Source organism: Arthrobacter sp. ov407, assembly GCF_900102895.1.
Classification (GTDB): Bacteria; Actinomycetota; Actinomycetes; order Actinomycetales; family Micrococcaceae; genus Arthrobacter.
Map to the genome: position 1 here is coordinate 1 of NZ_FNGD01000010.1, position 57,164 is coordinate 57,164.

The window sequence follows — 57,164 nt, forward strand, 5'->3', positions numbered from 1 at the left end:
GCCCGCCGCCAGTACACTGGAATCATTGTCACAAGGGAGGACACCATGGCAGTTCGCCGGCCAAATCTTGCAGAACAGGTTCGAGATGAACTCACCGAGCTCATCAGCAACGGCACGTATGTCGTCGGCGACCGGCTCCCCAACGAAGACGAAATGTCCGTCAAGTTCGCCGTCAGCCGGGCCACCGTCCGCGAAGGCTACCGGGCCCTGATCGACGCCGGGTACCTCTCCCGCCTCCACGGCAAGGGGACCTACGTCACCCGGGTCCCGCAGCGCCACGCCCTGGACCTGAACGTCAGCTACACCGCGATGATCCAGGCCGCCGGGTTCACCCCGAGCATCCGGATCATCTCCCAGAGTGTGCAGCCCGCCGACGACGCCGACCGGGACCGGCTCCGCCTGGACCGCGGCGCCGCGGTCGTCGTCGTCGAACGGGTCCGGTTCGCCGATGACCGGCCCGTCGTCTACAGCGTGGACCGGATGCCGCTGGCCCTCGTGCCCGAAGCGACCCGCGGCAACCTGGGCCCGTCGCTCTTCGACCTGCTCGAAAACCACAACCACGGCGTCCGAAACGGCCGGGCCAAACTCCTCCCCGTCCTCGCCGGACCCCCCGAAGCCGCGCAGCTGCAGGTCAAAGACGGCGTCCCGCTGCTCTACTTCGACGAGGTCGACTACGACGAGAACGGCACCCCGGTGCTCGCCTCCTTCGAATGGCACACCAGCGACGTCTTCGAAATGTGGCTCAACCGGCGCGCACAACCACCGACCCACCGCACCGAGACCACCCCGGCCCTCGCCGAGTCGCAGTCCTAAAACACCGGACGAAACGGCCGGGCACGCTCCCCAGCGTGCCCGGCCGTCCCCATTTCCGGAGGTAGTCCGGCCGGCTAGCCGATCAGCGCCAGCACCGCCCCGGCCACAACCACTCCGCCCGCTTCGGTGCGCACGTCAGTGACGGTGCCGTCCCGGTGCGCGGAGACCTGGGTCTCCATCTTCATGGCTTCAAGAACAACAACCGGATCCCCTGCCGATACCTCGGCGCCGGGCTCGACGAGCCACTTCACCACGGTCCCGGCCATGTCGGCGCGCAGCTCCTCCGGGTCGGCAGCGGAAGCACGGCCGTCGGACGCTGCTTCCGGGGACATGCCGGCGGGCAGCGGAGCGCCGGAGCGCGCCCAGCCGTCCAGCAAGTCGGCCGGTAGGCCGACGGCGAGCCGCCGTCCGTCCACGTCGACGGTGATGGTGCGGCGTTCGCCGTCGGGCGCGGTGGTGCTGTAATCAGGATCGGCAGAGATGGAGACACTGTCCGCGAAGTCGGTTTCGATCCAGCGGGTGTGGATGCCCAGCCCGTCCTCGGACGTGAAGTCCGGGGACTCCAGCACGGCCCGGTGGAACGGCAGCACGGTGGCCACCCCGGTGATGCGCATTTCGGCGAGGGCCCGGCGGGCGCGGCGTAGGGCCTGCTGGCGGTCCGCGCCGGTGACGATCAGCTTGGCGAGTAGGGAATCGAACTGCGGCGCGACGAAGGAGCCTGAGCGGACTCCCGTGTCGAGGCGGATGCCCGGTCCGGTGGGGCCTGCAAACTCGCCGATCGTCCCGGGCGAGGGCAGGAAGCCTCGGCCCACGTCCTCGGCGTTGAGCCGGAATTCGAAGGCGTGTCCGCGCGGCGCCGGGTCCTCGGTCAGGCGCAGCGGCTCCCCCGCTGCGATCCGGAACTGCTCCTGGACGAGGTCGATCCCCGTGGTTTCCTCGGTGATGGGGTGCTCCACCTGGAGCCGGGTGTTGACCTCGAGGAATGCCACGGTGCCGTCCGCCGCGACCAGGAATTCCACCGTGCCGGCGCCGGAGTAGCCGGCTTCCCGGCAGACGGCCTTGGCGGCGTCGTAAATCAGCGTGGTCTGCTCTTCGCTCAGGAACGGCGCAGGAGCCTCCTCCAGGAGCTTCTGGTGCCGGCGCTGCAGTGAGCAGTCGCGGGTTCCGACGACGACGACGTTGCCGTGCGCGTCCGCCAGGACCTGCGCCTCGACGTGGCGCGGACGGTCCAGGTAGCGCTCCACGAAGCACTCGCCCCGGCCGAAGGCGGCCACTGCTTCACGGACGGCGGAGTCGAAGGCCTCCTCGACCTCGTCGATGACCCGGACCACCTTCATGCCGCGGCCGCCGCCGCCGAAAGCGGCCTTGATGGCGATCGGCAGGCCGTGCTGTTCGGCGAAGGCCCGGGCCTCGGCAGCCGTGTCGACGGGACCGTCGCTGCCGGCCACCAAGGGTGCGCCGGCCCGGACGGCCGCGTCGCGGGCCGTGATCTTGTTGCCGAGCAGCCGGATGGCGTCCGGCGTCGGACCGATCCAGGTCAGTCCGGCGTCCAGGACGGCCTGGGCAAAGTCGGCGTTCTCGGAGAGGAAGCCGTAGCCGGGGTGGACGGCGTCCGCTCCGGACTCGGCCGCCACGGCGAGGAGCTTGGGGATGTTCAGGTACGTGTCCGCGGGTGAGTTGCCGTCCAGGCTGAAGGCTTCATCCGCCGCGGAGACGTGCAGGGCGTCGGCGTCGATGTCGGCGTAGACGGCGACCGACGCCAGCTGCGCGTCGTCGCAGGCCCGGGCTATGCGGACCGCGATTTCTCCACGGTTGGCGATCAGGATCTTGCGCATCAGTTACTCGCTTCTTCGTCGGTGGCGGCGTGTTCAGTGGTGCCGTGTTCGGTGGTGGCGGCTTCGGCCCAGCGGAAGCGGATCTTGCCCCCGATGGGTACCTGCGCCGCGAGGTCCAGCTGGGAGTCGACCACCACGGCGATCACCGGGTAGCCGCCGGTGATGGGATGGTCGGCCAGGAAGAGCACGGGCAGGCCCTCCGGCGGGACCTGCAGGGCGCCCGCCACGGTGCCTTCGCTGGGCAGTTCGCCCTGGCGGCTGCGCTGCAGCGGGGTCCCGTCCAACCGCATGCCGACCCGGTTGGACTGCGGCAGCACGGACCAGTCCTGGGCAGTGAACGAGTCCAGCGCCGCCTGATCGAACCAGTCGGCGCGGGGGCCGGGGACGACGTCGAGGACAGTCACCCCGGCTCCCGGGTAGTCCGGCTGCAGTTCGGGAGCCCCGACGACGCCGGATTCGGCCTCGCCGCCGGCGGCCAGCACCTGCCCGGCGGCCAGGGGCGCGGGACCGATCCCGGACATCGTGTCCGTGGAACGGCTGCCCAGCACCAGGGCTGCGTCCACCCCGCCGCGGACCGCGAGATAGCTGCGGAAGCCGCTCTGCGGCGCGCCCAGGCTGAGCGTTTCGCCATCGAGCAGTGCGAAGGCACTGGCCACCGGCACGGTGCGCTGCCATGTATCGCCGGCGTCATCCGGCGCCGACACGATGCTCAGTTCCGACGGCGCGCCGGCGACGGCGAGGACCTGGTCCCCCACGGCCTGGACCTTAAGGCCGCCGGCGACGGTCTCAATGGCAGCCGCGCCGGGGGCGTTCCCGACGAGGCGGTTGGCCCGGCGCAGCGAGGCGCGGTCCAGTGCGCCGGCGGCGGAGACGCCCAGGCCGGAGTGGCCATGCCGGCCCAGATCCTGGATCAGGCTCTGCAGACCGGGCGAAACGATCCGGAGACCGCGGGTGACGTCGTCCCCGGCGGCCGGTTCCGGCCCAGTGCGAGCATTCTCGGCCGCAGGCTCTGCGGCTGACTCCGCGACGAGCACGGCATCCCGGACGGGGCGGAACTGAACCCGGTGGCCGGGGGCGGCCAGGGCGGGCTGGTCCCGGTCCAGGTCCCACATCCTGGCGTTGGTGCGCCCGATCAGCTGCCAGCCGCCCGGGGAACGGCGCGGGTATACGGCCGAATAGTTGCCGGCCAGCGCCACGGAACCTGCGGGCACGGCGGTGCGCGGCGAGCTGCGGCGGGGCACTTCCAGCTGCTGGTTCTCCCCCACCATGTACCCGAATCCGGGGGCGAAGCCGGCGAAGGCCACGGTCCAGACCTGGCCGGAGTGAGCGGCGATCACGCCCTCGGTTCCCAGACCGGTGAGCCGCCCGACCTCGGCGAGGTCTTCGCCGTCGTACACGGTGTCGATGATCACTAGCCCGCCGTCGAGCTGCACGGGTGTGGTGAGGTCGAGCTGCAGCAGCCGGGCGGCGATGCGCCGGGCCGAGGTCGGGGAATCGGCCTTGACCAGGACGGTCTCGGCCGCGGCCAGGACGTCCTGCTGGCCCGGCAGTGGCTTCTCCAGCAGCAGCGCCTGCAGGGCAAGCACATCCTGGGTGCCGGAGAGCTCGGCTAGGACCGCGCGCGTTCCCACGGCCCGCACGGAGCGGACCTTGTGAACTGTTGCGTTCTCTACCTTCGGGGGTTCCCCTGCTGTCTCAATCACGAGGTGCCTCACTCATTGTGCCGGTGCCGGTGGACAGGATCCGCGCCCCTCAGGCGCGGGCATCCTGCAGGAGCCGCTCTTCTTCGTCGGTATGCGGATTGCGTCCGATAGCCAGTCCGATCACCGTCACGATCGAGGCGACCGCGAGGTAGCCGGCGATCAGGAACCAGTCGCCGCTGGCGGCGAAGAGGGCGGTGAAGACCAACGGTGCGATGGCGCCGCCGACCACGCCGGCCAGAGTGTAAGCCAGCGAGCTGCCGGCGTAGCGCAGCCGGGCCGGGAACTGCTCGGTGATGTAAGCGGCCTGCGGGCCGTACATGAAGGCGTGGAAGGCCAGCCCGATCACGATGCCAACGGTCAGCGTGAGGACCGACTTGTCCTGGATCATGACGAAGAACAGCGGGATGTAAATAGCGGTTCCGACGGCGGCGATGCCGTATACGAGGCGGCGGTTGACGCGGTCCGTGAGGGCGCCCGCCGCGGGGATCAGGACCAGCTGGAAGGCGGAACCGATCAGGATGGCGGTCAGGACGTTGCTGGTGCTCATGCCCAGTTCCTTGGTGGCGTAAACGGCCATGAAGACGGTGAGCAGGGAGTACAGCACGTCCGGGCTGATGCGGGACAGGGCGGCGGACACGAGGGCGCGCGGCTCCTTGGTGAAGACCTCCTTGATGGGGGCCTTGGGCTGTTCGCCGTGGGCCTGGATGGCCTTGAAGACGGGGGTTTCCTCGAGCTTCAGCCGGATCAGCAGGCCGAAGCCCACCAGGAAGGCCGAGGCAAGGAAGGCCACACGCCAGCCCCAGGAGAGGAAGTCTTCGTTGCTGAGCGTCGCGGCGAGCACGGCCAGGACGCCGTTGGCCATCAGGTTGCCGGCGGGCGGGCCGATCTGCGCGGCGGAAGACCAGAAGCCGCGCCGCTTGGCGTCGCCGAATTCGCTCGAGAGCAGGACGGCACCGCCCCATTCGCCGCCGACGCCGATGCCCTGCGCCAGGCGCAGCAACACGAGGATGATGGGAGCGGCTATACCGATGGTGGCGTAGCCCGGGAGCAGGCCGATCACCACCGTTGCGATGCCGATCAGCAGCAGGGTGGTCACGAGGACGTGCTTGCGGCCGATCTTGTCACCGAGCCGGCCGAAGATCACGCCGCCGATGGGACGGGCGAGGTAGCCCACCGCAAAGGTCGAGAAAGACAGCAGCAGCCCGACGTATTCGTCGGTGCCCGGGAAGAAGACCTTGGGGAACACCAAGGCCGAGGCCACGGAGTAGATCGCGAAGTCGTAGTACTCCAGCGAAGTGCCGGTGAGGCTCGCGACGTAGGCCTTGAGGGCACCGGGCGGGATCCTCCTCTTGCCGGCGGCCGGGGTGGCCTGATGCGGTGCTGCAGTCATGGTTTTCCTCCAGGTGTGCGGGGTGCTGCCTGTTGCTCGGGTTAAAGTGCGGGTGATCCCGGCGGAACCGGGCGATCCGGGCGGAACCGGGGATGAAGCAGGTGTTGCTTCGGCTTAGACGAACGCGGCTGTTTCGATCCCGGCGGCGTTGAGCGCGTCGCGGACGGCGGCGGCCATGGTGACGGCTCCCGGGGAGTCGCCGTGCACACAGATGCTTTCTGCGTGGATCTTCAGGATGGAGCCGTCGATGGTGCGGACGGCGGAATCGGTGGCCATCCGGAGGACATGCTCAGTGACGAGAGCGGGATCCTCCAACACGGCTCCGGGGAGCGTACGGGATACCAGGGTGCCGTCCGGGTTGTAGGCCCGGTCCGCGAAGGCTTCGGTAACGGCCCGGAGCCCGGCTGCCTCGGCGAGGCGCAGCACTTCCGAGCCCGGCAGGCCCAGGATCGGCAGGTTCGGGTCAACGGACTTCACGGCGTCGACGACGGCCTTCGCCTGGGCGGTGTGCGAGACGATGGCGTTGTAGAGGCCGCCGTGCGGCTTCACGTACCTGACCGTGCCGCCCTCGACGGCGGCCAGTGCCTGCAGCGCGCCGATCTGGTAGACGACCTCGTCCGCCAGTTCGAGCGGGTCGATGTCCAGGAAGCGGCGGCCGAATCCGGCGAGATCGCGGTAACCGACGTGGGCGCCGATCACGACGCCGGCGGCGACCGCCTCACGGCAGGTCCGGCGGATGACGCTGGGGTCGCCCGCGTGGAATCCGCAAGCCACGTTGGCGCTGGAAACCGAGCGGAACATCGCCGTGTCGTCGCCTAGGGTCCAGCGTCCGAAAGACTCGCCAACGTCGCTGTTCAGGTCGATGGTTGCCATTTGTGATCCTCGTCTCATGATAGCCCCCTATAAGGATGCATCACTTTGCCCGATTGTTCAACAATCCGACGATTCAACATTTAGACAATCGTGTAGATTCGGCACCATGACGACTTCTGATGCAGCTGCCGGCTCTGCCCTGGGCGCGGCTGCGGCGCGGCTGCGCGTGGCCGTTCCCTCGGTGGCGGACCGGGTGGCGGCCGAACTACGCCTGCAGCTGGCGGAGGGTGTGCTTCTGCCGGGAGCCCGGCTCACGGAATCGACCATTGCCGAAGACCTGGGCGTTTCCCGCAACACGGTCCGCGAGGCCTTCGCCGAACTTGCGGCCGAGCGCCTGGTGGTGCGGCATCCGAACCGGGGCGTCTTCGTGGCCAGCCTGGAGGCGGGCGACATCCACGACGTTTACACGGTGCGCCGCGCCATTGAAGTCAGTGCGATCCGCGGCGGCGGCAGCCCGGAGCGGGTGGCGGCGGTCCGCGCGGCCGTGGAAGAGGGCAAAGCCGCGGCCGCCGCCAACGACGAAGAGGGTCTGGGCAACGCCAACCAGCACTTCCATGGCGCGATCGTTGCCCTGGCTGGCAGCCGGCGGCTGGACACGATCATGTCCCAGGTCCTGGCCGAGATGCGGCTGTTCTTCCACAAGGCCACCGTGGATGCGCACTTCTACCGGGGCTATCTGCCGGACAACGAGGAAATCTGCAACGCCCTGGAAGCCGGGGACCTGGACCACGCCGGCGAATTGCTGCTGGCCTATTTGAACCGGTCTGAGGAGCGCCAGTCCGCCGTCCACGGGGAGTGAGCCCGTTACCCGGTGATCCGCCAGCGAGCCTGGAATTCGGGGTGGTCGGCGTACGGCAGGGCCAGCGTGTGCAGGGACAGCGTGGTCCATTCAATGACGTCCGGCACCCATCCGGCGTCGGCGGGTTCCTGGCTGACCAAGGCGGTCAGCACGGACTGGCGGGCGGATTCAATGATGCCGATGAGCTGGCGCTTGGCCTCGCACTCGCGAAGCAGGCGGCGTTCATACCACTCGCCGGAGACGGCAAGCGTGGGGTCGCCGAGCAGCTTCAGGGCGGCGGCTTCGTCTTCTTTAATGCGTGCGGTCAGGAACTCGACGATGTCCACGAACCGAGCCTATGCGCGGCGCCGCCCAGACGGCTACGGCCTAGCGTTTACCCTTTTTCCGGGATCCCTTGCCGCGGCCCTTGTCCGGGTTGGGCGCGTAACGCTGCGCCACCTTGGGCTTCTTGGCGGCTCCGGTGCCGCGCCGGTCCGACTTGGGCTCCCGTTTGGGTTTCTCCTGCTGCGCCGAGGGCTGGCGGGAGCTCGCCGCGGTGCGTCCGCGGACAATCCCGATGAATTCCTCGATGACCTCGTCCGTGGTGTCGCTGGGCCAGGCCAACGCGATCTCCGTGCCGGGCGCACCGGTGAGTTTTCGCGCCACGGTGTCCTTGACGTTGAAATGCCGGGCCACGGACATCGGCAGGATCACCAGCCCGGCCCCGGACGCCACCACCTGCAGGGCCATCGCGGGTCCGCCGAGTTCCTTCACATCAAGGAAGGTCTCGGCAGACAGGTCCGCCAGGTCCACTTCCTCGAACAAGGAGACCTCGTGCCCCTTGGGCGCCACCACCACAGGCTGTTCCTCGTAGAGCGGGATGACGCTGAGTCCCTCGCGCTCCACCGGAAGCCTGACAAAGCTCAGGTCCGCGGATCCGTCGCGGAGCACGGATAGCTGCGCGCCGTCGTCGGACATAAAGGAGTGCAGCGGCACGTCAGGCATCCGCTCCTCCCAGCGCCGGATCCACTTTCCGGGTGTCACGCCGGCGACGTACGCGAAGCGCAGCTCGCGCCCAACTGCAACGGCTGGGACGACGGCGGTTTCGTCGGGGGTCTGGGGTGCTTCTTCTGCTGCGGACACATGTTCACAGTACCGCCCGGGGTGGCGCCGGGGTCCGCCCCGATGGCAGCACCATGCCGGTTTGGTCCTGGATTGGTGCTGGTTTGGTACTGATTTGGTACTGGTTTGGCGCCCTGCGGGCATCCCGCCGGATACCCTTGAACTATGACCTCCGCAAACTCCCAGTCCATGAAGCCGGCCACCGTTGCCAAGAAGCTTGGCATCTACCTGCCGGCGACACCCCAGGAGTTCCAGGATTCGGCCATCACCCGCGCTGATTTCGCCGAGCTCCAGGCCAACCCGCCGGAGTGGCTCGCGGAACTGCGCCGTAACGGTCCGCACCCGCGGCCCGTGGTGGCGCAGAAGCTCAACGTCTCCATCAGCGGCCTGTCCCGCGGTGGTGTTGAGGAAGCGCTGACGACGGCGGAAATCACCGCACTGCTCCAGGCTCCCCCGGCATGGCTGGTCGCCGAGCGCGCCACCCATGCCGCCGTCCGCGCCGAGGCCCAGCGGGTCAAGGACGAGGGCGCTAAAAAAGACGCCAAGAAAGCCCGCGCCAAGGCCGAATAGCGGCACGCGACGCACCCGGACAAGGACCAAGTGAGCCGCTAGGCCCTGTGCCTGACCCACGCGGGCGTGGCTGGTCCGGTAACTAGTCCTGGTGCAGCTGCACGAAGTTCCCGCAGCCGTCATCCATCACCACGCTGGTCCCGCCGGGCCCCTCTGACGGCTCCCCCTGGAACATCACGCCCTTGGCCGCCAGCCGGTCGTATTCGGCGCGCACGTCCGGCACGCCAAAGACGATCGCTGGAATTCCGGCATCGTGCAGGCCGTTCATGTAGGCCGCCCCGATCGGGTTGTCACTGGGCTCGAGCAGCAGTCCGGCGCCCCCGGCACCGCCCGGATCCTTGACGATGAACAGGTTGTGCTCCGGCATGGCCATCAGGGTTTCGAAGCCCAGCGTGCCGGTGTAGAACTCATGGGCCGAGGCTGGATCCTTAACGTGGACGCTGCACATTTTCAGTCGCATGGGCCCTAGGCTACGCCGGGAGGAACCGTGACGGAACCGCGACGCGGCCTTCGCGCCCGGCCTGGGCGCCCGGTGTTGGTGGCCGGCATCGCCCCGGCCGGGCAGGGCATTGACGGCCCCGCCGCCAGGGATTCCAATGGAACTAGCGGAACTGCCCCCGCCCGGGACCGTTCCGGGGAGGTGTGCAATGACGCTTTCACTATCCGGTGCCCTCGCGGCCTGGCAGTTCCTCGCCCTCGCCATCCTGGTTGCCGGGGCGGCGTTTGCCTCGGTCTATTTTGCCCGCAAGCATCTGGCAGCCAAGGACGGACCCTCAGAAGGCGCGGACGGCGCGTTTTGGGATGTTTTCGCCGGACTCGCCGTCGTTGTGCCCGCCATCGTCGTGTCCTCCTCAACGTGGCCGTGGGCGGGCCTGGCGCTCGGGATACTGGCCGCGGTGGCGGCCCTGGCGGCGCTGGCAGCGGCACCCCGGCTGCTGGCCAGACAGGATGCCCGCCGGGCCAGCCGGGAGACACGGCGCATGAACGAGGCGGCGGCCACACGGCACCGGAGCGCCCTCGCCCGGTGGCAGCAGTACGAACTTGATCCGGGGTTCTCCATTGACTATCCCGGGATGAGCGATCCCCGGCAGCCGGAAACGGCGGCCCTGATCCGGGCGATCAAGGCCGCCGAGCGCCTCGGCGGCCGCGCGGATCGTGCCTGCACTGATGCCGCCTACGCCCCGGCCGTGGAACGCCTGGAAGATGCGCTGGCTGCCGCCGAGCGCGCGGCGGGCGTCACCCCCGCCGGGCCGCCTGGCCCGGACCGCGCGCACCGCTGATTCGCGCAATTGCTGATCTAAGCAGTTCCCGGCAACCTCGGAAAGGTTCCATCATGACTGACATCACAATCATCGGCAGCGGCAACATGGCACGGGCGATCGGCACCCGGGCTGTCGCCGCCGGCCGTTCCGTCCAGGTTCTGGACCGGACGCCGGAGAATGCCGCCAAGCTCGCTGCCGACCTTGGCGGCGAAAGCACCTCCGGCGGCCTGAGCGAGGTTCCCGAGGGCGACATCGTCGTCCTGGCGCTCTACTTCGGCCCCGCCAAGGAAGTCGCCACGCACTTCGGCGATACGCTCAGCGGCAAAACGGTGGTGGACATCAGCAACCCAATCGACACCGAGACCTTCGATTCGCTGGTTGTCGCCCCGGGGACATCGGCGGCCGAGGAAATCGCCGCGCTGCTACCGGGCGCCCAGGTGGTGAAAGCCTTCAACACCACCTTCGCCGGACCGCTCGGCTCCGGAAGGGTCGGCGGCAAGCCGATGGATGTCTTCATCGCCTCGGATTCCGAACAGGCCCGCAACAATGTCGCGGCCTTCGCCGAAGCCGCCGGGCTGCGTCCGCTCCAAGTGGGCGGACTGCGCCACGCCCGCGAACTGGAGGGCTTCATGCTGCTCTTCATGGCGCTGCAGGTCAACCCAGCGTATCCAGCCTTCAACTGGGGCGCCGGCCTGAAAATCATCGACTAGGGGCGCCTAAAGCTCGACCGTTGCGCTTTCGCCGACGCTCATCCGGCTGCCGGCCGCGGACTCAGTGCCCGCGGGACAGGACCTTGCCCCTGAAGAACTCGGGGCGGAGCTTGGCCATCACCAGCATGAGCACCACGCCCAGCAGGATGACGCCCATGCCCAGGATGAAGACCAGGCCCACACCACCGATTGACGAGCCGGAACCGTACGCGGGATCCATGGAGTCATAGGCCGTCTTGACGAACATGACCAGCAGGATGACGCCGCCCAGGAGGGGAGAAAGGAACTTGAAGAAGAACGCCTTCGCCCCGCTGAACGCCTCGGCGCGGAAGAACCAGACACAGGCCAACGCGGTGATGCCGTAGTAGAAGCAGATCATCATGCCCAGTGCCGTGATGGTGTCCCACAGCGCGTTCTCCGACGTGGTGCGGGTAATGACATAGAACGCTGCGGCGGCCACTGCCGAGGCGATCGTGGCATAGCTCGGGGACTTGTACGTGGGGCTGATCTTGCCGAACTTCTGCGGCAGGGCCTTGTAATGGCCCATGGACAGCAGGGTGCGCGCGGGCGAGACGAACGTGGACTGCAGCGACGCGGCGGAGCTGCTCAGGATGGCCAGCGACATCAGGATGGCGAACGGGCCCATCACCGGCCCCGCGAGGACCGCGAAGATGCTGCCCTGGTTTTCCGGGTTGCCGGCACCGAGGCCGGTTTCGCCGACGCCGGCGAAGGTCAGCGTGGCCAGGGCGACGGTCATGTAGATGATCACGATGATCAGCACGGTCAGGGTGGCGGCGCGGCCCGGGGTCTTCTCCGGGTTCTTAGTCTCCTCGTTCATGGTCAGCGTGACGTCCCAGCCCCAGTAAATGAAGATGGACAGCGAAACGCCGGCGGCAAAAGCGGAGAAGGATCCCACCGCGAAGGGGTTGAACCAGTCCGGGGAAATGGCAGTGGCGTCAAAGGCCGTCCCGTTGGCGACGTGGCTGAACGCAGCCACGGAGAACCAGCCAAGGACCAGCAGCTGGAATCCCACGAGAACGTATTGGACGGACTTGGTGGTCTCCATGCCGCGGTAGGAGATCCAGCAGGCGAGGGCAATGAACACCAGCGTGGTGGCGATATTCAGCGGCAGGTTGGTGGTGAGGTCGGCGAGGTCCGGGTTGCCGGTGAGCTGCGCCAGCATGAGGTAGAAGAAGTCCACAGCGACGGCGGCCAGGTTCGAGAGCACGATGATGGTCGCCGCGATCAGCCCCCACCCGCCCATCCAGCCAATCCATGGGCCAAACGCCCGCGAGGCCCAGGTGAAGGACGTGCCGGCGTCGGGCATGGCGTTGTTGAGCTCGCGGTAGCCGAACGCCACCAGCAACATGGGGATAAAGCCCACCAGGAAGATCGCCGGCAGTTGCACGCCGACCTCGGCCACCGTGGGGCCCAGGGCTGCCGTCAGGGTGTAGGCCGGGGCGATACAGGAAATTCCGATGACGACGGCGCCAATCAGCCCCACCGATCCTGCCTTCAGACCTTTCTCACTGAGCCCGTGCTGGTCGTGCTGCTGCCCGGGCTGCAGTCCGGGCTGCAGTCCGGGCTGGGAGGCCTTGGACATCTCGTGTTCGGTACTCATTTTTGTGCCTCTCCAGGAATGTCGTTCGACGCCGGCTGGTTGGGTTGCTTGAGTTCATAGTCGCTCGGAACCACAATCATCGGCACCGGCAGGGCGCGCAGAATGCGGTTGGCTGTACTGCCGAGGAAGATGGACCGGCCCTTGGCAAGCCTGCTCGATCCGATCAACAGAATCTCGCCGTCTTCCCAGTCCAGGCGGTCCACCGCCTCCTCGATGCTCCGGCCGTGCGCGACGACCACTTCGGTCTTCGCCTCCTCCCGGACCTCCTGCTCGCCGCCCGGCAGGGCCGCGGCAAGGTGCTTCTCCGCGTACTCCCGGGCCGCATCGGCGGCACCGGTCGCATCAGCCGCATCGCCGCCGTCGAGCGCCAGAAGCGAGACCACGCGCAGCGGCACGACCCGGTTCGACGCCATGCCCAGGGCGAAATCGAGCAGTTTCTCAGCGCCCGCCCGGGTTCCGAGCCCGCAGCTGATACGGGTCAGGGCCTCCTGGCGGTGATAGCCGTGCGGCGCCAGGGCAACCGGAACTGTCGACGCGTGGAGCAGGGCGCTGGCCACCGACCCGATCGTGAACCGCTTGAAGATCCCGTTTCTGGTTGCGCCGATGACCAGCATGTCCGCGCGCAGTTCCTCGGCCGCCTCGATCAGCGCGTGCGCGTCGGAATCACCGCTGCGGACGTGCGCCTGGGCCTGGACACCGGGCGGAACCAGCGCCAGCGCCTGGTCGAGCCACTCCTGGGCCTGCTCGTTGAGCAGATGTTCAAATCCGGGCCTGGGTGCGAGGGCGTGCCCGGAATGCTGCACTTCAGGCACCACCAGCACAAGGTCCAGGCTCGCTCCACGCCCGAGCGCCAGGGAGACGGCCAGATTGACCGCATCATGGCCTCTGGCATCGGCTGAGTACCCCACTACGTATCGCATCTGGGCCGTCCTCTCTCTCTTGAACTATTGGGGGCTTTCTACTGGGACACGGAAGCTCGGTCCGCGGCGGCGACAATCCGGGCGGCCGTGATCTGTCCCATCCGTACGGCGCCGTCGACATGCTGGTAACCCTCGGCCGCGAGGTCGGAGCAAGACCAGTAGATGGGGCCAACCGGCTTCAGCTGGTCTTTCCCGTACCGGTGCAGCCCGCCGAGGTCGTAGCTTGCGGCGTAGGCCCCGCGGGTCCATTCCTCGGAGCCCCAGTCGGACTCGTAGTAGACCTCGGGATCCAGGGCCTTTTCGCCGAGGAAGGACGCAATCGATTCGAGGATGGCGCGGCGGCGATCCTCGGCACTTAGCTCGAACATGGCGTCGGCCTTCTCGTCCGAGACGAAGCCCACCAGCGTGCCGCGAAGGTCCTCGTGGTTCGTGTTGTCGTAGACCTCCTGCACAATCGCTCCGGCGCCGAAGGCGGTGCCGGAGAGTCCGCCCTCGCGCCAGAACGGCGAGCTGTACACGGCGTGAACCTTGATAACCAGGCCCAGCGACTGGTGCTGGTGCATCTGGTGCTGGCGGCGGGGCAGCGGCGGATTGAAGGAAACCCGGGAGTAGAGGTTCGGCGGCACGGCCATGATGACGAAGCGGGCATTCACGGTTGCGCGTTCGGAGACAGCAGTGACGCGGTATCCCCCGCTCGCGTCCTCGGCCCAGTTGATGGTGCGGACCGGACTGTCGAGGACGACGTCCCCGCCCAGTTCCGCGGCCTGCAGCAGTGAGACCAGCTGCATCCCGCCGACAACCCGCTTGTCCAGGATGAAGTCCTCATCCGTGAGATTGCTGAAGGACCCGGCGGAGGCAGCCATCAGGACGGCCTGCAGGGCGGAGAAGGCGTGGGCAGGTTTGGTCAGCATGCCGCCGGCGATGAAAAGGCCGATGTTGTTGCAGGCTTCCTCATCCGTTGAGTTCTGCCGCAGCCAGTGGTGGAAGGAAATGGTGTCCAGTTCGCGGGCCTTGGGGTGTGCCCACGGCTCCTCGGCACCGATCTCCGCGGCGAGGGAATCGAGCAGGGCAGTGAGCTTGTCCATCTCGGCCGCGGTGGTTTCGCTGACGGGGAAGGTGTCACCCGTGTACAAGGTGCGCTGGCCATCTGCGCCGATGTAGACGGATTCGCCATCGCGGTAGCGGGAATAGGTCTGCAATCCGAGCTCATCCAGGAGCCCCAGGAGTGCCGTCTGGTCCGGGGAAACCCACTGGCCGCCGATTTCGAGCATGGCCCCGTCAATCGTGTCGGTCCAGGTGCGCCCGCCCACGCGGTCCCGCGCCTCGAGCACCGCCACACTCAGTCCGGCCTTCTTCAGGTTGCGGGCGGCGGTCAGTCCGGAAGGGCCAGCCCCTACGATGACGACGTCGCGGTCAAGTTCCAGCATGATGTCCTTCCTGCGGCCGCTAGAGTGATGCGGACCACTAAATGAATGCCGTTCATTTAGAATGATAGACCTTCCCTCCGCTTCAGGGAAGACCCCCCTGCCTGGTGAATTTCGCCCGTAAAGTTGGGGGCAGAATGGACTAAGTCCCGGAACCGACAGCAGAGCTAGAAGAAAGGCCCGGAATGACGGCACCAACCAGCGTCCCCGCCGATCCGCACAGCCCCGCCGCCAATCCCCGCCGCCGCGTGGGCCGGCCCGCGGCGGCCGTTCTCGACCAGAACGGCATTACCGCGGCGGCCCTGCAGCTGATCGGCAAGAGCGGCTACGACGGGTTCACCATGGCCGCACTGGCGAGGACCCTCAATGTGGCGCCCTCGGCGCTGTACAACCACGTCTCCTCCAAGCAGGATGTTCTGGTCCTCGTCCAGGACCATTTGACGTCGTTCGTGGACGTCAGCGCCTTCGAGACCGGGCCCTGGGAACAAGCCGTGAGGGACTGGGCCTGGAGCTACCGCGACGTGTTCTCCAAGCACACGCCGCTGATCCCGGTCATCGCCGTCCTCCCCGTGACGGATGCACCCAAGACGCTGGCCATGTATGAGGCCGTCAGCGCGGGTTTTAGCCGCGCCGGCTTCCCGCAGGAGCGCATCATCCCGGCCATCGTGGCGCTCGAATCCTTCATCTTTGGCTCCGCCTACGACGTCACGGCACCGGCGGACATCTTCGATTCCGGCAGCATGGCTGCCTCGACGCCGCATTTCACCGCCGCCGTCGAGCGTCTGGCCGAGGACAGCCAAGAAAAAGCGGCAGACGTCGCCTTCAGCCTGGGACTCGAGGCACTCCTCGCCGGACTCGGGACGCTGCGGGTGGCCTGACGGGCCTCTTGGTTGCTGGGCCCCGGGTTCGAACTCAGCCCAGCGGAGTGTGTCCGGCGGCAAAAGTGAAGGGAGAGGGCCGAAGCCCCTCCCTCCACCGATCGGCCCTCAGCCGACGTGGATTCCCGGCCGGAGGGCCGGGTCGTGCTCGACCTCGCGGAGAATTTCACGTACCAGCGGGGCCGTGTCGCCCTCGCCCAGGAACAGGTAGCGCATGAGGTGGCTCACCGGGCTGCCCTCGGACCACTGGAAGTAGCACTGGGGCTTCGTGCCCGTCGAGTCGCGCATGGCCAGCAGGACCGCGGCGATCGCATTCGGCACCGCCGGTGACTTCACCCGCAGGATCCGGTAGCCGTCCACTTCGATGCCTTCGACCCGGAGCGTGTGGCTGAACTCCGACGGGTCGGAGATCTCCACCTCCAGGAAGATGACGTCCGCCGGGCCCGGCACCGGGTTCAGACCGCGCTGTTCGAACTCCTTGTCCGCGTACTCAGACTTGTCACCGGCCTGGCGCTTGTTGGAGATCACGTTCAGCTGCCCGTCGAAGGCGATCGAGTCGGTGATGAACTGGCGGGCCGCCTCGTCGAAATCGATGGTTTCCAGCCGCAATTCGGTAGTGCGCTTCACCCGGGAGACCAGCGAGACGACGATGATGCCGGCGATGAAGAAAGCCGAGATTGCGATGCCGTCCGGCTTTTCGATGACGTTGGCGCCGAGTGCGTAGAGCAGGACCAAGGTCAGCGCACCGAAGCCGATGGTGCCGGCGCGGCTGTGCCGGCGGATCGCTGAGACGGTCACGGCGACCGCACCGGAGACCATCATGGCCAGGATACCGGTGGCGTAGGCGCCGGCTTGGGCGTTGACGTCGGCCTTGAAAGCGATGGTGATGCCGATGCTCAGCACGGTGTAGACGATCACGACCGGGCGGACGGCCCGGCCCCATTCCGGTGCCATGCCGTAGGCGGGCAGGTAACGGGGCACGATGTTGATCAGCCCGGCCATGGCGGATGCCCCGGCGAACCAAAGGATCAGGGCGCTGGAAATGTCGTAAACAGTCCCGAATCCGGCACCGAACAGGTCGTGGGCGAGGAACGCCAGGGCGCGGCCGTTGGCCTGTCCGCCCTCCTGGAACTCCTTGGCCGGGATCATGACCGTGGTCAGGAAGCTCGTGCACATCAGGTAAACGCTCATGATGGCCGCCGCGGTGGTGAGCAGCTTGCGGGTGTTCCTGACCCGGGAGGCCATGACCTCTTCCGGGGTATTCCCGGCCGCCTTGATCAGGGGCATCATCGACACGCCGGTCTCGAACCCGGAGAGCCCGAGGACCAGCAGCGGGAAGGCGATGACGGCCGGGCCGATCAGGTCCATCGGTCCGCCGCCGGCACTGGCCAGCAGCCGGTCCTGCCAGCCCGCGATCAGGGACGGATCGGAGAAGACGTGCATGAACCCGGCGGCGACGACGGCGGCGTTCAGGAGCAGGTAGACGGCCACGAGCGGGATGGCGACGCCGACGGCCTCGTTAAATCCGAGCAGGAACACTCCGCCCAGGATCAGCAGCAGGATCACCGTGATGATGACGGCACTGCCCTTCAGACTTTCCGGGATCATCGGATTCTCCAGCAAGTGCACGGTGGCATCGGCGCCGGAGAGGGTAATGGTGATGATCCACGAGGTCGCAACGAACCCGAGCAGCAGCAGGACGAAGAACTTACCGCGCCAGAACGGCAGCAGCTTCTCGAGCATGGCCACCGAGCCCTGCCCGTGCGGGCTCTCCTGGGCGACGCGGCGGTACATGGGCAGCATGCCCAGCAGCGTCAGGGCCACGATCAGCAGGGTGGCCAGCGGGGACAGTGCGCCGGCGGCCAGGGCCGCGATGCCGGGCAGGTAGGACAGGGTGGAGAAATAGTCGACGCCGGTCAGGCACATGACCTTCCACCAGGCGTTGGGTTTGTGGTCTTCCTCGGCTTCGGGGCCAGCGGGTGCGACCTGGTTGGCGAGCAGCCAGCGGACCAGCGGTTTGCGGTCCGGGGCGGCGGCCTGCTTCAGGTCAACCTGGGCCGGAACGGCGTGGTCAGAAGTCGTCGTCATGATGTCTTTCTGTCGGTGGCCGGGCGTCAGCCGGGCCGGAACACGGCAAAGGAACCGGCCAATTCTAGTACCGGTCCCTGCGGCTGGCTGTCAGCTCCACCGGTTTGTCGTCGTCGTAATGCTCTTGTGGCCCGGGTGTTTCTGCCGCCCTCAGTGCGATTTCTCTCCACGGGCATGGCTTACCGGGGCCTCGTCAGTCAGGACTTGCCACATACCCTTCAGGCCCGGCCGGGGCGCGAAGCCGGTGCCCTGATACAACGGCTCGGCCTCCGGCGTTGAGAACAGTCCGAGGAACGCGGTTCCCCCGGCCAGTGCCGTCACTTGGGCGCGGAGGCGTTGCATGACGGCCGTGCCTAGGCCTCGGCAACGATGTTGCGGATGCACGGCAACATCTTGGACGTAGAAGAAGAAGGCGCCGTCACCAACAACACGGCCCATCGCTACGATGGCTCCGGCCTCGTCCAGGACGACGGTTCCGCAGGAGGATCCCGCCAGGGAGCCAGGCATGGCCTCCCAACGGAAGGCATTCCCCCATCCGACGAGTTCTGCCAGTTGGCGGTGCTCGGCAACGGTTGCTACACGGTCAATGGTTTTGTAAGACATGTGAGGAATCGTGCCATGGAAGGTCCGGATCAAGGAGAAACTCCGGGGTCTAAGCCCTGTCCAGTACAGAATCCAAGTCCACGGCGCCGCTGGTCATACATCAACGCATGGAGGTGTGCCTGAGCTGAGGACAGCTAGCTCGCCGGGTCGTACCCGAACTCGCGGAGCTCCTGCGCGCAACGGCAGGCCGCCGCGATCTTCCTCGCCCACTCGACCGCGTCCTCGCGCGTCGGCAGCTCCAGCACGGTGAACCCACCATTGAGTTCGGAGCCCGGATAGGTCTCGGTGCTCACCGAACCGTCGGCGGAGACCAGCACGGGATCGACTTCCTCCTCGATCCCACCGCCGAATACGTAGACGCCGGCAGCCTTCGCCTCCTCGATCACAGCGTGGGATTCGGCCGAGACGATCGGGAACTCCTCGTCGGTGAGTACCATGGCTTCGCTCGGGAAGGAGATGAGGTATTTGGTCATGTCTAGATGGTGCCCCGCGGGCGGGCCGGACGGCAACGGTTGTGGATAGTTAAAGTCAACCATTCGGCCCCTCTGGGAGCATGCTAAGGGATCCGGACGGTAGGGCCTGAGTATTTCGTGACCGTGGTGTAGCCCGCTTTGGACCCGACCACGCGGACCTTGATGGTGTCGTACCGGTCAGCCCAGGCGAGCCGGTAGTACCGTCCCGTGGCGCCGGCGATGGCGACCCCGGACCGGTACCACTGGTACCGCAGTGTGGTCCCGGCCGTCCAGGTCCGCGGGTTGGCCGCGAGCGTGTAACCGTAGCGGGGGTAGCCGCTAATCCAGGGGGTCCCCGCGGTAAGGGTCCCGGCCGCAACGGCCGCGGTCGTCGCTGAGTCCTTGATGAGGGTGGTGAACCCGGTCTTGAGCCCGGCGACGCGCAGTCGCATGATCTTGCCGCTGTCGGTGGCCGTCAGCGTGTACTTGGGCCCGGTGGCACCGGGGATCGGGACGCCGGAGCGGTACCACTGGTATTTCAGGGTCGTGCCCAGGGTCCAGGTGCCGGTAGCCGCGGTCAGCGTGGAGCCGACCTTCCTGGTGCCGCTGATCAAAGGCGTCGGGCCCGAGAGGATGCCGGCGGTCACGACATATGTCGGGGTTTCCTTGACGATGGTGGCGTAGCCGGGCTGTGTGCGGGTTACGCGCCCCATGAGCGTCTTGCCCAGGTCAGCCGCCGTGATGTCGTAATACGGATGATTGGTGTCCGGGACCGCCGCTCCTGACCGGTACCACTGCCAGGTCCGTCCCACTTCGTCCCCCCAGGTCGGATCGCTCAAGGTCGCCAGAAGGGAACTGCCGACTTTCGCGGTGCCCGTGACGGTCAGGCCCGGTTCCGAAAGCGTGCCCGGCGCGACCGGGAGGGTGGGCGCAAAGACGACGGTCACGCTCTCATATCCGTCCTTGGTGCCGGTCACGGAGACGGCGAGGGTCTGGCCAAGATCGGCAGCATTCACGGTGTAGGTGCCGCCGGTTGCTGCGTCGATGGCGGCTTGGCCCCGGTACCACTGGTAGCTCAACGTTGTGTCCGGCGCCCAGGTGCCCGAGTCGGCAGTCAGTACCGAGCCCACGCTCGCCTCACCCTGGATTGACCGTGTGCCAGCGACCCCTGGTTCGGGTGTCTGCTGCGGGTCAGGCCTTGCCGCCTCCACCGCCGCACCCGCGTCGACCAGCCCTGCCCCGCATCCTCCGGTATCGCATGTTCCCGGCAACGGACGGGCCGTCTCCTTGAGGATTCCCTCGACCTGGGCCGGGGTGAGGTTCGGGTTCGCGGCCATCATGAGGGCCGCGACGCCGGCAACGTGGGGTGCGGCCATCGAGGTGCCCTGCATGTAGGCATACGTTTCGGTGCCCTGCACGGTGGTGCCGTCATTCCAGGTCGACAGGATGGTGTTGGTCCCGCCGGTGGAGCCGTCGCCGCCGGGTGCGCTGACATCGACCTCGGGACCGTAGTTGGAGTAGTACGCCTTGTTGCCTTCGCGGCCGGTCGCGCCAACGGTGATGACGTTGTTGCAGTTCGCCGGCGTGCCGCCGGAGGCGGGCGAGTCCGCATTGCCGGCAGCTACGACGACCGTGACGCCCTGCGCTGCGGCGTAGTCCAGCGCGGACTGGAAGTAGTCACCGCACTGGCCGGAACCGCCCAGGGACATGTTGATGACCTTGACGGGGTTCGCGTTGGCCTGGACGCCGGTGACGGTCCCGCCGGCGGCCCAGACAACGGCGTCGGCGATGTCGCTGAGGTATCCGCCGCAGGCGCCCAGGGCCCGGACCGGGAGGATCTTGGAGGAGTAGGCGACGCCGGCGATGCCGGTGCCGTTGTTGGCTGCGGCCCCGATGGTCCCGGCGACGTGGGTCCCGTGCCAGGACGAGTTGGAACCGTTGCAGTAGTCCCCCGCGTCGGTGGCGTTGCTGTCGCGGCCGTCCCCGTCGTTGGAGATGGTGGTGTCGGAGATGAAGTCGTAGCCCGGGAGGACCTGGGTCAGGTCGCTGTGGGGTGTGATGCCGGTGTCGATGACGGCCACGACGGTGCCGAGTCCGGAGGTCATGTCCCAGGCTGCGGGGACGCGCATCCCTGCGGTGTCTTCGGACAGGTCCCACTGCTCCGGGTACAGCGGGTCGTTCGGGGTGGATGCCGGGCGGACGAACGTGTCCGGTTCGGCGTAATCGACGTTGGACTGGCTGCGCAGCGAGGCGAGGACCCCGGCGCTCTCACCGGCTGTCAGCGCCTCAGTGCTCTGGACGACCGTCGCACCGCGTGCCGTGGCGTGCAACTCTTTGACGGAGACGCCCGAAGCCCTGGCTGCCTGCCCGTACGCGTTGGCCCTGGCGTTGGCGGTCCCGGGCTTGAACTTCACGACGAAGCGACCGTTGGCCTGGGCAGGAGGGGGCGTCGAAGCGGTGGGCGGGGCGACCGGGCGTGCGTCAATTGCTGGCTTCTCGGCCGCCGCGGCGGGGAGGGCGAACAGGGTGCTGAGCAGTACAGCGGCGGCGCTGAATGATGCGACGGCCTTGGGCAGGCGCGGTGCGGTCATGTGGGTCCTCAGGAGGCATGGCCGGTGTTAGCCGGCCGTCGGGCGAGAGCGGGAAACACTCGCGCTCACCAGCGCCCGCCCCCGCCAGAACTCTAACCCAGACGCATTCGAGATGACGGCGGCGGTCGTGCGCGTTTCCAGGCGACGAAGCCCGCGACGTAGGGCGGCCCTACCTTCAGACGCTAGTAGGGGCCACAGGCAACAACGTGGCTTCCCGCATGTAGTTTTGACCGGCTCCCGTTAGACCGAGCAGGCACTATCGGTGCCTGGATTGCGGGGCGCGTCGCTCGGGTGTGCGCCGGCGCGGGCTGTTCCCCTCCGGGGCGGCTTTGGACACGATTTCGGCACTTGGGTCCGCTGTTGGCGACGTGTCCGTGTCAAAGTGCCCCCGGACCGCGTGGGTGAAGGCAAAAAAGAACCCCGGTCCGAAGACCGGGGTTCTTTCGATTGCGTGCGCGAGGGGGGATTTGAACCCCCACGCCCTTTCGGACACTGGCACCTGAAGCCAGCGCGTCTGCCGTTCCGCCACTCGCGCGCAACTTCTTCCACTCGGATAGGGCCGGTTTCCCGGACCGCCAACCTCGTAAAAGCAGCGAGATCAAGCATAACGGACAATTGCGGGAAAACACCAATCGAGCCGGAGGCCTCCCGGCCTGCGGTGTCTTCCCGGCCAGGCATACCCGGTCGCCGGGGGTCATGTCGGGGCCAGCCGGGGCAGCCGCGATGGCGATGTCCGCGCACGTCAGGGCGCGATCGGCGCTCATTTCGACGTCGGCCCTGTGGCGTCCGTTGAGGGCATTCCCAGACACTCCCAGTAGTATCTGATGTAGGAGTGTCCGCTGACAGCGGGCTCGCAAAAGTTGGAAACCGAGTTCCGGAACGAACGCTGCCCTGCAGCCAACAGGAAAGGAGAAGGACCATGGGATTGCTGGACAAAGTCGAGCGCGGCATCGAAAAGGCCGTCCGCGGAGTCTTCTCCACCGGTTCTCGCGCCCAGGTTGAGCCTGTCGAGATCGCGAGCCGGCTCCGCACCGAGGTTGACAACAAGGCCATCACGATCGCCGCGGGACGCACCCTGGCCCCCAACGTTTTTGACGTCCTCCTTAGCAGCGACGACTTCCAGCGCGCCCAGGAATGGGGCACACCGCTTGCGGAGGAGCTGTGCGACGTCGTCATCAACCATGTCCGCAGCCAGGGCTACACCCTCCAGGGCCCGGTCCGGATCAGTTTCCGCCGCGATGAAGAGCACCGCGCCGGGAATTTCGACATCACCTCGCGGACCGAAAAAGCCTCCGCCCCGACCGTTCCCGCACAGCCGGGAGGTCACGGCAACCTACCGGCGGCTCCGACACGCCAGCCGGCACAGCTTCAGCCCGTACTGGACATCGACGGTCAGCGCTACTCGCTGAACGCGCCGTCGATCGTCCTTGGACGGTCCTCGGAAGCAGACATCCTCATTGACGACACCGGCGTTTCGCGCCGCCACCTGGAAATCCGGACTGGGCCCGGTACGGCCCAGGCGATCGATCTCGGCTCCACGAACGGCAGCTACGTCAACGGCCAAAAGATCGTGGGCAGTGCGGAACTTGCTGACGGCGCCACGATCATGATGGGACGGACCAAAATCATCTTCCGCCTTCTGCCCGCCAACACAGGCGGCCGCGCATGAGCGAACTGACCATCACGGCCCTGCGTTTCGGGTTCCTTATCCTCCTGTGGGTGCTGATCTTCAGCATTGTCTCTGCCATGCGCCGCGACCTGATGATCGGCCGCAAGGCGGCCGCCGGGGCCCCAACCGCCCGCCAGGTGCGCAAGAATCCCTCACTCGCCGAACCGCCGCCCGCCCCCGTCAAACAGCAGGCCCGCCAGCTGTTCGTGACCGAGGGACCGCTCAAGGGCACCACCATCCCCCTCGCAGCGAGCCCGATCCTCCTTGGCCGGGCACAGGAAGCCACCCTCGTTCTGGAGGACGACTACGCCTCGGGCCGCCACGCCCGGCTGTTCCCGCAGGGCAGCCGCTGGTTCATCGAGGACCTCGGCTCCACTAATGGCACGTATCTGGCAGACCAGCAGCTGACCCGGGCCCTCCCGGTGGAGCTGGGCGTCCCCGTGAGAATCGGCAAGACGGTCATTGAATTGAGGCCATAGCTATGGCTGCCCCGGATCGCCCCGCAGACAGGGCCGAAGGCAATTCAAATGCCCCGAAGCGGCCGCTCATCATGCGCTACGCCGCGCGTTCAGACGTCGGCCGCATACGCGCCAAGAATGACGACTCCGCCTATGTGGGCCGGCACCTCGCCGTCGTTGCCGACGGCATGGGCGGCCATGCCGGCGGCGACGTCGCCTCCGCCGCGACCGTCCTGGACATGATCCACCTGGATCATGATGACTACGACGGCGACGCCGGCACTGTCCTCGCCGACGAAATCCAGACGGCCAACTCCCTGCTGTCCGAGTTGGTCCACATCAATCCCAAGCTGGCCGGGATGGGCACCACGGTCACGGCCCTGCTCCTGGCCGAGGGCAAGCTCCACTTCGCCCACATTGGCGACTCACGGGCCTACCGCCTGCGCGACGGCGAGTTCGAACAGGTCAGCATCGACCACACGTTTGTCCAGCGGCTCATCGACGAGGGCCGCCTGCGCCCGGAAGAGGCCGAAACGCATCCGCACAAAAACGTCCTCATGCGCGTGCTGGGGGACGTCGATGCCAGCCCGGAGCTGGATCTCGACACCCTGGCTGTCCAGGCCGGGGAACGCTGGCTGCTGTGCTCGGACGGCTTGAATTACGTGGCCGGCCACGTCGTGGAGCGCACGGTTCGGGAGACGAAAGACCTGGACGAATGCGCCGAACTGCTGATTGAACTGACGCTGGAGGCCGGCGCCCCGGACAACGTGACGGTGGTGGTGCTCGACATCGGCGAGCCGACTCGCGATGACGTCCGGACCGCCGCCGTCGACGTCGTACCCGCGCCGGCCGCTGGGTCTTCGGCGCCCGCTGCGGCAGCCGGACCGCTGGCCGGCAACACGTTTGGCGCCGCAAAGTCCGCCGGTGAGTCCGCGGCGAAGGACGACTCCCAGAGCGACGCCGGGCCCGCTGCCCGGGCCGTGGCCGGGGATGCATCGGGCCCGCCGCCCGCCGACCCCGCCCCTGCGTCCCCGGTCGACGGCACGCCGGCCGCTGCCGCGCAGACGGCTGCCGGGAGCAAGGAACCCGAGACCACCACAGACCCGCATCTGGGCGAACACCTCTCGGCCGAAGTCCTGCGTGAAGAACTCTCGATGCGCCCCCACGAACTCGTCGGGGCCGCCGCCGCAGCAGCGGAATCAGGGTCCATTCCGTCCATCGCCGGACGCACCGTGGCCCGGCGCGCGGCTACGGTCCTTACGCACAAGTCGGAACAGGTCCGCGAGGGCGCCGACGACTTCAGGCCCACCGGACGGCCGCGCCGGTGGCTCACGGTATCCATTGCCGCAGCGATCGTCGCGCTGCTGACCGTCGGACTTTGGCTTGGCTACGCCTGGACCCAGACGCGCTACTACATCGGCGAGCAAGATCAGCATGTGGCCATCTTCAACGGCGTCTCGCAGCGTCTCGGGCCCATCCAGCTTTCCACCCTTGAAGCGGTGACCGATATCAAGATGTCCGACCTTCCCGAATTTTCGCAGCAGCGGGTGCGTCAGACAGTGCCCGCCCGCGATCTCTACGACGCGCAGCGGATCGTTAAGAATCTGGAACGCACCGGTACCACTGCCCCGGCCGATGAATGCCTCACCCCGTCCCCCACAGCGACGGCCGCCGGCGCCACGCCCTCCCCCAGCGCAGCGGCTAAGCCCGGCTCAACAGCCAAGCCGAGTTCCACGGCCAAGGCGGGCGCCACGGCCAAGCCAAGTGCCACGGCTTCCCCTGGGTCCGTCAAGCCGTCACCATCCCCCACCCCGACAACGAATTGCGAGGGGGCCAAATGACACCCATCGACCCCGTGCCCAGGCCACGACGTAACGTGGAGCTCGTCCTCCTGGTCCTTGCCCTCGTTGTCGGGATTGGCGCCCAGGCCCTCGTGGGCGTGGACCGGCAAAAAGCTTTCGATACCGACTTCTGGTTCCAATCCAGCCTCCTGGCAGCAGCCGCCCTCGCCTTTCACGTGGTGCTGCGGATCCGCGCAAAATATGCCGACCCAGTAATACTTCCGCTCGTAGTGGCACTCAACGGGCTGGGCCTGGCCATGATCCACCGGCTGGACAGGGTGGGCGAAGACACCGGCAACAACCAGCTGCGCTGGACCCTGGTGGCCATGGGGGTCGCGATCGCGGTCATTTGGTTCCTCAAGGACCACCGGATCTTGCGCCGCTTCACCTATATTTCCCTGGCCATCAGCGCCGTGCTCCTCATCCTGCCGCTGGTTCCCGGCATCTCGGCCGGAGAAGTCCTAGGTGCGAGCGTCTGGATCAAGATCGGCTCCATGACCTTCCAGCCGGGTGAAATCGCCAAGATCACGCTGGCCATCTTCTTTGCCGGATATCTGTCCTCGAACCGGGACCTGATCCTGCTGGCCGGCCGCAAGATCGGCCCGGTGCAGTTCCCGCGGTTCAAGGACATGGGCCCTATGATCACCGCCTGGCTCGTGAGCATCGGCGTGCTGGTCTTCCAGCGCGACCTCGGATCCTCGATCCTGTTCTTCGGCCTGTTCCTGGTCATGATCTACGTCGCCACGAGCCGCATCAGCTGGGTAATCATCGGCCTCGTCTTGATTGTCGTGGGCGGCTTCGTCGCAGCCCGCGTGTTCTCGCACGTGGCCCTGCGGATCGACGGCTGGCTCAACGCCTTCACCGATGAGGTCTATGGCCGGCAGTTCGGCGGCAGCCTCCAAATCGTAGAAGGGCTGTTTGGCATGGCCAACGGCGGCCTGGTCGGCACCGGACTCGGCCAGGGCCGCCCCAACCTGGTCCCCTTCGCCAACAGTGACATGATCATCGCCTCCTTTGGTGAGGAACTTGGCCTGATCGGTGTCTTCGCGATCGTCCTGATGTACCTGCTGCTGTTCACCCGAGGCTTCCGCGCCGCGCTGGGCACCCGCGACGCGTTCGGCAAGCTGCTCGCCACCGGGCTCTCGTTCGCGATCGCGCTGCAATGCTTTGTGGTGATCGGCGGCGTCACGCGGCTCATCCCGCTGACCGGACTTACGACGCCGTTCCTCGCGGCCGGCGGGTCCTCCCTCTTGGCGAACTGGATCATTGTGGGCTTGCTGCTGATGATTTCGCACTCGGCGCGCGGTCCGGTGGACACGACTCCGCTGCCGCCTGGCCAGGAGCCGGGCGCGGGCCGGAAACTCCCCGCGATGCCGTCCCAACCGGCACCGGACCCCCGAAACAGTCCCGACGCACCCACCGAGGCGGTGAAACAGCTGTGAACCAGGCCATCCGAAATTCATGGATTGCCGCGATCGCCATGTTCGTGTTGGTCTTCGGTGCGCTCAGCTATGTGCAGGTGGTTGGTGCCGACGACCTCAAAGCCAACGCCTGGAACAGGCGGGCCATCTTGCAGAATTACTGCAACGACCGCGGCGCGATCATTGTCGGCGGCGCCCCGGTGGCAGAGTCCGTGCCTGCCACGGAGAGCTGCAAATTCCAGCGGACCTACTCCCAGCCGGAGCTCTACGCGGGCATCACGGGGTACTTCTCCAAGAACTACGGCCTTACCGGACTCGAGAAATCGATGAACGATGAGCTGGCCGGCAGCTCGGACCAGCAGTTCCTGGACCGGGTGGGCCAGTTGTTCCTCGGCAACCAGCCCAAGGGGGCGTCCGTGGAGCTGACCCTGGACCCCAAGATCCAGAAGCTGGCCTACGACCTCATCCCGGACGGCCAGCGCGGTTCCATCGTGGTCACCAACCCGAAGACCGGCGCGGTCCTGGCCATGGTGTCCAAACCGTCCTATGACCCCAACCTGATTGCCACCCAGGACGCGGCTGCCGAACAGGCCAATTTCAACGAGTTGAACCAGATCCCGGGCATCAACCTCAACCAAAATGTCAGCGGCCCCACCGGGGCGTTGCTGGCACCAGGTTCGGTCTTCAAGCTCATTGACACGGCCGCGGCCCTGAACTCGGGGAAATACAACAAGGACAGCGTGCTGCCCAACCCGGCGGAGATGCCGTTCCCCGGCATCGACTACAAGCTCCCCAACTACGCGGGTGGCAACTGCTATACCCGCACCACGGCGTCGTTCGCGTTTGCGCTACAGCAGTCCTGCAACACACCGTTCGCCAGCATCGCCCTGGACCTGAACCAGAAGGCCATCGCGGACCAGGCGGAGAAGTTCGGCTTCGGGCAGGACTTCGGCGACCAGTTGAAGCTGGACAGCGCGCCGAGTTTCTTCCCGAGCGAACCGCTGGACGACGCCGGGCTGGCGCAGTCCTCGATCGGCCAGCGGGACGTCCGGGCCACACCGCTGCAGATCAACACCATGACGGCGGCGATTGCCAACGACGGAGTGCAGATGCAGCCGAACCTGATCAAGGCCGTACGCGCCCCTGACCTGCGGGCGATCAACGAGCCGAAGCCCCAGGCCCTGCGCACGGCAACGACTCCGGAGATCGCGCGGCAGATCAACGAGTGGATGGTCAGCGTCGTCGACGACGGCATCGCCTACCGAGCGGCCGTGCCCGGTGTCCCGGTGGCTGGCAAGACCGGCACCGCGGAACTCGGCAACGGCCTGAACAACTCATGGTTTACCGGGTTTGCCCCGGCAAATGACCCGCAAGTGGCTGTCACGATTGTCATGGAAAACGTAGACATCACCACTGGCGCAAACCTAACCAGTCCGAACGCGAAGAAGATTTTTGAGGCGGTGTTGAATAAGTGAGGCCTACTTCGGGAATCACCCTCGGCGGCAGATTCCAGCTGACCACGCGCATTGCGATCGGCGGCATGGGAGAAGTGTGGAAAGCCAAAGACCTGGTCCTTGGCCGCATTGTCGCCATCAAGGTGCTCAAGGAGGAATACACGGGTGATCCCGGATTCCTTCAGCGCTTCCGCGCCGAGGCACGCCATACCGCCCTCCTGAACCACGTGGGCATCGCCAACGTCTTCGATTACGGCGAGGAAGAGGGTTCGGCCTACCTCGTCATGGAACTGGTTCCGGGCCAGCCGCTGAGCAGCATCATCGAGCATGAGCAGGTGCTTTCGCCTGACCGCACCCTTTCGATGATGGCGCAGACGGCGCGTGCTCTGGCCGTCGCCCACGCGCAGGGCCTCGTGCACCGCGACATCAAGCCGGGGAACCTGCTCATCACCCCGGACGGCCGCGTAAAGGTCACCGACTTTGGCATCGCGCGCCTCGCCGACCAGGTTCCACTGACCCAGACCGGCCAGGTGATGGGCACCGCCCAATACTTGGCACCGGAGCAGGCCACGGGGCAGACTGCCACCGGAGCCTCGGACATCTACTCCCTTGGCGTGATCGGCTACGAGTGCCTCACGGGCCACCGGCCGTTCTCCGGGGAATCCCAGATCGCCATCGCCCTGGCCCAGGTCAACGACGCGCCGCCGCCGCTGCCGGACACGCTGCCCCGTCCGGTACGGGCCCTGTTGATGTCCATGCTGGCCAAAGATCCGAAGAACCGCCCGGCCGACGCCATCAAGCTGTCCGAGGCAGCCGAGGCCATCCGCAACGGTGATATCGCCGCCGCACACGCAGCTGTGCCGGGCATGCTGCTGTTCGAGGCAGCCACCGGACCCATCACGGCCCCCGTCGACGTCCCCACAGCGGCCACCAGCGTTATTGGCTCCAGCGCCGCTGAGGACAAATCGACGTCCGCAACTTCCGCGCTGCCCGTCGTTGGCGCCGCCGGTGCCGGCGCGGCGGCCGGCCTGGCGGCCGGAGCTGCCGCAGCCAGCGGCTACGGCGCCGGCAACGCGCTCAACCGCGCCGATGCCCTGGCGGCGGAACGAAGCTGGGTGCAGGAAGAGGAAGAGGCAGACTACGACGAGTCGGAGGAGGAGCCGGACGAGGAGCCCAAGCGCCGCGGGCGCAGCCCTTGGACCTGGCCGCTGATTGCGCTGATCCTGCTGGTGGTATTCGCCCTGGTCGGTCTGGTCCTAAGCCAGGCCGGCAACCTCTTTCCCTCGGGTCCGGCCAGCAGCAGTGCCACGTCCAGTGCCGCGAAGCCGAGCAGCGCCAAGCCCTCGGCGTCGTCCGCGTCCCCCTCCCAGACCCCCACGCCCACGCCCAGCTCAGCGACGCCCACGCAGTCCACTCCGGCAGCCATCAACCTGATCCCGGATGCCTACTTGGGGCGACCGTACAACGAGGTCCGCAGCGAACTAGGCAACATGGGTCTGAAAGTCACCGGCGCCGAGGTTGTCAACGACGCGACGCCGGGCACCGTCGTCGACATCAACCCGTCCGGCCAGGTCCAGCCCGGAGACACCATCACGGTCAGCTACTCCAAGGGACCCGAAATGGTGTCCGTCCCGTCCATCAAGGCCGGCGCAAGCGAGACTGAGGTCCAGCAGGCCATCCAGAACGCCGGGCTGCGGTGGGCCAAGGGAGCCGACGTCAGTCCCACGGACAAGAAGGAAGATCCGGGCACTTTCGTGAGCTCCCAGCCTCCTTCCGGGTCCAAGGTGGCCGCCGGCAGCGTCGTGACCTACCACCTCGCCGAAGCCACGCCCGCGGCCACCGCCACAACACCTTCCCCTACCAAGTCCGGACCCTAAACAATCATGAGCAATGCACCCCGCACTCCGTCGCACAGGGAGGAACGCCCGGCGAACACGCAGCGCGTCCTCAGCGGGCGCTATGAGCTGGGTGAGCTGATCGGCCGTGGCGGCATGGCGGACGTATTCCGCGGCGTCGATACCCGGCTGGGACGTACTGTGGCCGTCAAGCTGCTTCGCCCCGACCTGGCCAGGGATCCCCAGTTCCAGGCCCGGTTCAAGCGCGAGGCCCAGGCTGTCGCGGCACTCAACCACCCTTCGATTGTCGCTGTCTTCGACACCGGGGACCACGCGGTCCCCGGTGACCACCACGACAGCGTCCGGGTGCCCTACATCGTGATGGAGTTCGTCTCCGGCAAGACGATCCGCGACATGGTGAGGGCCAAGGATGTCACCATCGATCACGCGATCGACTTCACGCTGGGCGTGCTGTCCGCGCTCGATTACAGTCACAAGGCCGGAATCGTGCACCGCGACATCAAGCCCGCCAACGTGATGTTTTGCCCGGATTCGAACAGCGTCAAGGTCATGGACTTCGGGATCGCCCGCGCCATGGCGGACTCGTCGGCCACCATGACGCAGACGCAGGCCGTCGTGGGCACGGCCCAGTACCTGTCCCCAGAACAGGCCCGGGGCGAAACCGTCGACGCACGGAGCGATCTCTACTCCGCAGGATGCCTCCTGTATGAGATGCTGACCGGCCGGCCGCCGTTCATCGGCGACAGCCCCGTCTCCGTGGCCTACCAGCACGTTCGTGAGATCCCCGAGCCCGCCAGCAGCCTCAACCCCGACGTCTCCGCGGCGCTGGACAGCGTGTTGATGAAGGCACTGCAAAAGAATCGCGCGGACCGTTTCCAGGACGCGGCCGCCTTCCGCCGCGCCCTGCGGGCCGCACGCAGCGGCGTTCCGGTGACAGCACCGGCCGCCAGCGAGGCCCCCACGGACCCCACCAACGCCGTTCCCCGGCATGACCCCTTGGCGCCCACGGCAGCGTTCTCGCTGACCGGGGCCAAGTTCCTCGACGATTCCCCCGGCGGCAGGCTGCGGCCCCCAGAAGAAACGCCCGACGACGAGCAGTTACTGCCGCCCGCAGGCACCGAACTCTATGGCACGTCGGACGACGGCAGCCTGCCCCTGGCGCTGCCGGTCGAACGCGAGCACACGCCGCGCCAGAAGTCGCGCCGCCGCACCTGGATCGCGACGCTGGTGGTCCTCACGCTGCTGGTATTGGCCGGGGGCGGCCTGTGGCTGTACAACCTCATGAATCAGGCCCCGCCCCAGGCAACCAAGGTCCTGGTTCCCACGGTGACGTCCCTAACGGAATCAGAGGCCCTGCAAAGGCTGTACAACGCCGGGTTCAAGCCACAGCTGCAACGGTTGCAGCACCCGAACATCCCCAAGGGCACCGCCATTGGCACCGTGCCGACGTCGGGAAGTTCCATGGTCGCCAACTCGGACATCATCCTCAACATTTCCGAAGGCCCCAGTGCGATCACCATCCCGACGGACCTGCCCGGCCGGACGGAGGCTGCGGCCCGCGATCTCCTGCACCAAACGGGACTGACCGGTTCCCTCACCACCAAGATGTCCAACAACCCCACGGTCCCGGTCGGCATTGTCATCACCACCAAACCGGCCCCGGGCCAGGTTGTAGCCGTCGCGGACCCCGTCGAAATCGTGGTCTCCACCGGGAAAGTTGCTGTGCCGCAGCTGATCGGGCTGCCGCTGGCGGAGGCGGAGGCGAAATTGAAGGAGCAGGGCCTGCTGCTCAAGGCCACCGAAGTGGAGAATTCCCAGGTGGCTCCCGGAAAGGTGACAGGCCAGGCCGATGCCGCGGATTCGCTCGTGGAACAGCGTAAGACCATCACCGTGACCGTGGCGAAGGCACCAGCGCCGCCTCCCTCGCCGACCCCAACGCCGACACCCACGCCGACACCCACCAAGACCGTGTCCAAGGAGGACGCGGTCCTGGAAGGACTGTTCCCCTAATCCGCTCTGGGCGGCGCGGAAGTGCCGGCTACGGGCGCGCCGGCAGGGTCAGTGCGCGTGCAGTGCCGTCGGGTACAGCGCCTGCCGGGTCAGTGCTTGATGAGCGGGCTCAGGTCCGCCGCCCGTTCAGCGGCGCCAGCCATGCCCAGCGACTCGAGCCAGTTGCCCAACATCTGGTAGCCGCCTTCGGTCAGGACAGATTCCGGGTGGAACTGGACACCGCACAGCGGGGCGGTGCGGTGCTGCAGGCCCATCACAACACCGGTGCCCGTTTCGGCGGTGATCTCCAGGACCTCCGGAATGCTCTCGCGGACAGCGGCCAGCGAATGGTAGCGGGTGGCCGTGAGCGGGGAGGGCAGCCCGGCAAACACGCTGGTTCCGTGGTGTTCGACGAGGGAGGTCTTGCCGTGCATCAGTTCGGGAGCGTGGGTCACCGTTCCGCCGTAGGCCTCCGCCAGCGCCTGGTGGCCCAGACACACACCCAGCATGGGCTTGTCATGGCTGCCGCACCATTTGATCAGCTCAATACAGACGCCGGCCCCGGCGGGATTCCCCGGTCCGGGAGAGATGAGGACACCGTCCCGTGCCTCGGCCATTTCGATCGCCTCGGCGAGCGTGACGTCGTCGTTGCGGACCACGGTGGTCTCGGCCCCGAGTTCCTGGAGATAGCCGACCAGGGTGTAGACAAAGCTGTCGTAGTTGTCTACGACCAGGATCTTGGTTGTACTCATGGGTGCTTTGCTGAACCAATCGTTGAATCTGTTAACTGGGTGAATTGCGCCAGCCAGGGAAAAAGGAACTGAACCATCAATACCAGTGCTCCGGCCGCCAGCACCAGCGCAGTCGCAATCCTGAGCCACAAGGGACCGGGAAGGCGGCGGAAAAGCCAGCCATACATCCGTCAGCCTTCCGTGGCCGCGCGGGCCGCCTGGGCAATTTCAGCCGACGGCCCTGCGGAGGCCGGCTGCCACGGTGTGGCCGAAACTACAGTTAGAATTGGCTCCGATAAAGAATTCAAGCTTGACCAAGAGCGCGTTGGCCGGCGGGTGCTCACTTCCTGCAGGATATCAAGCCACGTTGCCGCTCTTGTTCCAGCCCGCCAAGGAGGATCAGTGCCCGAGTCGAAGCCGCGTAAAAGGACTGCCCGTGTGGCCCCGCAGACTTCTGCTGCGGAGGCCTACAAGCCCAATCCGGTCTGGTTCAAGCCCGTCATGTTTGGCCTGATGATCATTGGCCTGCTGTGGATCATCACGTTCTACATCACCGAAGGCGCCTTCCCGGTTCAGTCATGGGGGTCGTTGAACATCGTCGCCGGATTCGGAATCGCGATCATCGGCTTCCTGATGACCACGCGCTGGCGTTCCTGAACCAGGCCCCGTGGCGCAAATCCCTGACGGGCCGGTACACACAGTGTGCCGGCCCGCCGTCGTTAAACCCCGACACTAACCTCCCGGCCCAGCGAAGGGATCCAGATGACCCCGGCAGTAGACGGCTCAACCATTGGCGGCGACGGACTGGCGCGGCCGGCGTGGGCATCCACTGATCCCATGCTGCGCGAGTACTACGACACCGAGTGGGGCATGCCGGTCCGGGATGAGCAGGGCCTATACGAGCGAATCAGCCTCGAGGGTTTCCAGGCGGGGCTGTCTTGGGCGACGATTCTGCGCAAGCGGCCCGCTTTCCGCACGGCATTCAAGGACTTCGACCCGGAACTCGTGGCCCTCTTCACAGACGCCGATGTGGAGCGGCTCCTGCTCGATGCCGGGATCGTCCGGAACCGGCTGAAGATCCAGGCAACCATCACCAATGCCCGGGCTACTCTGGCGTTGAGGGACGACGGCGGCTTGGTTGACTTCGTGTGGGGGTTCCAGCCGGCGGCCACACCCCGGCCCAGCTCCATCGACCAGGTCCCCACCACCTCGGCCGAGTCCATCGCGCTCTCAAAGGCGCTGCGGAAGAAGGGCTTCGCCTTCGTCGGGCCCACCACGATGTTCGCGCTCATGGAGGCTATCGGAATGGTGGACACCCATCTGCTGGACAGCCACCGGCGCGGAACCTCTGGCGTCTGGCCGCAGTGACCAGCCGGGTTGTGGCGGCGTCCCGACGCACGCTTATCCACAGCTGTGCACAAGTCTGGGGAAACTTATCCACACTGTTCATAAGTTTCCGGGCCCTTGCGCGTTTCGGATCAGTTTAGAGGCCACAGCCGGGCACAAAGCCGACGATAGGATTCCCGGCCGGACGTGAATTACAGGCTTGTAAGTTATTAACAGTGTGGATTGCCTGTGGACAAGTACGACGGACAAGTACGACAGGCCGGTCATCAGGCCGCAGTTGGCGCTGCAGGGTCCTTTGGGCCCGGCCTGGCACCGAACTGAGTCGCCGGGCCGGACACGAAATGCGCCATGGTAGTTATCCACTTAATAACACTCCACTACCCACAAGTTATCCACAGCTGGGGATAAGAGACTGCGCCTCGGAGCCCCTACCCCCGCTGTGGGGCCATGAGCCGGGCTATTTCCCGCGGATACTCAGATCATCAAGTTATTAACACTGTGAATAACCCTGTTGAAACACACAGAGGCTGTCCCGTGGTCTGGGCTCCGTGCCGGGCGGCAGTGGCGCCACCCATCCTGAGAGGCGCGGAGGGACGGTGCTGAAGAAGACGGAGTGGAGAAAGGTGGTGCGGAAAGACGGCATGGAGAGCGACGGCGGGAGAGGGCTGGCACCGGGAAGCCATGGCGGCGCCGGGGCGGTGCCGGCCAGCGGAAGCGACCCGCTCCACGATCCTCACCGATCAAGGACCGCTCCACGACCAAAGTTATCCACTTACTCACAGGGCAACCCACAGAAGTTATCCACAGGTGTGGAGATCAGGCCGGCCGCAGTGGTTGGGCGCCGGAAAATCGCCAGCTCGGGCGGTCAGATCCGGGTCGCCATAGTGAACTACACGCTTGTAAGTTATTAACAATGTGGATAACCCTTGTGGAAAACTTTCGGAGCCACACCTGTGAATTCAGGCGTTGGGGCTCATCCGGAGTTTGCACGCGGAAAGGTCCACACCTCTGGGAACGAGGTGGGAACGAAAGGGGAGAGCAAAGGGCGCAGTGCACAGCTAAACCGGGCGGCTGACAGTGCCCGGTTTTGCTGCCCCACGGCGCGTCAGCAGGAGCGGGCTACGCGCCGGCGCCGGCCATCCGGACGACGGACGCGACGATCACCAGGGCAAGGACCCCTGCGAGGCCGATGGCCTGCAACAAGACCTGCCGGGGGCCGCGGGGGGTGTAGGCAATGACGGCGGCGCTCAGGGCGCCGGTGACGAGGCCGCCGAGATGGGCTTGCCACGCGATCTGGGGCACCATGAAGCCGATGACGCCGTTGATGGCGATCAGGACCAGGAGTTGCCGGACTTCTCCGCCGCGTTGACGCTGGACCACCAGCAGGGCGCCGAACAGGCCGAAGATGGCGCCGGAGGCGCCCACGAGTCCCACGGGGCCATTCGCGGGATACACCGGGGTCAGCAGGAGGAAGCCGACGGAACCGCCAACGGCGGAGAGCAGGTAGATGGCCAGGAAGCGGGCGTGGCCCAGCAGCGGCTCAAGGATCTGGCCGAAGATCCATAGCGTGTACATGTTCAGGACGATGTGGAGCAGGAATCCCTGCGAGTGCAGGAACGCCGAGGTGAGCAGCCGCCACGGTTCAACGTCAGTCAGGGCCGGCGCGTAGGCCAGTTGCTGGTAGATACCGTCGTTGGGAACTATCCACTGCAGTGCATAGACAAGGGCGCACAGCCCGATGATCACGAAAGTGACCACCGGTTTGCCGGCGGTCACGGCGCCGCCGTAGACGGTCCTGACTGTCGGCGTCGTGCGTTTGGTTTCGTTGACACAGTCAACGCATTGGAATCCGACGGCGGCCGCCCGCTGGCAGTCGGGGCACGCAGGGCGCCCGCACCGCTGGCAGCGCACATAGGCGGGCCGGTCCGGGTGCCTGGGGCATACCGGGACCTCTGCGGACGGCTCTGCCGCCGGAACTCCGTAACTCATGGTGTGGGGTTAGAGCTTTTCGATGTCAATGCTGTTGATGGTGACATCCTCGACGGGGCGGTCGCCCATGCCGGTGCGGACGCCTTCGATCGCGTCGACGACCTTCCTGGAGTCCTCGTCGGCGACCTCACCGAAGATGCTGTGCTTGCCCTGCAGCCAGTCGGTGGGGATGGTGGTGATGAAGAACTGCGAACCGTTGGTGCCGCGTCCCATCTGGACACCGGCGTTGGCCATGGCCAGCTTGTACGGCTCGTTGAAAGTCAGTTCCGGGTGGATTTCATCGTCGAACTTGTAGCCCGGTCCGCCGGTGCCGCGGCCCAGGGGATCGCCGGCCTGGATCATGAAGTCCTTGATGATGCGGTGGAAGATGGTGCCGTTGTAGAGCGGCGTGCCGGTCTTCTTCTCGCCCGTTTCCGGGTGGGTCCAGTCCTTCTCACCGGTGGCCAGCCCGACGAAGTTGTCGACGGTCTTCGGCGCGTGGTTGCCATAGAGGTTGACGACGATGTCGCCGAGGCTCGTGTGGATAGTGGCTTTTGCGGTTGCGTTGGCAGTCATAGCGCCCATTCTTCCATGACGGCTCCGCCCGCATAGGGCCGCACAGTCAGTTCCGCGCTGGGTGAAATCCACTGGAAATCGGTCTGAAGAATAGCCGGTGCGTTCCTAGACACGTAGGCTAACAGCAGAACCGTCACATTAATCGGGAGGTAGTTGTGAAGAAAACGGATCGTATTGCCCGTGACCTGGAGCAGTCAGTCAGCACCGGAGTAGACAGCGCCAAGGACTGGGCGGCCCCGCGGGTTGAGGCTGCCGTGAACTGGGCTGTTCCCCGTCTGCAGTATGGGCTGGATACCGCCTCTCCCAAAATCCAGGAGGGGCTCAAGTCGGCGGCCCACAATCTGGCCGGTAGCGTTGCCACCGTCACCCCGCGCCTTCAGGATGGTCTGGCCCAGCTTGCGCCTAAGATCCACGACGCCGCGGAAAGCGCGACTCCGCGCCTGCACGGGGCTGTGGATAAGGCAGCACCGGTAATCGCCAACGCACGCGACAGGGTGGTTGTCGAATACCTTCCCAGGCTTTCCGACCAGATCGGGCAGGCTTCCGTGGCCGTCCACCGCACGCTGGAAAACGCTCCGGCGCACGTGGACGCCGTCGCACAGAAGCTTGTTGATTCCGGCGTGGTCCACGGCGTCCAGACGCAAGCCCAGACCGCCAAGGGACATGCCAAGACTGCGGGCAAGAACATCAAGGCGGCCGCCAGCGAAGTCAGCAAAACGGCCAATGCCAAGCTCGCCAAGCAGCAGAAGCCCAAGCACCGCGGCCTGCTGATCTTCGGCATCATCGCTGCCGCAGCTGCCGCGGGTGTTGCCGCATGGAGGGCTTCCAGGCCCGTGGAGGATCCCTGGAAGGTACCGACGCCGGTAACGCCTGCCCCGGCGGCCACTCCTGCCGGCGAAACGCTGAAGGACACTGCCGACAAGGCCGGCTCCGCGGCTGTTGCAGCAGCGGACTCTGCGGCCGAGGCTTCCACCGAGGCATCCGATTCCGCAGCTGCCGCGGCGGACAAGGCGACGGAAGCGGCCAAGGACGCTGCCGACGACACCGCGAAGGCTGCCGCCAAGGTTGCCACCGATGCCAAGACTGCCGTCCGCAACATCGCTTCCAGCCTGAACAACGGGGCAAACAAGCCGGGCCAGTAGCTCCGGCTGGGCACTGGCCGGCTGAGCCAAGACTCGGCCAAAGGCAGTCCGGCTGCCGGCAGTGCCCTGCATTGTCCTAGGGAGGGATTCCGCCACGGCGGGATCCCTCCCTTTTGTTTCACGCGGCGGGTTTCACTCGGCGGGTTTCACTCGGCAGGTTTCGCACGGACTGCGGGGGCGCGTCGCGGTCCGCTTCATACGGCAGGCATGATGCTAAATTTGTGGTGATGTCACCCCATAGATCACCCCAGGATGCCTTGCTCATTGCTCCGCCACCGGCTGTATCTATTGTGATCCCGGCGTACAACGAGGAAAGCGTCATCCGGCAGTGTCTGATCGCCGCGGTATATCAGTCGGTGCCTGCCCACGAAATCATTGTGGTGGACAACCTGTCCAAGGACAGCACGGCGGACATCGTGCGCCAGATGCAGCTGGAGTATCCGGAAAGCCCCATCATCCTGCTCAGCCAGGACAGCACCCAGGGGCTCATCCCGACGCGCAATTTCGGCTTGGACCACGCCACGGGCGATATCCTCGGCAGGATCGACGCCGACTCCGTGCTGGAGCCGGACTGGGTAGAGCAGGTCCAGGCAGCCTTCGCGGACGCGTCGGTCCACGCAGCAACTGGTCCGGTGGTCTACTACGACATGCCGCTGCGCCGGTTCGGGCTCAAAGCAGACGACAGGATGCGCCAGCTGATGCTCAGGCTTGCTAAACACCAGTATCACTTCCTCTTCGGCTCCAACATGGCCCTCCGCCGCTCGGCCTGGGAAACCATCCGCGCAGAAACCTGCCGGGACGAACGGGACGAGATGCACGAGGACATCGATCTTTCACTGCACCTGGCCGACCACGAACTGCGGATCCAGTACTGGCCCCAGATGATCTCGGGCATGTCGGCCCGGCGGCTCGAGGACTCACCGCGGGATTACCGCTACTACGTGACGCGCTTTGACCGCACTTACAAGGCCCACAACGTCAAGAAGATGGCACTGAAGGCTCCCATGGTGGTGTTTTTCTCAGTTTATTTCCCGGCGAAATTGCTCCGCGCCATTCACACGGTCAACGTGGCCCAGCCCGCCCGCCGCGGCGGCCAATAGACGCGGTCAATAGGCCGGTCAATAGGCGCTGCCGCTTAGCGCGGCGCACCCGGCGCCTAGTCGGTGCCGAGCTCCGCCAGCCGCTCTGTACCGGGGCCCTCCGGAGTGCGCCCCTCTGCCGAGCCCCGGGCGGAGCGTGAGCCGCGCTGCCCAAGGACCACGACGGCGAGCCCCACCAGGATCATCGCCAGTCCGGCATAGGTCCCGGCAGGGAGCGTTTCGCCCAGGAACGCCGCAGCCAAAAGCGCCGCTCCCGGGATTTCCAGCAGGATGATCATGGATACCAGCAGCGGGCTCATGGTCGCCAGCAGATAGTTGAACGCGGTGTGCCCCACCAGCTGTGCGCACACGGTAATGGCGAGGATCCCCATCCAGCCGGTGGCTTCGAACCCTGCCAACGGCTGTCCGGCCAACAGCGCCATACCCGCCACAATCGCGGCGCACATGCCGTAGCACAGGGTCGTGTAGATGCCGGTGCCCATGCTCTGCCGCGCCCTGCCTCCGGCGAGCGTGTAGATGCCCGCCAGGGCGCCTCCGACCACGGCCAGGAGATCGCCCACGAGCGCCTCGGGCGAGGTGCCCATATCAAAACCGGTAATCGTCACTACGCCACCAAAGGCGAGGCCCAGCCCCACCAGGACCGGCCAGCGGTACCGGACTCCCCGGAAGAGTTGGAAGACCGCGATCCAGCCTGACTGAAGGCACACCAGCGCCGTCGCCGCCGCGACCGACGTCAGCTGCAGGGAGGTAATGAAGCAGGCGAAGTGCAGGGCCAGGGCAACCGCAGCCGCGAGCGACCAGCGGAACTCGGCTCCGGTCACCCTTGCGAACTGACGGGGGTTGCGGACCACAACGGGACCGGCCATCACGACTGCTCCAATGGCGTTGCGCCAGAAAGCGATGGCGAGGGCACTGACCGACGTGGCGCCCAGCGTGGCGGCAATGAGGGGTCCGGACGACGCCACACCCAGCACCCCTACGGCTGCAAGTAAGAAGTTCACGTTCCAACCCTAATGGGGTGGACCTCTGTGGCCCCTACAGCCGCCACGCCTTGACCGGTACATACCGCGGTGCCAATCTTAAGTCGCGGTCTCACATCCTGATCTGGCCATCATCGAAGAAGGAGACCATCATGGCGTCAATGATCCGCAAGAGCCTGGACCATCCCGAAGAAACACGTCCTGTTGCCGACGGCATGGGCCAGGTGGACCTCGTCAACCTGGACTCTGGCCCGGTTGGACGGGCCACTTTCCTCCCAGGCTGGAAATGGTCAGATCATGTCAAGCCGATCGCCAAAACTGACAGCTGCATGGCCAGCCATACCGGCTACACGATTTCGGGCCGCATCAAGGTGGTCATGGATGACGGCGAGGAACTCGAGTTCGGGCCCGGCGACTTCGGCGTCATCCCGCCGGGGCATGATGCCTGGGTACTCGGCGACGAGCCGTATGTGTTCATCGATTGGCAAGGGATGGCGGATTACGCCAAGCCACAGGAGTGACTGAGGAAAAGGGCATGCAAAAAGCCCCGGACCGCGTTTCCGCGGTCCGGGGCTTTTCCTATGGTGGAGGCACGGGGACTCGAACCCCGAACCCCCTGCTTGCAAAGCAGGTGCGCTACCAATTGCGCCATGCCCCCATAAGAAGCAACCCGACAATCATACCCTAGGTCCGGAGAGCTGATTTCCAGCTTCCATCCCCAGGCTCCGGGCTAGTCAACCGTATCGGTTGAATTGCTCCAGATCACTTTCCGGGCTTCGGATTCCTGCACTTTCCGGTAGAGGAGGACACCTGCGACCGTGGCTGCGATAACCAGCAACTTCTTCACATGTACCCCGTTCCGGTTCAGTCATTGACGAACCTTCACTAACCTCTACCAGAACCAGTACAGGTTCCGTGGGCGTACCAGGACTTGAACCTGGGACCTCTTCGTTATCAGCGAAGCGCTCTAACCGCCTGAGCTATACGCCCCGATGCCTCATCGGGCCGAGATATGACTGTACAGCACATCCCGGCCCGATCTCAAATCGAGGCTTTTTTCCGCGGCTTTCCGCGGAAAAGTACGGGATTTAGTCGTCCGTGAGGGTCACGCCAATGCCGCCCACGAGCGTCGCCGCAATGTTGTACAGCACCGCGGAAAGCATCGACAGGGCCGTCAGCAGCACCACGTTGATTACGGCGATGATGGTCGCGAACGAGGCAACCTGCCCCAGGGACGCCACCTTCTTCAATTCAAAGCCGCCACCCTCGGAGCCGGCGAGGGTCCCGAGCAGGCTGTCCACCTGGTCAAAGATCCCGGTCAGGTCCAAAACGGTCCAGAGCACGATCGCCGCCACCACCGTGACGATTCCCAAGGCCACGGAGAGCAGGAAGGCCATCTTCAGCACGGACCAGGGGTCCACCTTGCTGACCAACAACCTGGCACGGCGTACCTTGGCCTTGGGAGCCGGCTTGATCAGCCCGGTCGTGCCCTGCCCGCCGGGCTGGGCGGGCCGCTGGCCCGGGACGGCGGGGCGCTGTCCGGGGACCGTGGGGCGCTGGCCGGGTGCGGGGGGACGCTGTCCCGTTCCTGCGGCTGCGCCGGACACGCCTGGGCGCTGCTGCGGCCGCGAGGGAGCGCCGCTTACGCGCGGTGCCGCGGCGGGTTGCCGTACTCCGCCCGACACGCCGCTGCTCGGCTTGGGATATGAGTCGGAATTACTCACTCGTTACCTCCGGTGTTGTCTTCGTCCAGCTCGGCATTGCCTGATGACTCATCTGACTCCGGGGCCGGTACTGATTCTTCCTCTGCGGACTTCTCATGCAATCCGCCATCTTCAGCCAACGTTACGTCATCCGGCGTGGAAGCCCGATTTTCGGCGTCCTCGCCTGCATATTCGGCTGCATCTTCGCCTTCGGTCACCTCGTCGCTTTCCAGCCCGCGTTCGCTGTTCCGGGCCACGGCGATGATGCGGTCGTTCTTGTCCGGCTTGGCGAAAATAACGCCCATGGTGTCGCGGCCCTTGGCCGGGACTCCGGTCACGGAGGAACGCACCACCTTGCCGCCTTCCATGACCACCAGGACTTCGTCTTCCTCGTTGACAATGAGGGCACCGACGAGGTGGCCGCGTTCTTCCTGGTACTTGCCGACCTTGATGCCAAGGCCTCCGCGGCCCTGGAGGCGGTATTCCTCCACCGCGGTCCGCTTGGCGAAGCCGCCTTCGGTGACAATGAAGACAAACGATCCGTCCTGCACGACGTCGGCCGCCAGCAGTTCGTCGTCCTCACGGAATTTCATGCCGGTCACGCCCGACGTTGCCCGGCCCATCGGGCGCAGGGCCTCGTCCGTGGCCGTGAAGCGGATCGACTGGCCCTTGCGGGATACGAGCATCAGGTCATCGGTTTCGGACACCAACTGGGCCGAGACGAGCTCGTCGCCGTCGCGCAGGTTGATGGCGATCACGCCCGCGGACCGGTTGGTGTCGTAGTCCTCCAGGCGGGTCTTCTTGACCAGGCCGCGCTTGGTGGCGAGCACCAGGTACGGGGCGTGCTGGTAGTCGCGCAGGTCCAGCACCTGGGCGATGTGCTCGTCCGGCTGGAACGCCATCAGGTTTGCCACGTGCTGGCCCTTGGCGTCGCGTCCGGCTTCCACGAGCTCGTACGCCTTGGCGCGGTAGACCCGGCCCAGGTTGGTGAAGAACAGCAGCCAGTGGTGGGTGGTGGTGACGAAGAAGTGTTCGACGACGTCGTCGCCGCGCAGCTGGGCGCCCTTGATGCCCTTGCCGCCGCGCTGCTGCGAGCGGTAGTTGTCGCTGCGGGTGCGCTTGACGTAGCCGCCGCGCGTGATGGTGACAACCATTTCCTCTTCGGGGATCAGGTCCTCGATGGACATGTCGCCGTCGTAGCCCAGCAGGACCTTGGTGCGGCGGTCATCGCCGTGCTTGGCGACAATCTCGGCGAGTTCGGTGCTGATGATCCCGCGCTGGCGCTCTTCGGAGGCCAGGATCGAGTTGTACTCGGCGATCAGGGACTCGAGTTCGGCATGCTTGTCCTGGATCTTCTGGCGTTCCAGGGCGGCGAGCCGGCGCAGCTGCATGTCCAGGATGGCAACGGCCTGGACCTCATCGATGTCCAGCAGCTGCATCAGGCCGTCGCGGGCGGCTTGGGTGGTGGTCGAGGCCCGAATCAGGGCGATGACCTCATCGAGTGCATCGAGTGCCTTGAGCAGGGCCCGCAGGATGTGCGCTTCCTCTTCCGCCTTCCGCAGCCGGTACCGGGTCCGGCGGGCAATGACGTCCATCTGGTGCGTCACCCAGTGGCGGATGAACGCATCCAGGCTCAGCGTGCGCGGCACGCCGTCGACGATTGCCAGCATGTTCGCGGCGAAGTTGTCCTGCAGCTGGGTGTGCTTGTAGAGGTTGTTCAGCACCACCTTGGCGACGGCATCGCGCTTGAGCACGATCACCAGGCGCTGGCCGGTGCGTCCCGAGGTTTCATCGCGGAGGTCGGCGATGCCGGAGATCTTGCCGTCCTTGACCAGCTCGGCGATCTTGATCGCCAGGTTGTCCGGGTTGGCCTGATACGGCAGCTCGGTGACCACGAGGCAGGTGCGGCCCTGGAGTTCCTCGACGTTCACCACGGCGCGCATGGTGATGGAGCCGCGGCCCGTGCGGTAGGCGTCCTCGATGCCCTTGTGGCCCAGGATCGTGGCGCCGGTCGGGAAGTCCGGTCCCTTGATGCGTTGGATCAGCTCTTCGAGCAGCTCTTCGCGGCTGGCGGTCGGGTTGGCCAGGTACCACTGCACACCGTCGGCGACCTCGCGGAGGTTGTGCGGCGGGATGTTGGTTGCCATGCCGACGGCGATGCCGGAGGAGCCGTTGACCAGCAGGTTGGGGAAACGCGCCGGCAGGATGGTGGGTTCCTGGTTCTTGCCGTCGTAGTTGTCCTGGAAATCGACGGTTTCCTCGTCGATGTCCCGCACCATTTCCATCGCCAGCGGGGCCATCTTGGTTTCGGTGTACCGCGGGGCGGCCGCGCCGTCGTTGCCGGGCGAGCCGAAGTTACCCTGGCCGAGGGCCAGCGGGTACCGCATGGTCCAGTCCTGGATCAGCCGGACCAGCGCATCGTAGATGGCAGTGTCGCCGTGCGGGTGGTACTGGCCCATGACCTCGCCGACCACGCGGGCGCACTTGTTGAAGGAGCGGTCCGGGCGGTAGCCGCCGTCGAACATCGCGTAGAGCACGCGGCGGTGGACGGGCTTGAGGCCGTCACGGACGTCCGGGAGGGCACGTCCCACGATCACGGCCATGGCGTAGTCGAGGTAGGAGCGCTGCATTTCGGTCTGCAGGTCGACCTGTTCGACGCGGTCGGTCAGCACATCGCCGTCCAGCACGGTGCCCTCAAGCACGGGCTCGGAGCCGGCCGGGACCTCGGGTGTTTCGTCACTCATAGTCTATATTTTCCGTTTCAGGTATATATCAGTCCAGGAATATCTAGGGCGGTGTGGTGCTAGATATCCAGGAACCGAACGTCCTTGGCGTTCTGCTGAATGAAGTTTCGGCGGGACTCGACGTCCTCGCCCATCAGGACGGAGAAGGTCTGGTCCGCCGCCAGGGCATCGTCCATGGTGACCTGCAGCAGCGTGCGGTGGTCCGGGTCCATGGTGGTGTCCCAGAGCTCGGTGTAATCCATCTCGCCGAGGCCCTTGTAGCGCTGGATGCCGTTGTCCTTGGGAATGCGGCGGCCGCCGGCCTGGCCGGAGACCAACTTGGCGTCGCGTTCACGGTCGCTGTAGACGTAGTCGTGCGGGGCGTTGGACCACTTGATCCGGTACAGCGGGGGCTGGGCGAGGTAGACGTAGCCGTTCTCGATCAGCGGGCGCATGTAGCGGAACAGCAGGGTCATCAGCAGCGTCGTGATGTGCTGGCCGTCCACGTCGGCGTCGGCCATCAGGACGATCTTGTGATACCGCAGCTTGCTCAGGTCGAAGTCCTCGCCGATGCCCGTACCGAACGCCGTGATCATGGACTGGACCTCGGCGTTGCCGAGGGCCTTGTCCAGCCGGGCACGCTCCACGTTCAGGATCTTTCCGCGCAGCGGCAGGATGGCCTGGGTTTCCGGATTCCGGCCGCGCTTGGCGGAGCCGCCGGCGGAGTCGCCCTCCACGAGGTACACCTCGCACTTGGCCGGATCCTTCGACGAGCAGTCGGAAAGCTTGCCGGGCATGCCGAAGGACTCCAGCGGGCTCTTGCGGCGCGCGTTGTCGCGGGCCTTGCGGGCGGCCATGCGGGCCTGCGCCGCGGAAATTGCCTTGCGGATCACGTCGCGGGCCGGACCGGGATTGCGTTCCAGCCAGTCGCCAAGACCGTCGGTGACCACGCGCTGGACAAAGCCCTTGACCTCGGAGTTTCCGAGCTTCGTCTTGGTCTGGCCTTCAAACTGCGGCTCGGCCAGCTTGACCGAGATGACGGCCGTGAGGCCTTCGCGGATATCGTCACCGGTGAGGTTGTCGTCCTTTTCCTTGATGATGCTTTTCTCCCGCGCATAGCGGTTGATGAGTGAGGTCATCGCGGCGCGGAAACCCTCTTCGTGGGTGCCACCTTCGTGCGTGTTGATCGTGTTGGCGTAGGTGTGGACGCTCTCGGAGTACGCGTTGGTCCACTGCATCGCCATTTCCAGGGCGATGTGGCGTTCCTTGTCCTCGGTTTCGAAGGCGATGACGTCCTCGTGGACCACGTCCACCTTCTTGCCGGAGTTCAGGTGCTTCACGTAGTCCAGCAGGCCGTCGTCGTACTGGTACACCACGGTGTGGAATTCGGCGGCAACTTCGCCTTCGATGGGAACGGTGTCCAGATCCAGGTCGTCGTCCGCGGACTGCTCCTCCGGAGCCCGGCGCTCGTCGGTCAGCGTGATGCGAAGTCCCTTGTTGAGGAAGGCCATCTGCTGGAAGCGTGCGCGCAGCGTTTCGAAATCGAAGTCGGTGCTCTCGAAGATGGTCGCATCGGGGTAGAACGTCTGCGTGGTACCGGTCTCGACGGCCTCTTCGCCCTTGACCAGGCTGCCCTGGGGCTTGCCGCCGTCGGCGAAGGACATCCGCCAGACGTGTCCCTGGCGGCGGACCTCGGTGTCGACCCGGCTGGACAGCGCGTTGACCACGGAAATACCCACACCGTGGAGGCCGCCGGAAACGGCATAGCCGCCGCCGCCGAATTTGCCGCCCGCGTGCAGGATGGTCATGACGACTTCCACGGTGGGCTTGTGCTCGGTCGGGTGCATGTCCACCGGGATACCGCGGCCGTTGTCGACCACCTTGACTCCGCCGTCGGCCTGCAGAACGATTTCGATGTGGGTGCAGTAACCAGCCAGCGCCTCATCGACGGAGTTGTCCACCACTTCATAGACCAGGTGGTGCAACCCGCGGGGTCCGGTGGAACCGATGTACATGCCGGGACGTTTCCGGACAGCTTCCAGACCTTCAAGTACGGTGATGTCACTGGCGCCGTATTCGCGCGGTGTCGCGGTCCCCGACGACGACGCCGCTGCCGCCGCCACTTGCACTACCGCTTCCGCTACGTCTTCCACTGCCGGGATCTCTGCATTGTCGTTAGCCACAGGCGCTTTCGACTCCTCTATGTTCGTTGAAGGCCGGCCCTTGCCTCTTCCGTGGAAAAGGCTCCTGCCAACAGGCACGTCACTGACGACGCCGGGTGTTCCGCTGACTTGGGATCCCGTCCGCCGCACGCTGAAATTGCGTCGGAAACGGACTCAGTCAACGCTTCACCGGCGCCCAGTTATCTAGATCGATTCTATCGTGTTATAGGAGCCAAACCCGCATTCCAGGGCGCCAAACGGGAGGGAAAGTGCCGCTGAGAGGCCATTGGCTCCCCCTGCAAGGCTTTCGGGGTCCAGCCCTAGGGTGCCTATACGACTCCGGGGCGTTCGAGCGCCCTACACGCCGCTTGGGGATTTTTCAAGGGTTTTTGCAAGAAGTGCTTCACATTCGGTGCGTGTCTCGGGCACCCGGGGCTATCCGTACGTGTCGCGGGGACCGCGGCCATTGACCGTCCGGAGGCCCTTGCGCCAGCTCGGGGCGGCGGGTCCGAGCACCTGGATGCTGGTGACGACGCCGTCGCCAAGCTCGGTGCGGAATTTCTCCAGCAGGCTGCTGCTCAGCAGCCGCAGCTGGGTCGCCCATGCCGTGGAATCGGTCCGCACATGCAAGGTGGTGTCCGTAAAACTCTCAGGGGTGCAGTGCGCCGAGATCTCCGGGCCCACCAGCACGGCCCACTGCGCCATGACGGAGCCGACGGCCACCGGCGAGCTCCATCCGCGTTCGGCCACGAGGCGTCCCACGACCTTTCCCAGGCCCAGCGGATCCCGGCCGGTGCCATGGAATTGGGAGAACCCGCGGGTACCGCGCGCGGCGCGGGCGGGTTTCTGCGTGCCGGCACCGGAGCGTGGGAGCGCCCGGCGGATTTCGCCCCGGGCGGCGGCGGCGTCGCGCATCCTGTTCAGTGCTGCCTGCGCGGCATCGATGTCGTCGGGATCCCGGCCCGGTTGCAGGCCCCCGTCGGTATCCTTATTCATCGATTTTCCTGCTCATCGATTCCTCCCGGGATGACCTTCACCCGCCGTCCGGTTAGTTCAGCCGGGATATCGTCCTCGACGGCGGCAGTGACAAGCACCTGCTCGGCGCCGGATACTATTGCCGCCAGTTTACGCCGCCGCTGGACGTCAAGTTCGGCAAAAACGTCGTCCAGGATCAGGATTGGGGGCGACCCGCCAGTGCGGGCATCATCGAGCATGACGTAATAGGAGGCCAGGCGCAGGGACAGGCACATGGACCAGGTTTCTCCGTGCGAGGCGTAGCCCTTGGCCGGGGCGGATCCAAGCACGAGCTCAAGCTCGTCGCGGTGCGGTCCAACCAGCGAGATTCCGCGTTCCAGTTCCTTGCGGCGGGCCGCGGCAAAGGCCTGGATGTAGCGCTCGGTGAGCTGCTCGACGGAGAGCAGGCGCAGGTCCTCCGCCAGTACAGGGGTGGCAGCGGCGGCGTCGTCCGAATCGGCGCCGCCTGCAGGTCTGGACTCCGCTGGTCTTGATGTGGCGCCGTCGTCGTCCAGGATGTCCTGCAGCGTGGAACGGTACACCGCAGCGGCCTCCTTGGAGCCGTCGGTTAGCTGCGCGTAGGCGTTTTTGAGGTGCGGTTGCAGGCGGTCCACAAGCTCGAGGCGCGCGTGCAGCAGTTCGGCCCCGGCGCGGGCCATGTGCTGGTCCCAGACATCCAGCGTTGCCTCGTGCCCGGTGCTGAACTTTCCGGCCCGGGCCGACTTGAGCAGTGCGTTGCGCTGCTTCAGGACCCGGTCGTAGTCACTCCTGGTCGCGGCATGGCGCGGCATGAGGCTGACCAGAAGCTCGTCAAGGAACCGGCGGCGGCTGGACGGATCGCCCTTGACCAGCGCCAGGTCTTCCGGAGCGAAGATCACGGTCTGGCAGATGCCAAGCAGGTCCCTGGCGCGGACCGGATTGCTCCTGTTGATCCGTCCGCGATTGGCCCGCGCCGCGTTGATTTCCAGTTCCAGCACGGTCGACTGCTCGCCACGGACCAGCTTGGCCCGGATCATCGCCCGCTCGGCACCAAAGCGCAGCAGTGGGGCGTCCGTGCTGACCCGGTGTGAGTTGAGCGTGGCCAGATAGCCGATCGCTTCCATCAGGTTGGTCTTGCCGATGCCGTTGGAGCCGATCAGGACGGTGACGCCGGGCTCAAGGTTTAGATCGACCTGGGCGTAGCTGCGGAAATCTGTGAGCGAGAGTTTTTCTAGGTACACGCGGGATTCAGGACCTCACCGGCAGGATTACTTGGCCGGCCGGGTCGCGTGGCCGCCGAACTGGTGGCGCAGCGCGGACACCATCCTCATGGCCGGCGAGTTGTCCTCGCGGGAGGAGAACCTGGCGAACAGCGCAGCCGTGATCGCCGGTGCCGGCACGGAGTTGGCAATAGCCTCCTCGACGGTCCAGCGGCCCTCGCCGGAATCCTCGACGTAGTCCGAGATCGATTCCAGTCCGGGGTCCTCGTCAAGGGCCTTGACCATGAGGTCCAGGAGCCAGGAGCGGACCACCGTCCCCTTTTGCCAGGCCCGGAAAGTCCCGGGAAGATCGGCGACGATGTCCTTGGCGGTCAGGAGTTCGTACCCCTCGGCGTAGGCCTGCATCAGGCCGTATTCGATCCCGTTGTGGACCATCTTGGCGTAGTGGCCGGCCCCGATACCGCCGACGTGCACGAAGCTGTCAGCCCGGTCACCTGCTGGACGGAGCGCGTCGAAGACCGGGAGGGCCCGTTCGATATCCGCGGCATCGCCGCCCGCCATGAGGCCGTAGCCATTCTGGAGGCCCCAGACTCCGCCGGAAACGCCACAGTCGGCAAAGCTGATTCCCTTTTCGGCCAGTGCGGCACCGTGCTTCTGGTCTTCGGTGAATCGGGAGTTGCCGCCGTCGATCACGAGGTCGCCGGCGTCGAGCTTCGTGCCGAGTTCGGTGATCACGGCATCGGTGATGTCGCCCGAGGGGACCATGACCCAGATCAGCCGCGGAGCCGGGACGGCGGCGATGAGTTCGTCCACGGTGGCGACGTCGGCAACGTCGGGGTTGCGGTCAAAACCGGTGACCTCGATCCCGCCGTTGCGCAGGCGTTCGCGCATGTTGAAGCCCATTTTTCCAAGGCCGATTAGTCCGATGTGCACGGGATGAACTCTTTTCTGCGCTGGGGTGCTTCGGGTGGAACTTCACCCAACTGACTGGCGGTCGTGGCCGTTTTGAGGGGTCAAAACGGCCGTATCTGTCAGTTAGTTGGGCAGCCGGACGGGCATGACGAGGTAGCGGTAGTCGCCCTGGTCCTCGCCCTCGGCGTCCTGCTGGGCCGTGATCATGGCCGGCTTGGGTGCGGTGGTGAAGGAGAAGCGCACGAACTTGGTCTCGATGACGCTCAGGCCCTCGATCAGGTAGTGCGGGTTGAAGGCCACGGTGATGTCCTCGCCGGACAACTGGGCTTCGAGCTCTTCGGAGGCCTGGGCGTCCTCGCCGGTGCCTGCGTCCAGGTGCAGCTGGCCCTGGGTGAAGGCGAGCCGGACGGGGGTGTTGCGTTCGGCCACGAGCGAGACGCGGCGGACGGCTTCCACCAGTTCCTGGGTCTGCACGGTGGCGTGAATGGGGGTGGAATCCGGGAAAAGCGAACGGATCTTCGGGTAGTCGCCGTCCACCAGGAGCGAGGTGGTGGTCCTGCCGCCGCTCTCAAAGCCGATCAGCCGGCTGTCGTCGTCGGCGAGGGCGATGTTGATGTCGCCGCTGCTGCCCAGGGTTTTTGCCACTTCGTTGAGGGTCTTGGCCTTGACCAGGGCGCTCGTGGAGATGCCCGGAGTCGCAGGCTTCCACGGAACTTCACGCATGGCCAGGCGGTAGCGGTCGGTGGCCAGGAGGGTGATGAGGTCGTCCTCGATTTCCATCCGCACGCCGGTCAGGATCGGCAGGGTGTCGTCCTTGCTGGCCGCGATGATCACCTGGGACACCGCCTGGGCGAACGAATCGCCGGGAACGGTGCCGCTGATCGTGGGCAGGGCCGGCAGCGGTGGGTATTCGGCCTCGGGCATCGTGGCCAGGTGGAAGCTGCTTCGGCGGCACGTGAGGGTCACCTTGTTGCCGTCGGTTTCGACCTCGACGGGTGCGGACGGCAGACTGCGGCAGATGTCCGCAAGCAGGCGGCCCGAAACCAGGATGGTGCCTTCGGTGCTGATGTCAGCGGGGATTTCGAGCCTTGCGGAGGTCTCGTAATCGAAGCTTGAGAGGCTGACGGTACCGGCTTCAGCCTTCAGGAGCAGGCCTGAAAGTACGGGAACGGGCGGCCGCGGAGACAACGACCGGGCGGTCCATGTCACGGCTTCTGCCAGGACGTCCCGTTCGACTCTGAACTTCACGGAAGGGTGCCGCCTTTCATTGCTGCTGTTTGTGCTGAAAATCGCTAAGACTGCTCAAGCTGCCGCGGACCTCGGCAGGGATGCCGAACTCCGTCAACAAGGGGATCGTCCGCCCTCCCCGGGCCTCATGGCCCGGGGAGGGAACCACAAAAGATGTCCGGGACGGACGCACTGCAGACAGCTTAGCCCCAAGGTGAGCGTTTCTCCCATCCCCGGGTTACATGAGTGTTGTTCGCGGGGCCGGTCTGCTGTGCCGGTCCGGAACGGGCCTGGGCACTGCTCGGAGGTCGGAAGGAGATTGTTGTTTGAGGGAATTTCATTTTCTTGGGATTAGTAGTGTTAATAACTGCTGTGGAAACTGTGGATAACTCGATCCTGCCGTGCGAATCCGCGGTTAAGCCCTGTTCATGGACTGTGGGCGGAGCAGGTTTTAAACAGGGTGTGGATGGGGACAAGTTTTTTGGGCGATTCGCCGATCCACAGACGCCTTAAGGGTTTTAAGCCCATTAACCGCGGTTGTCCCCTTAAGTATCCACAGGGTTGTCCACAGGGCCCTGTTAATAAGGTAAGAGTGCGCCGACGGACGGCTCAGGAATTACGCTGCTGCTGCTTGATCCGGTTGGTCAGCTCTGTCACCTGGTTGTAGATGACCCGGCGTTCCGCCATGAGTTCGCGGATCTTGCGGTCGGCGTGGATCACGGTGGTGTGGTCGCGGCCGCCCAGCTCCTGCCCGATCTTGGGCAGGGACATGTCCGTGAGCTCCCGGCACAGGTACATCGCGATCTGCCGTGCGGTCACCAGCGTGCGGGTGCGCGACTTGCTGCAGAGCTCTTCCATGCTGAGCTTGAAGTAGTCGGCCGTCTGCGTGAGGATCTGGGCCGAGGTGATTTCCTGGGCACCGTCGTCGGTGATGAGGTCCTTGAGCACCATCTCGGCCAGGGCCACATCCACCGGCTGCCGGTTCAGGCTGGCGAAGGCCGTGACGCGGATGAGGGCGCCTTCAAGCTCGCGGATGTTGCTGGAAATTTTCGAGGCGATGTATTCGAGCGCATCATCCGGGGCGGAGAGGCCTTCGCTGAGGGCCTTCTTCCGGAGGATCGCGATGCGGGTTTCCAGTTCGGGCGGCTGGATGTCGGTCAGCAGGCCCCACTCGAAACGCGACTTCATGCGGTCTTCAAAGCCGGCGAGCAGCTTCGGCGGCTGGTCCGAGGTGATGACCACCTGCTTGTTGTTGTTGTGCAGGGCATTGAACGTGTGGAAGAACTCCTCCAGGGTCCTGTCCTTGCCGGCCAGGAACTGGATGTCATCGATCAGCAGCACGTCCACGTTGCGGTACGTGGTCTTGAAGCTGGTGCCTTCATCGTCGCGGATGGAGTTGATGAAGTCGTTGGTGAATTCCTCGGAATTGACGTAGCGGACCCGGATCCCGCTGTAGAGCCGGCGCGCATAGTGGCCGATCGCGTGAAGCAGGTGGGTTTTGCCGAGCCCGGAGTCGCCGTAGATGAACAGCGGGTTGTAGGCCTTCGCCGGTGCCTCCGCCACAGCCACGGCGGCTGCGTGGGCGAACCGGTTGGAGGAACCGATCACGAACGTGTCGAAGACGTACTTCGGGTTGAGGCGGCCGAATTCGTGCGAGGTGCTCGGCAGCATCGGCTGCGGCTTCAACTCCACGGTCGGGTCGGCGGCCAGGGAAAGTTCGACGGCGGGTTCGGGTTCTGTGTGCAGGGGCACCAGATCAGTGTCGACGTCGATCGCGCAGCGGATTTCGTCGGAAAACACGCTCCGGAGGGCGTCGTCGAGGGCTTCCTTGACCTGGGTCTGCAGCACTTCGCGGGTGAGCTCGTTGGGGACGGCCACCAGAAGGGTGGAGCCGATCAGGCCCTGGGCCTGGGCCAGGATGACGAAGCCGCGCTGCCGGGGCGACACTCGGTGGTCGTTCTCCAGAAGGCTCACCACCCGCCGCCAAGAACTTCCGACAGTGTTGGCTTGGTTGGCTTCGTCTACTGTCATCAATCAGTTCCTCAAACTTGCTGGCCTGCATTAGGTGCATCCACGCGGTCCGGAGCTCTATACCGGCCGACTCAATCCACAGGGTTATGCACAGTCCGTGGATAAGGGGTTACTGAGACACTGTAGGGGATGAAAACGCTAGAAGATAGCTGGGTTCAGTCCTGTGGATAATTACACCGTTGTTGTTCTGAAACGGGGCGCGTGACGCGCTTCATCCACAGGCTGCGGCGGCAGTTAGCCACAGCTGGGGAAAGCTTGCGGAGCGACCCCCGGTTTGACTCGGGAGGTCGGCAAGCCCTAACGTTGTGAAGTCCCATGTGTACGCTTTTCGCCTCATCTGAATCTCTCCCGACGCCACGCGTTGAGCGAGTTACGAGGGAAGTGGCACATACAAAACTTAGCGTCGGCCAGTTCTTCCCCTTGATCGGGTGGGCGCACCTTTGATCCACTGGAGTAACTAACGTGAGCAAGCGGACTTTTCAGCCGAATAACCGCCGTCGAGCCAAGAAGCACGGCTTCCGCCTTCGTATGCGTACCCGTGCCGGCCGTGCCATCCTGGCAGCCCGTCGTGGCAAGGGCCGCACCGAACTGTCGGCCTAAATAACTGACTCGTCGGTCCATATCCCTGTGCGAGTTGAACGGTGCTAGCCACCAGGAACCGTCTGCGGACATCAACCGATTTTTCAACCACTGTACGTTCCGGTGTCCGCAATGGACGCCGGAACGTAGTGTTATATGCGGCAGCTCTCGCTGCCGATGAACCAAGCCGGATCGGATTCATCGTTTCCAAGAGTGTCGGGAACGCTGTTGTCAGGAACCTCGTTAAGAGGAGACTGAGAGAAGCCGGCGCTTTGTCGTTGCAGAAATACGGCAGCGGGTTCGCCATCGTGGTCCGGGCACTGCCCGCCTCGGCGGGGGCCAGCTGGGACCAGCTGCTCGCCGATTATGACGCCGCTTTGGACACCACCATGAAACGGCTGGGCGGCCGCCTTCCAGAGGCTGCTTCATCAGGTTCTTACGAGACAACACAGGAAGGGACCCCGCGTGCGTAACTCAACTGCCGCCGTCGTCCCCCGCCTGTTAGTTGCGACGCCCGGATCGGCCCTGCGCCGGTTGGGCACGATGGCCTGGAACCTGCCCCGCAATGTCCTCATTCTGCTGCTGATGGCCTACCGCAAGGTGGTCTCGCCGCTGTACGGCCAGGTTTGCCGTTTTTTCCCCAGCTGTTCGGCCTATGCCCTTGAAGCGATCACAGTGCACGGTGCTGTGAAAGGAAGCTGGCTGGCTGCCAGGCGCCTCTTGCGCTGCCACCCATGGAATGCCGGCGGTGTGGACCATGTCCCCGCCGGGCATCGGGAATGGCCAGCCGGCCGCACCCCCACAATTGTTGTGCTGAACAATCCGGACAAGTACCTGGCTGCTCAGCCTGATGGAGAAGGCCGCACTGCGGCCTGACGAATAGGGAATCGTATGGACATCTTTGAAACACTTTTGGCCCCGTTCAAATGGCTGGTCTCGGCCATCATGGTGGGCTTCCACGACGGCCTGAGCGCCATCGGCATGCCGGCGGCCAGCGGCTGGACCTGGACCCTGTCCATCATCGGGCTCGTGCTGGTCATCCGCGCCGCCCTGATTCCCGTCTTCGTCAAGCAGATCAAGGCCCAGCGCGGCATGCAGCTGCTGCAGCCTGACCTGAAGAAAATGCAGGACAAGTACAAGGGCAAGACCGACCAGCTGTCCCGCCAGGCCATGGCGCAGGAACAGATGGCGCTGTACAAGAAGCACGGCACCAACCCGTTCTCGGCCTGCCTGCCCATGTTGATCCAGATGCCCTTCTTCTTTGCCCTCTTCCAGGTGCTCTCGGGCATCAGTTCGGCCAAGGCGGGCGGCCATGGCATCGGCGCCATGAGCCCGGAACAGGTCAAGCAGTTCGACGAATCCACCATCTTCGGCGCCCCGCTCTCGGCATCCCTGCTGCACGGCGGCGGCGGCAACGAGGTGTCGGTGTGGATCCTCTCCATCGTGATGATCCTGGCCATGACGGCCTCGCAGTTCATCACGCAGAAGCAGATCATGGCCAAGAACATGTCCGAAGAGGCCCTGGCCAGCCCGTTCATGCGCCAGCAGAAAATGATGCTCTACATCCTGCCGGTCGTCTTCGGCGTGGGTGGCATCAACTTCCCCATCGGCGTCCTGATCTACTGGACCACCACGAACCTCTGGACCATGGGACAGCAGTTCTTCGTGATCCGCCGGATGCCTACGCCGGGATCGCCGGCCGCCAAGGCTCTCGCCGAGCGCCGGGCCGCCAAGGGCCTGCCTGCCCTGCCCCTCCTGGGCGGCAAGAAGGCCGACGCCGAGGCAGCCGAGGCTTCCGCCGCGGCCGCCGCCGTGGAAGCCAAGACCCAGCGCGTCCAGCCGCAGCGTAAGAACAGGAAGAGGAAGTAATGTCCGCCGAGAGCACCGAAAACGCTATTTCCACCGAGTTTGAAGACGACCGGGACGACGCCCAGGAGGCAGCTCAGGAGTCGTCACAGGACGCAGCCGAGGGCGCGGAGGCCGGCACCGGCAAGAGTGGTTCTGCAAGCCGCCTCGAAGAAGAAGGCGACGTCGCTGCGGACTACCTTGAGGAACTCCTGGACATCGCGGACATCGATGGCGACATCGACATCGAGGTCCGCAACGGTCGCACGTATATCTCAATTGTCGCCGAAGAAGAATCGGCCGGCCTGGAAAGCCTTGTGGGCCGTGAGGGCGAAGTCCTTGAGGCGCTCCAGGAGCTGACGCGGCTCGCCGTGCTGTCCGCGACGGAGAACCGGTCCCGCCTGGTCCTGGATATCAACGGATACCGTGCCGAGCGTGCCGGTGACCTGCAGAAGATCGCAGAAGACGCCGTCGCCGCGGTCAAGGATTCCGGCGAGGCAGTTGCCCTGGCTCCGATGAGCGCCTATGAGCGCAAGATCGTGCACGACGCCGTCGCCGATTTGGGACTCGTCAGCGAGTCCGAAGGCGAAGGCGCCGACCGGCACATCGTTGTCTCCGCAGACTGAACCGTTGACTAGCTTGATGGTTGAAATTACCGCGCCCGAACTCAAGGCAGCAGAGTCCATCTTCGGTGACCGCCTGGAACTGGCGACCCGCTACGTCGAGCACCTGGCCACGTCCGGGACCGAACGTGGCCTGATCGGCCCCCGCGAAGTGCCGCGGCTGTGGAGCCGCCACGTGCTTAACTGCGCCGTCATCGAGAGCCAGATTGCCCACGGAAGCCATGTCGCCGACGTCGGCAGCGGGGCCGGCCTGCCCGGACTGTGCCTGGCCATCGCCCGGCCGGACCTGGAACTGACCCTGATCGAACCGCTGGAGCGCCGCGTCATCTGGCTCCAGGAGGTGGTGGATGACCTTGGCCTCGAGAACGTCACGATCATGCGGACTCGCGCGGAACTCGCGGTGGGACTCGTGAACGCCGACGTCGTTACGGCACGCGCGGTATCCGCGCTGTCCAACCTCGCAGGCCTGACCATTCCGCTCCTGGCCGGCAAGGGGGAAGTCGTAGCCATCAAGGGACGCAGCGCCGGCGAAGAAATTGAAAAGGCCGCCAAGATTATCCGCAAGCTGGGCGGCATTAAGACGTCCGTGGTGGTGGTGGGCGAGGAACTGCTCGAGGAACCCACCACCGTTGTGCGAATCGTAGTGAACAAGCCTCAAAAGATTACCTAGCACCGGCCCCGGTGCCCGGGGAGTCCGAGGGGAAGAGGTTAGGCTAGTAACCGGCAGCAAAAGCCGAATGAGAGTGAGCGTGTCATAGTGAGCAGTAGCGAAGCCTCCACACAACGGATCCCGCCGTTTGTGTCCCTGGGGTCCGCACGGGCGTTTACGGCTCCTGCAGTAGCTTTTGACTACTCCGGAAATCACACGGCTTCGGTTGCAAAGGCGAGCGGAATGGCCAGTGTTTCACGTGAAACCTCTCTTCCGCACACCGGGAACGTGCTGGACTCCATCGACGATTCCAGCCCCATCGCCCGGGAACT

General features: G+C 65.7%; 52 protein-coding genes and 3 tRNA genes (1 of these 55 running past the window's edge). 25 read left to right on the plus strand and 30 right to left on the minus strand.

The genetic code is table 11. The features are described 5' to 3' along the window. A partial coding sequence (locus tag BLS42_RS13530) for a GntR family transcriptional regulator (protein WP_090582001.1) occupies positions 1-813 on the plus strand: 813 nt, incomplete at its 5' end. 74 nt (positions 814-887) lie between these two features. Here BLS42_RS13530 and BLS42_RS13535 read toward each other — a convergent pair. From BLS42_RS13535 to BLS42_RS13550, 4 genes are all read right to left on the minus strand, one after another. Beyond that, complete coding sequence (locus BLS42_RS13535) at positions 888-2,648, minus strand: acetyl/propionyl/methylcrotonyl-CoA carboxylase subunit alpha (RefSeq protein ID WP_090582003.1); 1,761 nt, start codon at positions 2,646-2,648, stop codon at positions 888-890. Then, positions 2,648-4,351 (minus strand): 5-oxoprolinase subunit B/C family protein, encoded by a 1,704-nt coding sequence (locus BLS42_RS13540; protein WP_371129575.1) that lies wholly within the window; start codon positions 4,349-4,351, stop codon positions 2,648-2,650. The genes BLS42_RS13535 and BLS42_RS13540 overlap by 1 nt, the downstream gene beginning before the upstream one ends. Positions 4,352-4,400: 49 nt before the next feature. After that, positions 4,401-5,741 (minus strand): MFS transporter, encoded by a 1,341-nt coding sequence (locus BLS42_RS13545; protein ID WP_090582004.1) that lies wholly within the window; start codon positions 5,739-5,741, stop codon positions 4,401-4,403. A 114-nt stretch (positions 5,742-5,855) separates the two neighbouring features. Next, the gene (locus tag BLS42_RS13550) at positions 5,856-6,614 is read right to left on the minus strand and encodes a LamB/YcsF family protein (RefSeq protein WP_090582006.1); all 759 of its coding nucleotides are present in this window, start codon (positions 6,612-6,614) and stop codon (positions 5,856-5,858) included. A gap of 106 nt (positions 6,615-6,720) precedes the next feature. Here BLS42_RS13550 and BLS42_RS13555 point away from each other — a divergent pair, with 106 nt between their 5' ends. After that, entirely contained in the window at positions 6,721-7,413 is a 693-nt protein-coding gene (locus tag BLS42_RS13555) for a GntR family transcriptional regulator (protein WP_090582008.1), read from the plus strand. A 5-nt stretch (positions 7,414-7,418) separates the two neighbouring features. Here BLS42_RS13555 and BLS42_RS13560 read toward each other — a convergent pair whose 3' ends face one another. Continuing rightward, positions 7,419-7,739: a DUF6221 family protein gene (locus BLS42_RS13560; protein WP_090582010.1), complete on the minus strand. Its 321-nt coding sequence runs from the start codon at positions 7,737-7,739 to the stop codon at positions 7,419-7,421. 40 nt (positions 7,740-7,779) lie between these two features. After that, positions 7,780-8,535, minus strand: a complete 756-nt coding sequence (locus BLS42_RS13565) for a LysR family substrate-binding domain-containing protein (RefSeq protein ID WP_176803432.1) — start codon at positions 8,533-8,535, stop codon at positions 7,780-7,782. Positions 8,536-8,679: 144 nt separating this feature from the next. Between BLS42_RS13565 and BLS42_RS13570 the strand changes: the two genes are divergently transcribed. Further along, positions 8,680-9,084 carry a DUF5997 family protein gene (locus tag BLS42_RS13570; protein ID WP_090582012.1) on the plus strand — a complete coding sequence of 135 codons (405 nt, stop codon included), beginning with the start codon at positions 8,680-8,682 and terminating at the stop codon, positions 9,082-9,084. An 82-nt stretch (positions 9,085-9,166) separates the two neighbouring features. Here the strand turns inward: BLS42_RS13570 and BLS42_RS13575 are convergent, their stop codons facing one another. Next, entirely contained in the window at positions 9,167-9,544 is a 378-nt protein-coding gene (locus BLS42_RS13575; protein ID WP_090582014.1) for a VOC family protein, read from the minus strand. A gap of 187 nt (positions 9,545-9,731) precedes the next feature. On the opposite strand from BLS42_RS13575, the gene BLS42_RS13580 reads away from it, so the two are divergent. Beyond that, on the plus strand, positions 9,732-10,364 hold the full coding sequence (locus BLS42_RS13580; protein ID WP_090582016.1) for a hypothetical protein: 633 nt from the start codon (positions 9,732-9,734) through the stop codon (positions 10,362-10,364). A gap of 53 nt (positions 10,365-10,417) precedes the next feature. Then, a complete protein-coding gene (locus BLS42_RS13585) occupies positions 10,418-11,056 on the plus strand; it encodes an NADPH-dependent F420 reductase (protein WP_090582018.1) in 639 nt (212 codons plus the stop codon). Positions 11,057-11,117: 61 nt separating this feature from the next. On the opposite strand, the gene BLS42_RS13590 is transcribed toward BLS42_RS13585, so the two are convergent. Genes BLS42_RS13590 through BLS42_RS13600 form a run of 3 tightly spaced genes read right to left on the minus strand, consistent with a single transcriptional unit; the run spans position 11,118 to position 15,024 of the window. After that, positions 11,118-12,677 (minus strand): APC family permease, encoded by a 1,560-nt coding sequence (locus tag BLS42_RS13590; protein WP_256336465.1) that lies wholly within the window; start codon positions 12,675-12,677, stop codon positions 11,118-11,120. Then, positions 12,674-13,597 carry a universal stress protein gene (locus tag BLS42_RS13595; protein ID WP_090582020.1) on the minus strand — a complete coding sequence of 308 codons (924 nt, stop codon included), beginning with the start codon at positions 13,595-13,597 and terminating at the stop codon, positions 12,674-12,676. The genes BLS42_RS13590 and BLS42_RS13595 overlap by 4 nt, the downstream gene beginning before the upstream one ends. Before the next feature lie 38 nt (positions 13,598-13,635). Beyond that, the gene (locus BLS42_RS13600; RefSeq protein ID WP_090582022.1) at positions 13,636-15,024 is read right to left on the minus strand and encodes a flavin monoamine oxidase family protein; all 1,389 of its coding nucleotides are present in this window, start codon (positions 15,022-15,024) and stop codon (positions 13,636-13,638) included. Between the two features lie 182 nt (positions 15,025-15,206). Between BLS42_RS13600 and BLS42_RS13605 the strand changes: the two genes are divergently transcribed. Further along, positions 15,207-15,899 carry a TetR/AcrR family transcriptional regulator gene (locus BLS42_RS13605; RefSeq protein ID WP_090582024.1) on the plus strand — a complete coding sequence of 231 codons (693 nt, stop codon included), beginning with the start codon at positions 15,207-15,209 and terminating at the stop codon, positions 15,897-15,899. 108 nt (positions 15,900-16,007) lie between these two features. On the opposite strand, the gene BLS42_RS13610 is transcribed toward BLS42_RS13605, so the two are convergent. The 5 genes from BLS42_RS13610 to BLS42_RS13630 form a co-directional block, all read right to left on the minus strand. Next, positions 16,008-17,987 (minus strand): APC family permease, encoded by a 1,980-nt coding sequence (locus BLS42_RS13610; RefSeq protein ID WP_090582026.1) that lies wholly within the window; start codon positions 17,985-17,987, stop codon positions 16,008-16,010. Positions 17,988-18,137: 150 nt separating this feature from the next. Next, positions 18,138-18,590, minus strand: coding sequence for a GNAT family N-acetyltransferase (locus BLS42_RS13615; protein WP_090582028.1), 453 nt, complete (start codon positions 18,588-18,590; stop codon positions 18,138-18,140). Between the two features lie 134 nt (positions 18,591-18,724). Beyond that, positions 18,725-19,063: a YciI family protein gene (locus tag BLS42_RS13620; protein WP_090582029.1), complete on the minus strand. Its 339-nt coding sequence runs from the start codon at positions 19,061-19,063 to the stop codon at positions 18,725-18,727. An 83-nt stretch (positions 19,064-19,146) separates the two neighbouring features. Continuing rightward, positions 19,147-21,633, minus strand: a complete 2,487-nt coding sequence (locus tag BLS42_RS20735) for a S8 family serine peptidase (RefSeq protein ID WP_090582031.1) — start codon at positions 21,631-21,633, stop codon at positions 19,147-19,149. Positions 21,634-22,085: 452 nt separating this feature from the next. Then, positions 22,086-22,168 (minus strand) — tRNA-Leu (locus BLS42_RS13630). A 384-nt stretch (positions 22,169-22,552) separates the two neighbouring features. Between BLS42_RS13630 and BLS42_RS13635 the strand changes: the two genes are divergently transcribed. Genes BLS42_RS13635 through pknB form a run of 7 tightly spaced genes read left to right on the plus strand, consistent with a single transcriptional unit; the run spans position 22,553 to position 32,342 of the window. Beyond that, positions 22,553-23,302: an FhaA domain-containing protein gene (locus tag BLS42_RS13635; RefSeq protein WP_090582033.1), complete on the plus strand. Its 750-nt coding sequence runs from the start codon at positions 22,553-22,555 to the stop codon at positions 23,300-23,302. Further along, on the plus strand, positions 23,299-23,781 hold the full coding sequence (locus BLS42_RS13640; protein ID WP_090582035.1) for an FHA domain-containing protein FhaB/FipA: 483 nt from the start codon (positions 23,299-23,301) through the stop codon (positions 23,779-23,781). Before BLS42_RS13635 ends, BLS42_RS13640 begins: the two co-directional genes overlap by 4 nt. Before the next feature lie 2 nt (positions 23,782-23,783). Then, positions 23,784-25,601, plus strand: a complete 1,818-nt coding sequence (locus tag BLS42_RS13645; RefSeq protein ID WP_090582037.1) for a PP2C family protein-serine/threonine phosphatase — start codon at positions 23,784-23,786, stop codon at positions 25,599-25,601. Then, positions 25,598-27,043 (plus strand): FtsW/RodA/SpoVE family cell cycle protein, encoded by a 1,446-nt coding sequence (locus BLS42_RS13650; protein WP_090582039.1) that lies wholly within the window; start codon positions 25,598-25,600, stop codon positions 27,041-27,043. Before BLS42_RS13645 ends, BLS42_RS13650 begins: the two co-directional genes overlap by 4 nt. Then, positions 27,040-28,497: a peptidoglycan D,D-transpeptidase FtsI family protein gene (locus BLS42_RS13655; RefSeq protein WP_090582042.1), complete on the plus strand. Its 1,458-nt coding sequence runs from the start codon at positions 27,040-27,042 to the stop codon at positions 28,495-28,497. Before BLS42_RS13650 ends, BLS42_RS13655 begins: the two co-directional genes overlap by 4 nt. Further along, a complete protein-coding gene (locus tag BLS42_RS13660; RefSeq protein ID WP_090582044.1) occupies positions 28,494-30,353 on the plus strand; it encodes a protein kinase domain-containing protein in 1,860 nt (619 codons plus the stop codon). The genes BLS42_RS13655 and BLS42_RS13660 overlap by 4 nt, the downstream gene beginning before the upstream one ends. Before the next feature lie 6 nt (positions 30,354-30,359). After that, a complete protein-coding gene (gene pknB / locus BLS42_RS13665) occupies positions 30,360-32,342 on the plus strand; it encodes a Stk1 family PASTA domain-containing Ser/Thr kinase (protein ID WP_090582046.1) in 1,983 nt (660 codons plus the stop codon). Between the two features lie 89 nt (positions 32,343-32,431). On the opposite strand, the gene BLS42_RS13670 is transcribed toward pknB, so the two are convergent. Then, positions 32,432-33,073: an anthranilate synthase component II gene (locus BLS42_RS13670; protein WP_028278232.1), complete on the minus strand. Its 642-nt coding sequence runs from the start codon at positions 33,071-33,073 to the stop codon at positions 32,432-32,434. A gap of 381 nt (positions 33,074-33,454) precedes the next feature. Between BLS42_RS13670 and BLS42_RS13675 the strand changes: the two genes are divergently transcribed. Further along, entirely contained in the window at positions 33,455-33,709 is a 255-nt protein-coding gene (locus BLS42_RS13675) for a cell division protein CrgA (RefSeq protein ID WP_090582048.1), read from the plus strand. 105 nt (positions 33,710-33,814) lie between these two features. Continuing rightward, positions 33,815-34,420: a DNA-3-methyladenine glycosylase I gene (locus BLS42_RS13680; RefSeq protein WP_090582050.1), complete on the plus strand. Its 606-nt coding sequence runs from the start codon at positions 33,815-33,817 to the stop codon at positions 34,418-34,420. Positions 34,421-35,518: 1,098 nt separating this feature from the next. Here the strand turns inward: BLS42_RS13680 and BLS42_RS13685 are convergent. Both BLS42_RS13685 and BLS42_RS13690 read right to left on the minus strand, forming a co-directional pair. Beyond that, complete coding sequence (locus BLS42_RS13685) at positions 35,519-36,388, minus strand: rhomboid family intramembrane serine protease (protein ID WP_090582052.1); 870 nt, start codon at positions 36,386-36,388, stop codon at positions 35,519-35,521. 9 nt (positions 36,389-36,397) lie between these two features. Next, entirely contained in the window at positions 36,398-36,943 is a 546-nt protein-coding gene (locus BLS42_RS13690) for a peptidylprolyl isomerase (RefSeq protein ID WP_090582054.1), read from the minus strand. Positions 36,944-37,098: 155 nt separating this feature from the next. Between BLS42_RS13690 and BLS42_RS13695 the strand changes: the two genes are divergently transcribed. Next, entirely contained in the window at positions 37,099-38,085 is a 987-nt protein-coding gene (locus BLS42_RS13695) for a hypothetical protein (RefSeq protein WP_090582056.1), read from the plus strand. A 227-nt stretch (positions 38,086-38,312) separates the two neighbouring features. Next, on the plus strand, positions 38,313-39,185 hold the full coding sequence (locus BLS42_RS13700) for a glycosyltransferase family 2 protein (protein WP_090582057.1): 873 nt from the start codon (positions 38,313-38,315) through the stop codon (positions 39,183-39,185). 56 nt (positions 39,186-39,241) lie between these two features. Here BLS42_RS13700 and BLS42_RS13705 read toward each other — a convergent pair whose 3' ends face one another. After that, positions 39,242-40,186, minus strand: coding sequence for a DMT family transporter (locus BLS42_RS13705; RefSeq protein WP_090582059.1), 945 nt, complete (start codon positions 40,184-40,186; stop codon positions 39,242-39,244). A gap of 131 nt (positions 40,187-40,317) precedes the next feature. On the opposite strand from BLS42_RS13705, the gene BLS42_RS13710 reads away from it, so the two are divergent. Next, positions 40,318-40,686 (plus strand): cupin domain-containing protein, encoded by a 369-nt coding sequence (locus BLS42_RS13710; protein ID WP_090582060.1) that lies wholly within the window; start codon positions 40,318-40,320, stop codon positions 40,684-40,686. A 61-nt stretch (positions 40,687-40,747) separates the two neighbouring features. Here BLS42_RS13710 and BLS42_RS13715 read toward each other — a convergent pair. The 11 genes from BLS42_RS13715 to dnaA all read right to left on the minus strand — a co-directional run bounded on the left by BLS42_RS13715 (position 40,748) and on the right by dnaA (position 53,136). Further along, positions 40,748-40,823, minus strand: a tRNA-Ala gene (locus BLS42_RS13715). Positions 40,824-40,895: 72 nt separating this feature from the next. After that, positions 40,896-41,012: a DLW-39 family protein gene (locus BLS42_RS20410; protein WP_216699097.1), complete on the minus strand. Its 117-nt coding sequence runs from the start codon at positions 41,010-41,012 to the stop codon at positions 40,896-40,898. A 69-nt stretch (positions 41,013-41,081) separates the two neighbouring features. Further along, positions 41,082-41,155 (minus strand) — tRNA-Ile (locus BLS42_RS13720). 98 nt (positions 41,156-41,253) lie between these two features. Continuing rightward, positions 41,254-41,889, minus strand: coding sequence for a DUF3566 domain-containing protein (locus BLS42_RS13725; RefSeq protein ID WP_090582061.1), 636 nt, complete (start codon positions 41,887-41,889; stop codon positions 41,254-41,256). After that, complete coding sequence (gene gyrA / locus BLS42_RS13730) at positions 41,886-44,612, minus strand: DNA gyrase subunit A (protein WP_143019196.1); 2,727 nt, start codon at positions 44,610-44,612, stop codon at positions 41,886-41,888. Before gyrA ends, BLS42_RS13725 begins: the two co-directional genes overlap by 4 nt. Positions 44,613-44,671: 59 nt before the next feature. After that, positions 44,672-46,774: a DNA topoisomerase (ATP-hydrolyzing) subunit B gene (gene gyrB / locus BLS42_RS13735; RefSeq protein ID WP_090582062.1), complete on the minus strand. Its 2,103-nt coding sequence runs from the start codon at positions 46,772-46,774 to the stop codon at positions 44,672-44,674. A 414-nt stretch (positions 46,775-47,188) separates the two neighbouring features. Further along, a complete protein-coding gene (locus BLS42_RS13740) occupies positions 47,189-47,749 on the minus strand; it encodes a DciA family protein (protein ID WP_090582064.1) in 561 nt (186 codons plus the stop codon). After that, positions 47,746-48,987: a DNA replication/repair protein RecF gene (recF, locus tag BLS42_RS13745; protein WP_090582066.1), complete on the minus strand. Its 1,242-nt coding sequence runs from the start codon at positions 48,985-48,987 to the stop codon at positions 47,746-47,748. Before recF ends, BLS42_RS13740 begins: the two co-directional genes overlap by 4 nt. Positions 48,988-49,014: 27 nt before the next feature. After that, positions 49,015-49,899, minus strand: coding sequence for a phosphogluconate dehydrogenase (NAD(+)-dependent, decarboxylating) (gene gnd, locus BLS42_RS13750; RefSeq protein WP_090582068.1), 885 nt, complete (start codon positions 49,897-49,899; stop codon positions 49,015-49,017). Positions 49,900-50,001: 102 nt separating this feature from the next. Continuing rightward, positions 50,002-51,126: a DNA polymerase III subunit beta gene (gene dnaN, locus BLS42_RS13755; RefSeq protein ID WP_090582070.1), complete on the minus strand. Its 1,125-nt coding sequence runs from the start codon at positions 51,124-51,126 to the stop codon at positions 50,002-50,004. Between the two features lie 588 nt (positions 51,127-51,714). After that, positions 51,715-53,136 (minus strand): chromosomal replication initiator protein DnaA, encoded by a 1,422-nt coding sequence (gene dnaA / locus BLS42_RS13760; protein ID WP_018775671.1) that lies wholly within the window; start codon positions 53,134-53,136, stop codon positions 51,715-51,717. Positions 53,137-53,598: 462 nt separating this feature from the next. Here dnaA and rpmH point away from each other — a divergent pair, with 462 nt between their 5' ends. From rpmH to BLS42_RS13795, 7 genes are all read left to right on the plus strand, one after another. After that, entirely contained in the window at positions 53,599-53,736 is a 138-nt protein-coding gene (rpmH, locus tag BLS42_RS13765; RefSeq protein WP_003800212.1) for a 50S ribosomal protein L34, read from the plus strand. 41 nt (positions 53,737-53,777) lie between these two features. After that, positions 53,778-54,188 carry a ribonuclease P protein component gene (rnpA, locus tag BLS42_RS13770; RefSeq protein ID WP_090582072.1) on the plus strand — a complete coding sequence of 137 codons (411 nt, stop codon included), beginning with the start codon at positions 53,778-53,780 and terminating at the stop codon, positions 54,186-54,188. Next, on the plus strand, positions 54,181-54,591 hold the full coding sequence (gene yidD, locus BLS42_RS13775) for a membrane protein insertion efficiency factor YidD (RefSeq protein ID WP_371129577.1): 411 nt from the start codon (positions 54,181-54,183) through the stop codon (positions 54,589-54,591). The genes rnpA and yidD overlap by 8 nt, the downstream gene beginning before the upstream one ends. A gap of 15 nt (positions 54,592-54,606) precedes the next feature. Then, entirely contained in the window at positions 54,607-55,584 is a 978-nt protein-coding gene (yidC, locus tag BLS42_RS13780; protein WP_090582076.1) for a membrane protein insertase YidC, read from the plus strand. Then, the gene (locus tag BLS42_RS13785) at positions 55,584-56,186 is read left to right on the plus strand and encodes a Jag family protein (RefSeq protein WP_090582078.1); all 603 of its coding nucleotides are present in this window, start codon (positions 55,584-55,586) and stop codon (positions 56,184-56,186) included. The genes yidC and BLS42_RS13785 overlap by 1 nt, the downstream gene beginning before the upstream one ends. A gap of 16 nt (positions 56,187-56,202) precedes the next feature. After that, positions 56,203-56,853 carry a 16S rRNA (guanine(527)-N(7))-methyltransferase RsmG gene (rsmG, locus tag BLS42_RS13790; RefSeq protein ID WP_090582080.1) on the plus strand — a complete coding sequence of 217 codons (651 nt, stop codon included), beginning with the start codon at positions 56,203-56,205 and terminating at the stop codon, positions 56,851-56,853. Between the two features lie 87 nt (positions 56,854-56,940). Then, positions 56,941-57,164, plus strand: partial view of a ParA family protein gene (locus BLS42_RS13795; protein ID WP_090582082.1) — the 5' end (the start) only. It continues 844 nt past the right edge of the window; 224 of the gene's 1,068 nt are visible here — the first part of the coding sequence; its start codon is at positions 56,941-56,943; the stop codon falls past the right edge of the window.

What these genes read in the sequence shown, in the direction of transcription:
- BLS42_RS13670 (WP_028278232.1), bottom strand. Translation starts at nt 33,073, where the DNA reads ATGAGTACAACCAAGATCCTGGTCGTAGACAACTACGACAGCTTTGTC.
- BLS42_RS13600 (WP_090582022.1), bottom strand. Translation starts at nt 15,024, where the DNA reads ATGCTGGAACTTGACCGCGACGTCGTCATCGTAGGGGCTGGCCCTTCC.
- BLS42_RS13740 (WP_090582064.1), bottom strand. Translation starts at nt 47,749, where the DNA reads ATGAATAAGGATACCGACGGGGGCCTGCAACCGGGCCGGGATCCCGAC.
- gyrA (WP_143019196.1), bottom strand. Translation starts at nt 44,612, where the DNA reads ATGAGTGACGAAACACCCGAGGTCCCGGCCGGCTCCGAGCCCGTGCTT.
- BLS42_RS13640 (WP_090582035.1), top strand. Translation starts at nt 23,299, where the DNA reads ATGAGCGAACTGACCATCACGGCCCTGCGTTTCGGGTTCCTTATCCTC.
- BLS42_RS13575 (WP_090582014.1), bottom strand. Translation starts at nt 9,544, where the DNA reads ATGCGACTGAAAATGTGCAGCGTCCACGTTAAGGATCCAGCCTCGGCC.
- BLS42_RS13605 (WP_090582024.1), top strand. Translation starts at nt 15,207, where the DNA reads ATGACGGCACCAACCAGCGTCCCCGCCGATCCGCACAGCCCCGCCGCC.
- BLS42_RS13585 (WP_090582018.1), top strand. Translation starts at nt 10,418, where the DNA reads ATGACTGACATCACAATCATCGGCAGCGGCAACATGGCACGGGCGATC.
- BLS42_RS13650 (WP_090582039.1), top strand. Translation starts at nt 25,598, where the DNA reads ATGACACCCATCGACCCCGTGCCCAGGCCACGACGTAACGTGGAGCTC.
- rsmG (WP_090582080.1), top strand. Translation starts at nt 56,203, where the DNA reads ATGGTTGAAATTACCGCGCCCGAACTCAAGGCAGCAGAGTCCATCTTC.
- BLS42_RS13615 (WP_090582028.1), bottom strand. Translation starts at nt 18,590, where the DNA reads ATGTCTTACAAAACCATTGACCGTGTAGCAACCGTTGCCGAGCACCGC.
- BLS42_RS13785 (WP_090582078.1), top strand. Translation starts at nt 55,584, where the DNA reads ATGTCCGCCGAGAGCACCGAAAACGCTATTTCCACCGAGTTTGAAGAC.
- BLS42_RS13645 (WP_090582037.1), top strand. Translation starts at nt 23,784, where the DNA reads ATGGCTGCCCCGGATCGCCCCGCAGACAGGGCCGAAGGCAATTCAAAT.
- BLS42_RS13635 (WP_090582033.1), top strand. Translation starts at nt 22,553, where the DNA reads ATGGGATTGCTGGACAAAGTCGAGCGCGGCATCGAAAAGGCCGTCCGC.
- BLS42_RS13580 (WP_090582016.1), top strand. Translation starts at nt 9,732, where the DNA reads ATGACGCTTTCACTATCCGGTGCCCTCGCGGCCTGGCAGTTCCTCGCC.
- BLS42_RS13595 (WP_090582020.1), bottom strand. Translation starts at nt 13,597, where the DNA reads ATGCGATACGTAGTGGGGTACTCAGCCGATGCCAGAGGCCATGATGCG.
- BLS42_RS13710 (WP_090582060.1), top strand. Translation starts at nt 40,318, where the DNA reads ATGGCGTCAATGATCCGCAAGAGCCTGGACCATCCCGAAGAAACACGT.
- pknB (WP_090582046.1), top strand. Translation starts at nt 30,360, where the DNA reads ATGAGCAATGCACCCCGCACTCCGTCGCACAGGGAGGAACGCCCGGCG.
- BLS42_RS13685 (WP_090582052.1), bottom strand. Translation starts at nt 36,388, where the DNA reads ATGAGTTACGGAGTTCCGGCGGCAGAGCCGTCCGCAGAGGTCCCGGTA.
- BLS42_RS13610 (WP_090582026.1), bottom strand. Translation starts at nt 17,987, where the DNA reads ATGACGACGACTTCTGACCACGCCGTTCCGGCCCAGGTTGACCTGAAG.
- yidC (WP_090582076.1), top strand. Translation starts at nt 54,607, where the DNA reads ATGGACATCTTTGAAACACTTTTGGCCCCGTTCAAATGGCTGGTCTCG.
- BLS42_RS13535 (WP_090582003.1), bottom strand. Translation starts at nt 2,648, where the DNA reads ATGCGCAAGATCCTGATCGCCAACCGTGGAGAAATCGCGGTCCGCATA.
- BLS42_RS13680 (WP_090582050.1), top strand. Translation starts at nt 33,815, where the DNA reads ATGACCCCGGCAGTAGACGGCTCAACCATTGGCGGCGACGGACTGGCG.
- dnaA (WP_018775671.1), bottom strand. Translation starts at nt 53,136, where the DNA reads ATGACAGTAGACGAAGCCAACCAAGCCAACACTGTCGGAAGTTCTTGG.
- BLS42_RS13570 (WP_090582012.1), top strand. Translation starts at nt 8,680, where the DNA reads ATGACCTCCGCAAACTCCCAGTCCATGAAGCCGGCCACCGTTGCCAAG.
- BLS42_RS13700 (WP_090582057.1), top strand. Translation starts at nt 38,313, where the DNA reads ATGTCACCCCATAGATCACCCCAGGATGCCTTGCTCATTGCTCCGCCA.
- BLS42_RS13555 (WP_090582008.1), top strand. Translation starts at nt 6,721, where the DNA reads ATGACGACTTCTGATGCAGCTGCCGGCTCTGCCCTGGGCGCGGCTGCG.
- BLS42_RS13545 (WP_090582004.1), bottom strand. Translation starts at nt 5,741, where the DNA reads ATGACTGCAGCACCGCATCAGGCCACCCCGGCCGCCGGCAAGAGGAGG.
- BLS42_RS13550 (WP_090582006.1), bottom strand. Translation starts at nt 6,614, where the DNA reads ATGGCAACCATCGACCTGAACAGCGACGTTGGCGAGTCTTTCGGACGC.
- BLS42_RS13690 (WP_090582054.1), bottom strand. Translation starts at nt 36,943, where the DNA reads ATGACTGCCAACGCAACCGCAAAAGCCACTATCCACACGAGCCTCGGC.
- BLS42_RS13590 (WP_256336465.1), bottom strand. Translation starts at nt 12,677, where the DNA reads ATGAGTACCGAACACGAGATGTCCAAGGCCTCCCAGCCCGGACTGCAG.
- BLS42_RS13620 (WP_090582029.1), bottom strand. Translation starts at nt 19,063, where the DNA reads ATGACCAAATACCTCATCTCCTTCCCGAGCGAAGCCATGGTACTCACC.
- BLS42_RS20735 (WP_090582031.1), bottom strand. Translation starts at nt 21,633, where the DNA reads ATGACCGCACCGCGCCTGCCCAAGGCCGTCGCATCATTCAGCGCCGCC.